At 46.4% G+C, this 42,851-nt stretch carries 38 protein-coding genes and 1 pseudogene (1 of these 39 running past the window's edge); 7 read left to right on the forward strand and 32 right to left on the reverse strand.

Annotation, left to right across the window (positions count from 1 at the left end):
* Nucleotides 1-3,089 carry the 3' portion of an Ig-like domain-containing protein gene (locus Psfp_RS02320; RefSeq protein ID WP_134216936.1) on the forward strand. 25 nt of this gene lie to the left of the window's left edge, so only the last 3,089 of its 3,114 coding nucleotides appear in the window; its start codon lies beyond the left edge, outside the window; the stop codon is at nt 3,087-3,089.
* A 12-nt stretch (nt 3,090-3,101) separates the two neighbouring features.
* Here Psfp_RS02320 and Psfp_RS02325 read toward each other — a convergent pair whose 3' ends face one another.
* The 14 genes from Psfp_RS02325 to Psfp_RS02390 form a co-directional block, all read right to left on the reverse strand.
* Nucleotides 3,102-4,265 (reverse strand): glycosyltransferase family 4 protein, encoded by a 1,164-nt coding sequence (locus Psfp_RS02325; RefSeq protein WP_134216937.1) that lies wholly within the window; start codon nt 4,263-4,265, stop codon nt 3,102-3,104.
* Nucleotides 4,266-4,347: 82 nt separating this feature from the next.
* On the reverse strand, nt 4,348-5,568 hold the full coding sequence (locus Psfp_RS02330) for a glycosyltransferase (RefSeq protein ID WP_134216938.1): 1,221 nt from the start codon (nt 5,566-5,568) through the stop codon (nt 4,348-4,350).
* The gene (locus tag Psfp_RS02335; RefSeq protein WP_134216939.1) at nt 5,565-6,956 is read right to left on the reverse strand and encodes an O-antigen ligase family protein; all 1,392 of its coding nucleotides are present in this window, start codon (nt 6,954-6,956) and stop codon (nt 5,565-5,567) included. The genes Psfp_RS02330 and Psfp_RS02335 overlap by 4 nt, the downstream gene beginning before the upstream one ends.
* A 72-nt stretch (nt 6,957-7,028) precedes the next feature.
* Entirely contained in the window at nt 7,029-7,610 is a 582-nt protein-coding gene (locus Psfp_RS02340; RefSeq protein ID WP_190238826.1) for a Wzz/FepE/Etk N-terminal domain-containing protein, read from the reverse strand.
* A gap of 269 nt (nt 7,611-7,879) precedes the next feature.
* Nucleotides 7,880-9,919, reverse strand: coding sequence for a right-handed parallel beta-helix repeat-containing protein (locus tag Psfp_RS02345; RefSeq protein WP_134216941.1), 2,040 nt, complete (start codon nt 9,917-9,919; stop codon nt 7,880-7,882).
* A gap of 179 nt (nt 9,920-10,098) precedes the next feature.
* Entirely contained in the window at nt 10,099-11,049 is a 951-nt protein-coding gene (locus tag Psfp_RS02350; RefSeq protein ID WP_134216942.1) for an NAD-dependent epimerase/dehydratase family protein, read from the reverse strand.
* A gap of 19 nt (nt 11,050-11,068) precedes the next feature.
* Nucleotides 11,069-11,695: a sugar transferase gene (locus Psfp_RS02355; protein WP_134216943.1), complete on the reverse strand. Its 627-nt coding sequence runs from the start codon at nt 11,693-11,695 to the stop codon at nt 11,069-11,071.
* Nucleotide 11,696: 1 nt separating this feature from the next.
* Nucleotides 11,697-12,758: a GNAT family N-acetyltransferase gene (locus Psfp_RS02360; RefSeq protein ID WP_134216944.1), complete on the reverse strand. Its 1,062-nt coding sequence runs from the start codon at nt 12,756-12,758 to the stop codon at nt 11,697-11,699.
* Nucleotides 12,759-12,792: 34 nt separating this feature from the next.
* On the reverse strand, nt 12,793-13,380 hold the full coding sequence (locus Psfp_RS02365) for a YdcF family protein (RefSeq protein WP_153189489.1): 588 nt from the start codon (nt 13,378-13,380) through the stop codon (nt 12,793-12,795).
* Between the two features lie 111 nt (nt 13,381-13,491).
* Entirely contained in the window at nt 13,492-14,751 is a 1,260-nt protein-coding gene (locus Psfp_RS02370; RefSeq protein ID WP_134216946.1) for an S-layer homology domain-containing protein, read from the reverse strand.
* A 201-nt stretch (nt 14,752-14,952) separates the two neighbouring features.
* Nucleotides 14,953-15,894, reverse strand: a complete 942-nt coding sequence (locus tag Psfp_RS02375; RefSeq protein WP_134216947.1) for an SDR family oxidoreductase — start codon at nt 15,892-15,894, stop codon at nt 14,953-14,955.
* Nucleotides 15,895-15,909: 15 nt separating this feature from the next.
* Nucleotides 15,910-16,656: a CpsD/CapB family tyrosine-protein kinase gene (locus Psfp_RS02380; RefSeq protein ID WP_190238824.1), complete on the reverse strand. Its 747-nt coding sequence runs from the start codon at nt 16,654-16,656 to the stop codon at nt 15,910-15,912.
* A complete protein-coding gene (locus Psfp_RS02385) occupies nt 16,649-17,344 on the reverse strand; it encodes a Wzz/FepE/Etk N-terminal domain-containing protein (RefSeq protein WP_134216949.1) in 696 nt (231 codons plus the stop codon). The genes Psfp_RS02380 and Psfp_RS02385 overlap by 8 nt, the downstream gene beginning before the upstream one ends.
* Nucleotides 17,345-17,361: 17 nt before the next feature.
* Nucleotides 17,362-18,138 (reverse strand): SH3 domain-containing protein, encoded by a 777-nt coding sequence (locus Psfp_RS02390; RefSeq protein WP_243120437.1) that lies wholly within the window; start codon nt 18,136-18,138, stop codon nt 17,362-17,364.
* Between the two features lie 286 nt (nt 18,139-18,424).
* Between Psfp_RS02390 and Psfp_RS02395 the strand changes: the two genes are divergently transcribed.
* The 4 genes from Psfp_RS02395 (at nt 18,425) to Psfp_RS02410 (ending at nt 23,165) form a co-directional block, all read left to right on the forward strand.
* Nucleotides 18,425-19,402, forward strand: coding sequence for a sulfurtransferase (locus tag Psfp_RS02395; RefSeq protein ID WP_134216951.1), 978 nt, complete (start codon nt 18,425-18,427; stop codon nt 19,400-19,402).
* A 44-nt stretch (nt 19,403-19,446) separates the two neighbouring features.
* A complete protein-coding gene (locus Psfp_RS02400; protein WP_134216952.1) occupies nt 19,447-20,427 on the forward strand; it encodes a rhodanese-like domain-containing protein in 981 nt (326 codons plus the stop codon).
* Between the two features lie 88 nt (nt 20,428-20,515).
* Nucleotides 20,516-21,697, forward strand: a complete 1,182-nt coding sequence (locus Psfp_RS02405; protein WP_282432409.1) for a glycosyltransferase — start codon at nt 20,516-20,518, stop codon at nt 21,695-21,697.
* Complete coding sequence (locus Psfp_RS02410) at nt 21,681-23,165, forward strand: O-antigen translocase (RefSeq protein WP_134216953.1); 1,485 nt, start codon at nt 21,681-21,683, stop codon at nt 23,163-23,165. The genes Psfp_RS02405 and Psfp_RS02410 overlap by 17 nt, the downstream gene beginning before the upstream one ends.
* Nucleotides 23,166-23,220: 55 nt before the next feature.
* Here Psfp_RS02410 and Psfp_RS02415 read toward each other — a convergent pair whose 3' ends face one another.
* From Psfp_RS02415 to Psfp_RS02460, 10 genes are all read right to left on the reverse strand, one after another.
* Nucleotides 23,221-24,198 carry a glycosyltransferase family 2 protein gene (locus tag Psfp_RS02415; RefSeq protein ID WP_134216954.1) on the reverse strand — a complete coding sequence of 326 codons (978 nt, stop codon included), beginning with the start codon at nt 24,196-24,198 and terminating at the stop codon, nt 23,221-23,223.
* A complete protein-coding gene (locus Psfp_RS02420; protein WP_192895235.1) occupies nt 24,198-25,049 on the reverse strand; it encodes an SAM-dependent methyltransferase in 852 nt (283 codons plus the stop codon). The genes Psfp_RS02415 and Psfp_RS02420 overlap by 1 nt, the downstream gene beginning before the upstream one ends.
* Before the next feature lie 246 nt (nt 25,050-25,295).
* Nucleotides 25,296-26,375 (reverse strand): glycosyltransferase family 4 protein, encoded by a 1,080-nt coding sequence (locus Psfp_RS02425; RefSeq protein WP_134216956.1) that lies wholly within the window; start codon nt 26,373-26,375, stop codon nt 25,296-25,298.
* Nucleotides 26,376-26,415: 40 nt separating this feature from the next.
* Nucleotides 26,416-27,411, reverse strand: a complete 996-nt coding sequence (gene rfbB, locus Psfp_RS02430; protein WP_134216957.1) for a dTDP-glucose 4,6-dehydratase — start codon at nt 27,409-27,411, stop codon at nt 26,416-26,418.
* A gap of 16 nt (nt 27,412-27,427) precedes the next feature.
* Nucleotides 27,428-28,279, reverse strand: coding sequence for a dTDP-4-dehydrorhamnose reductase (gene rfbD / locus Psfp_RS02435; protein ID WP_243120438.1), 852 nt, complete (start codon nt 28,277-28,279; stop codon nt 27,428-27,430).
* A 5-nt stretch (nt 28,280-28,284) separates the two neighbouring features.
* Nucleotides 28,285-28,767, reverse strand: coding sequence for a dTDP-4-dehydrorhamnose 3,5-epimerase family protein (locus tag Psfp_RS02440; protein WP_243120433.1), 483 nt, complete (start codon nt 28,765-28,767; stop codon nt 28,285-28,287).
* A complete protein-coding gene (locus tag Psfp_RS02445; protein ID WP_243120434.1) occupies nt 28,764-29,840 on the reverse strand; it encodes a glucose-1-phosphate thymidylyltransferase in 1,077 nt (358 codons plus the stop codon). Before Psfp_RS02445 ends, Psfp_RS02440 begins: the two co-directional genes overlap by 4 nt.
* Before the next feature lie 32 nt (nt 29,841-29,872).
* Nucleotides 29,873-30,526 carry a hypothetical protein gene (locus Psfp_RS02450; protein WP_192895236.1) on the reverse strand — a complete coding sequence of 218 codons (654 nt, stop codon included), beginning with the start codon at nt 30,524-30,526 and terminating at the stop codon, nt 29,873-29,875.
* 674 nt (nt 30,527-31,200) lie between these two features.
* Nucleotides 31,201-32,547, reverse strand: coding sequence for a nucleotide sugar dehydrogenase (locus Psfp_RS02455; protein ID WP_134216961.1), 1,347 nt, complete (start codon nt 32,545-32,547; stop codon nt 31,201-31,203).
* Nucleotides 32,547-34,013 carry a nucleoside-diphosphate sugar epimerase/dehydratase gene (locus tag Psfp_RS02460; protein WP_134216962.1) on the reverse strand — a complete coding sequence of 489 codons (1,467 nt, stop codon included), beginning with the start codon at nt 34,011-34,013 and terminating at the stop codon, nt 32,547-32,549. Before Psfp_RS02460 ends, Psfp_RS02455 begins: the two co-directional genes overlap by 1 nt.
* Before the next feature lie 61 nt (nt 34,014-34,074).
* Here Psfp_RS02460 and Psfp_RS02465 point away from each other — a divergent pair, with 61 nt between their 5' ends.
* Both Psfp_RS02465 and Psfp_RS02470 read left to right on the forward strand, forming a co-directional pair.
* On the forward strand, nt 34,075-34,260 hold the full coding sequence (locus tag Psfp_RS02465; RefSeq protein WP_134216963.1) for a hypothetical protein: 186 nt from the start codon (nt 34,075-34,077) through the stop codon (nt 34,258-34,260).
* Between the two features lie 40 nt (nt 34,261-34,300).
* A pseudogene (locus Psfp_RS02470) lies at nt 34,301-34,483 on the forward strand (glutaredoxin domain-containing protein); the annotation flags it as partial.
* A 71-nt stretch (nt 34,484-34,554) separates the two neighbouring features.
* On the opposite strand, the gene Psfp_RS02475 reads toward Psfp_RS02470, so the two are convergent.
* The 8 genes from Psfp_RS02475 to Psfp_RS02510 all read right to left on the reverse strand — a co-directional run bounded on the left by Psfp_RS02475 (nt 34,555) and on the right by Psfp_RS02510 (nt 42,487).
* Complete coding sequence (locus Psfp_RS02475) at nt 34,555-36,258, reverse strand: penicillin-binding transpeptidase domain-containing protein (RefSeq protein WP_134216965.1); 1,704 nt, start codon at nt 36,256-36,258, stop codon at nt 34,555-34,557.
* 61 nt (nt 36,259-36,319) lie between these two features.
* Nucleotides 36,320-37,531 carry a U32 family peptidase gene (locus tag Psfp_RS02480; protein WP_134216966.1) on the reverse strand — a complete coding sequence of 404 codons (1,212 nt, stop codon included), beginning with the start codon at nt 37,529-37,531 and terminating at the stop codon, nt 36,320-36,322.
* Nucleotides 37,528-38,583: an endolytic transglycosylase MltG gene (gene mltG, locus Psfp_RS02485; RefSeq protein ID WP_134216967.1), complete on the reverse strand. Its 1,056-nt coding sequence runs from the start codon at nt 38,581-38,583 to the stop codon at nt 37,528-37,530. Before mltG ends, Psfp_RS02480 begins: the two co-directional genes overlap by 4 nt.
* Nucleotides 38,584-38,841: 258 nt before the next feature.
* Nucleotides 38,842-40,401, reverse strand: coding sequence for a VanW family protein (locus tag Psfp_RS02490; RefSeq protein ID WP_134216968.1), 1,560 nt, complete (start codon nt 40,399-40,401; stop codon nt 38,842-38,844).
* A gap of 73 nt (nt 40,402-40,474) precedes the next feature.
* Nucleotides 40,475-40,738, reverse strand: coding sequence for a DUF1292 domain-containing protein (locus tag Psfp_RS02495; RefSeq protein ID WP_134216969.1), 264 nt, complete (start codon nt 40,736-40,738; stop codon nt 40,475-40,477).
* Nucleotides 40,739-40,835: 97 nt separating this feature from the next.
* Complete coding sequence (gene ruvX / locus Psfp_RS02500) at nt 40,836-41,255, reverse strand: Holliday junction resolvase RuvX (protein ID WP_134216970.1); 420 nt, start codon at nt 41,253-41,255, stop codon at nt 40,836-40,838.
* On the reverse strand, nt 41,255-42,202 hold the full coding sequence (locus Psfp_RS02505) for an aldo/keto reductase (protein WP_134216971.1): 948 nt from the start codon (nt 42,200-42,202) through the stop codon (nt 41,255-41,257). Before Psfp_RS02505 ends, ruvX begins: the two co-directional genes overlap by 1 nt.
* A 24-nt stretch (nt 42,203-42,226) precedes the next feature.
* Nucleotides 42,227-42,487 carry an IreB family regulatory phosphoprotein gene (locus tag Psfp_RS02510; protein WP_134216972.1) on the reverse strand — a complete coding sequence of 87 codons (261 nt, stop codon included), beginning with the start codon at nt 42,485-42,487 and terminating at the stop codon, nt 42,227-42,229.
* Nucleotides 42,488-42,851: the final 364 nt, after the last annotated feature.

Genomic DNA, 42,851 nt, shown 5'->3' on the forward strand with positions numbered 1-42,851 from the left:
GCATGCTCTCGTTAGTTTTCTTGTTTTCGCTTATATTTGTTGGATATGCGCAAGCTGCAACCCCCAGCGCGGCAACTTTGCGGGCAAAGTTTGATCAGGTGGACCAATATAATAAAAGTACCTGGGAAAGTTATAAAACCCAAGTGGATAATAATTATCCCACCTGGGAAGAAAGTTACGTCACAAGAGCTTATTTAATAATGTACAAAGCTACTAAAGATGAAAGCTACCTGAATTTGTTTACCGGACATATAGATAGCCAGTTAAATCGCCGTGATAATATACGGAAAGTAACCGATTACCGCGGCTTGAGTTTACCCGCCTGGCGCAATGGTTCTTTTACCAATTATCAGAGTTATTGGCTTTATGCGGTACAAACGGGAGTAACCGTCCAGCCCATGGCTGAATTTGCCGCCATGGTGTACAATGACCCGGCTCTGTCAAAGTATAAAGCCAAGGCGGATGTATATTTGCAGGCTGCCAAGGATGCCGTCAAGGTCCATGACATGAGGGATCAGCCCAAATACCTGGATACCAATTCAAAGTGGATTGAAGATAGCGCTACGATGCATTTAAACTTGCCTATTAACATGAATTTGGCCCAAGGCAGCGTCATGTTTGCTATTTATGAAGCCACAGGGGACAAGACCTACCTCGATAAAGCCACTAAAATAACAAATTACTTCAAAAAATATCTCATCTTAAACACTGCCTTGAATGCCTACACCTGGAAATACTTCCCTGACAGCGCTGATTACGGCAGCGTTTATGAAGACACAGGCCATGTCGTTCCCGAACTGGAATTTATCAATTATGCATACAAACATGGCCTTTTTAGCGACACCGACATGCAAAGGTTCGCCAATACAGCCACAAAAATAATGGTAAAAAGCAATGGATCAATCGCTCACCGCCTTGATGGCAGCGGCACGTCACCTTTACCGGGCACTATCGCACAATGGCTATGGTTTGCGCCCTGGGCGCCATCTCTAATCGACACGTCCTGGAGTATCCTTGCAAACCAAACATCGGTACACGATATGGTTTTTGCCGGTTTGGCCCTGTTGAACTACACAGTTGCGCAAGGCGGCCAAAATTCTGATCCGACGCCAATACCCGGACAGACTGACAATCTCATCACCAACGGCGATTTCAGCTCGGGCCTGCAAGGCTGGGCCAATGAAACAAGCACAGCGGTAATCAACACTGAATCGAACGGCAATAAGTATGTTTCCAACAATTGCAGCTGGGGTTTTTACCAGAAACTGAATTTGCAACCGGGCGACTACAAGCTGAATATGAAAGCAAAAAAAGGCACGGCAAATATGAGCGCCAGGGTCGTAGTTCAGTTCTTCAAACAGGACGGCACATATACGGTCCCTTACGCCTTCAAGTTTAATAACAACGGCAGCGGGTGGGAAGCCATGCCTGAAATGACCATTACCGTACCGTCCACAACCGCCTACGTAAGGATTTATCCCTCCGTTGACGCCGGCAGCACCGGCACCTATTACTTTGACGACATTTCTCTGGTCCCGGCCGGTTCTACGCCCGCACCGGCGCCTGATACAGAATCTCCCCAGGTGACTGTAACCGCGCCGGCTGCCGGTGTCACATTAAAGGATACCGCGGTTTTAACAGCCTCAGCCGGTGACAACCAGGGAGTTGAGTCAGTAACCTTTGCTTATGCCGCTGATGTAAACGGCAGTTGGACAAGCATTGGGGCGGCCGCCCTGCAGGACGGCACGAAAACGTCCGGCGCCTGGCAGCTTGCCTGGGACGTTTCCAATATAAATAACGGTACCTATTATGTGCGGGCTACCGCTAAAGACGCAGCCGGCAATTCATCCGCATCAACTGCCGTTTCCTGTATTGTAAGCAATACTGTAAACAACCAGGCTAATCTCATCACCAACGGCGATTTCAGTTCGGGCCTGCAAGGCTGGGCCAATGAAACAAACACAGCGTTAATCAACACTGAAGCAAACGGCAACAAGTATGTTTCCAACAGTTACAGCTGGGGTTTTTACCAGAAACTGATTTTACAGCCGGACACCTATAAGCTGAATATGAAAGCGAAAAAAGGCACGGCAAATATGAGCACCAGAATAGTAGTCCAGTTCTTCAAACAGGACGGCACCTATACGGTCCCTTACGCCTTCAAGTTCAATAACACAGGCGGCGGTTGGGAAGCCATGCCTGAAATGACCATAACCGTGCCGGACGCAACCGCCTACGTAAGGATTTATCCTTCCGTCGACGCCGGCAGCAACGGCACCTATTACTTTGACGACGTTTCTCTGGTCCCGGCCGGCGTTACACCAGCACCGGCGCCTGATACAGAATCTCCCCAGGTGACCGTAACCGCGCCGGCTGCCGGTATCACATTAAAGGATAAAGCGATTTTAACAGCCTCAGCCGGTGACAACCAGGGAGTTGAGTCCGTAACCTTTGCTTATACTGCTGATGTAAACGGCACTTGGACAAGCATTGGGGCGGCCGCCCTGCAGGACGGCACGAAAACATCCGGCGCCTGGCAGCTTGCCTGGGACGTTTCCAATATTAATAACGGGACCTATTATGTGCGGGCTACCGCTAAAGACGCAGCCGGCAATTCATCCACATCGGCTGCCGTTTCCTGTGTTGTAAACAATACTGTAAACAACCAGGCCAATCTCATCACAAACGGCGATTTCAGTTCGGGCCTGCAGGGCTGGGCCAATGAAACAAACACAGCGGCAATCAACACTGAAGCAAACGGCAACAAGTATGTTTCCAACAATTACAGCTGGGGTTTTTACCAGAAGCTGAATTTACAACCGGGTACCTACAAGCTTAACATGAAAGCTAAAAAAGGCACGGCAAATATGAGCGCCAGAGTCGTAGTCCAGTTCTTCAAACAGGACGGCACCTATACGGTCCCTTACGCCTTTAAGTTCAATAATACCGGCAGCGGGTGGGAGGCCATGCCCGAAATGACCATAACCGTACCGGCCGCTACCGCCTACGTAAGGATTTATCCCTCCGTTGACGCCGGCAGCACCGGCACCTATTACTTTGACGACATTACGTTGATTCAGGTTAAATAATTAATGACCATTTTAATAAGGGGCGTCTGTCCGGCGTCCCTTATTTTCTACTATTTGCTCATATAAATCTGCTACCTGTTCAGCCCACGTTTCCACTCCATATCGCTCAATAATTAGTGATTGACCGGCTGCAGTTCGGGCAGCAAGCTTTTCCGGCGCCCATTTCATAATTTTTATGATCCCCTGCGCCAAACCTGCGCTGTCTTCGCTTGGAAAAAAAACCACACCTGGCGCTTCCCTCGCCCATTCCAGGCCTCGAATGTCACTGCATATTACAGGCAAGCCGATAGCCATTGCCTCTGCAACAGCATAAGAAAAACCTTCCGTCCGGCTGGCGGACACAAAAATATCGGCGGCTTTTAGGTAATTGGTTACTTCATTTTCAGGCTCGATGATCCTCACCCAATCAGGAATCCTGTCTTTAAATCTCTTACGGACGAAATGAAACAATACATCTTGCCCAACCAGGCAGAGTTTTACCTGTAATCCATAACGCATTAAATATTCCATGGCGCTTAATGTTATATCTACACCTTTTATATACGGTTCCCAAGCATATTGAAGACATAAAACCTCTTCAGCTGTAACATGAAAAGAATTACGCATTTCTTGCCGTGTTTTTGTACACTTGGTCAATCTTCCCAGATCAATACCATTTGGAACAACAAAAGCCTGCCGTTCCAACAACCCCCTCTCTCTCATTGAAATAAACCCGCCGCTTGAAACCACAATCGCATGTACGCTTCTACCAATAATTTTATATTTCACCAGATCTCGCAGCTGTCGCATAAAAGTCTTTTTTACACGGGCCGGAGAATGAATATGCCATAGAACCTCAATGTTATTATTATTATTTATCTTATCATGCAATTTAGAAAGCCAGGCAACTACATCGTAATTTGTAAAATGTGTGTGTATAATTTTGATTCCTTCGTGGTTAACGATCTGGTCAACTGCTTTTATTTGACTAAATATTGACTTCCTCTTGGGAATAATGTAAATACACTTATTTTCTCTTTGTACTCGCTGAAACCAGTTGAATTCTTTTGCCCCTTCTGGAAAGGCCAATATTTGCCGCCAACCACGCTCTTGTAGCCTTCTTTCCAAAGCTATTAAGGAAGGGATGAAATTACCTTCATACGGACCATTATAATTGGCCAACTGTAAAACTTTCACTATATCTCTTCCTTTGTAAAGGCAAATTTACAACCATTATTAAAAATTCGTTGGCGTATATTCGCCCAAAAGTTGAACACAACTACTTCGATTTCATTAACCCAAGCAAGTCCTTAACCACCGTCTCAATACTATACTCTTCAAAAACACGCCGGCGACCCCGCTCGGCAATGGTCTGTAAATACTCTGCGTCTCTCATTAACGTCTCCATAGACTCCATCAAAACCTGTGCGCTTCTCTCCGGTACCAGAACACCGGCTTCTTCCCGCAAAAGCTCACTAATTCCGCCTGTGGGAGTGGAAATCACGGGAACTCCCCAGGCCATGGCCTCGATCAAAGATACGGGAATTCCTTCTTTGTCGCCCGATTCAGTCTCAATACTAGGTAACACAACAGTATCTATTGCCCCATTCTGATATAGTCCGAGCAAGGCATCATGAGGTAAACGCCCTTTGAATTCAACTACGCCTTCCAAGCCCAAGGACTTAACTTGCTTGCGCAATTCGCCCTCAAGCGGTCCATCCCCAAATAACCAACAATAAAAAGGTTTTCCTCGTTTTTTTAATAGACTGCAGGCCTCAATCAGATAACTGTGTCCCTTTTTTAAAACCATATAGGCCGGACAGGAAAAAACAAATTTATCTAATTTACCTTCAATCAAGGCCTGATTTTCCGCGTTTAAGCTCTGCCTTACATCAACTCCCATATGAATCACTTCACACTTGTCAGCCAGAGACTTACCTACAGCTTGCTGTATCTCGGCTCGCCCCTGGCGGTTTATGGCACGAACAAACTTTGCGCTTCTAACTTTTTCTTGCAACATGTTATTTTCACTTATATCCCACCGGTGAGCGGTTAAACTCCAGGGTATATTACAAACCTTAGCCGCTATATAGGCAGCTGTGGACGGAGTGGAAGCCCAGTGGGCGTGAATATGGTCTGGCTTTATCTTTTTAACCAGGCGGGCGACGGCTAAACCTTTGGGGAAAACAGCAAGGTTTTTGAGCAGCTTGAGAGGCTTCCTCCAAGTTCGCAATAGATGCCATAAAGTAATCATTACACACAGTGGATGGAGTATCGTCACTGCCAGGGCCATACCCAGGACCTTAAACCCTATTAATGGCAGATGGATACTAATTTCAGCTACCCGCATTGCCTCTTGGCCGGCAATAACGGCTTTGCCCGGCCGCAGTGGAATTACTGTTATTTGATGGCCTTGTCGCCTGATTTCCTGTATTTCGGGTAAAATAAATGTCTCCTTCGGACTCCATGGCGTTTTAGCAGTTATATAAACAATTTTCATAAATATTCATACCCGGCTCCCCTTTTTCTTGTGATAACCTGTTCATCGGCCAGCTTATTAGCCTTGACCACAAACAACATGTTAACAACCAATAGCCCTACCCAGAAATATTTGTTCATGTATTCAGTTCCGGTAAGGGAGGCAAAAAAAAGGTATACCAGCATGCAAACACCCATCGTTTTTTCGGGATCACCGGATAATCCACTAACTGATTTCCATGCAACCAGCCAGAACATACAAAATAAAAGCAAGCCCAACAATCCCAGTTCCGCCAATATACAGAGAAAAGAATTGTGAGCGTCCCTCATTACACCCCGATCTCTGATCTCGTCGCTTGTTTTGAGTAGGTAATCGTTGTAAGCCGTGATAAAACTGTTGATACCGACTCCGGCCGGCCAATTCTTCTTGACCATCTCCACGCCGACCATCCAGATATCAAGCCGTCCGCTGCCGCGGTCGGCGAGTTCTGTCATAGAAACGACTCTTTCAGTGATTAGCGGCGGCATCGTTTTTAAGGCCACACTGTTAAAGAGCAGGATAACCATCATCAAGGAGGTAATAAGCGCTATTTTCAGGATTTTGCTTTTGGTATACACAAAAGCGGCAGCGACTGAAGCCAGTACGGCCAGCCAAGCGCCTCTGGAACCGGACAACAACACTCCCCCGGCCAGAAGAAAACTGCTGATAAAATACAGGTAACGCTGATAACTCCGGTATTTGCAGGTCAGGTATACTGTCAAAATCAGAGCAACACATAAAGCACGCGCGAAGTGGTTGGGGTCTTGCAGATCTGAAACGGAAGCCCTCGTGACAAAACCGGCCTCATATACCCCCAAGGTGGCAATTATGGCGGCAGCAACGGCGCCAACAACATAACTGACTAAAACAACACGAAGTTTATCATCAGAATTGATTAAATTTCTGCTCATCAAGTACAGAAGGACCAGTTGGGATATGGTTAATACTGCAACTATTCCTTGATCCCAGTTAATCACCCATAAAAGAGAACAGCAAGACCATGCCAGGAAAAGCAGCGCCACCCCCAAGAAGCGGTCTGTCTTTATTTTTTCCCTTTTTAATATTACTTGGAAAAACCAGCATATAAATGTGACAGCCCCTACCACCCTCACCAAAGTAAAGGAGAAACCCAAAGTGGTCAATTCTTCAAACGGCACCATAAACATCATGCCGATCAGTCCAAGAAAAGGTTTCCAGAGTATTAGCGGAATACTTAAGGCTGTTATGACTGTTATTAACAAATTGCCGGTAAGGGAGGCCAGGCATCCCAATGCTGCGCCGCAGGCAACAGCCAAAAGCAGGGACGGTAGTGATTGTTCACTGGTTTGGCCTTTTAGCTTCGCTGCTCCAATAATTCTCACTTCTTTCATTTCAGCGCTCCCTGTTTATCCAGACTGCTTCATATCACTAACAGCAAACCTACGGGGTCATGGAAGCCCGCTTCAACCCTGATCTGCTTTTAACAATTTCTCTTCCAAGCAGAACGAAATGATGATGGCGACAATCAATCCCGCCAAAAAAGCTCCGGCAATATTCACCAGAAAGTCGGGTTGATCAGGTTTTACCGGGATATCCGCATAGCTGACCACTTTTATGTTATCTTTTTCATACAGCTGCGTGGTTTTCTTCCTTAAAACATCAACTATTTTATTGGCGATAAAGGAGGCTATTTCCGGATTTTCGTCTCTGACAGAGATTCTTAACAGCTCTAAATCCTTGACGGGAGTAACGGTGATTTTATCTGCCAGTTCAATGGCTGTTATGCCGTTAAGCTGCGTGGTTACTTCCTGTAAAATAACCTGTTCTGTCGCCAATTCCCCGTATGTTTTAACAAGCTGACGGTTTAAATTTAAGAAATTATAATCTGAAACAGGATTTTCTTCACCGGTCGTGTTTACTACCATGATGGTAGTAGTCGCGAGGTAAACCGGCGCCATTAATAAACTGATGATAGCCGCGGTAAATATAGATGCTATTGGGATAATCATTAAAAGAGACAGCCTTTTTTTTAGAATTTCGATCAAAAAATACCCCCCCCTTAACAAAAGCAGAGCACACACAACAAAATTCCCGGACATTCACCACCTGGACTACGATTCAATAGTTAACCACAGTTATGACAAATAATTCACAACTTTTCCTCCTCCCCAAAGCGTATGCACATATCGGGTGAAAAGAAAAACGCCCCTTTTGAGTGTGCCAAATGCACCGAAAAAAGCACCAGAGGCGTCTGCTACTAATTGTTATTTACATTGTAGTTAATGCTATACTTTCAATATATAAAAGCGTCGAATTATGACTTTATATAAATACCATCAATATCCACCCGGCATCCACTTGCCAGAGAATTCTTTTTACCATCTACCTCGATTCTCACTAAATGTGATTTGCCATCAAGAGCAACTGTGAAAACCCTTTGTCTGTATTCGTACTCTTTATCATAAAGATCAATCTTGGCCTGCGCGATATCATCAAGATAAACCACAGCAATCCCACGGTCCGGCCCTGTGGTAGATATCCAGGAGAACTCCTTGCCCGTTATGAGTATAGACGCGGATGCTCCTGGAACATCGGAATAATGCAGGGTATTTAGGAATGAATGCTCTGAACTTACTGAACTCCATGAGCCTTCATATTTTATTAATGGATTCTGGTCATCGATTGGAACCACGGCACATTTACTATCTGACCAGTTTCCCCAATTACCAAGGTCATCTTTAGCCCTGACCCTCAGGTAATAGGTACGACCGGCGCTCCCTGAAAATTCTCCTTCATATTCTGAAGTTTCCAATAGCCAGTTTTGCCAGGCTCCTCCCTCTCCCTCTTTATACTGAATGTGGAATTTTGTTACATTGCCTTTTTCAATAAAAATAGAACCTGCCCATTTGACTTTGAACGTTTGTGACTCCGAATCATCACTGGAACAACTGGGACAGAAAATGATATCGGCTGTGGGCGGGATAAGTGTTCCTTCTGCGGATTCGTAGGGCCCAATATCAATACCCCATCCCTGCGGGCGAATACCGCCGTTTATGTCTGTGCCTGGAGACCCATCTTTAGCGCCCCGGTCGATGGCGGGGCTGTTTTTGGCCAGCCTGAAATCGTTGGACATGTAATCAACAAAAAGAGGGTCACGGCTAAAGCTGCGCTCTCCCCGGCCGGTCTCTTGAAACCAAACCCGTTCATTTATGTCCTCACGGGAATACCTCCGGTTGTTAACAGATATTTCTGAATCTATACGGCTCCAAAAAATATTATGATTTTCTCTCTCCAAAACAGCAGAACAACCAAAATGGACCCCGCCGTAGTTATAAGCAAAAATATTATTAATTAACGCTACTCTGGCAATTGAAGTATCGGCCTCAGTACCCGCAATCAATCCATAATCACCAAGAGAACCACAATTGATCGCCAGGTTGTTGTATAATTCATAAGATCCTCCACCCAGCAAGGCAATACCTGCCATTCCATTGCTATCAACAATACAGTTGACCAGTTTATTGTCTTCTCCAACGCACCTGATGCCATAACGTCCATTGTGTCTGACCACGCAGGAGGAAATGACCATACTTGAAGTAATGCACCCAAAACCGTTTCCGGCATTATACTCTGCAAAACACTTTTCAAATAAAATATCCTCACCGCTGTCCAGTTTAAAGCCGTCAGGTAATTCCGGGCTTTCATTAAAGGAGGATCTTGTATGTACAATCCGGGCTTTATTTACCGGCCCGGGAGACACAACAAGACCAGGCCCGTTGTTATTATGCAAGTTGCAGTCTTTAACCAACAGATCTGTGGCTGATATAATATGAAGACCGGTACCACAACCTTGAATTTCCAAATTTCTTAATTGGATGTACCTGTTCTCTCCCCACAGAGTAACCCCGTGTTCTTTAGTATTTTTTATTTTCAACCCTGTTAAAGTTACATAAGAAACGCCAAACTGGAAGTTAAGGCCGTATTTCCAGACGAGCCCCGCGCCGTCCAATATCGCCTCCTCATCCTGAAACACAGCTATTTCAATAGGATTATCAACGGAGCCTGATTTATTTATTGAAACATATTCTTTATAAACGCCTCCCCGGAGCAAGAGCTTTTCCCCTGGTCCCAATTGGCTGACAGCGTAGGTTATGGTCCCCCAGGGACTTGTTAAAGAACCACTGTTATTATCGTCGCCAAAAGGAGCTACAAAATATGCTTCATATTCTTTGGAATTTTTTTTTGATAAATCTATAAAATACTTTTTACCCTCTGTCTTGCTGAAATATTTTAAATAAATATATAACCAGGCCAGGACAAGCAATATCCCAACTGCAAAATAGATTGCAATCATATAATCTCCTCAAATCCCTATCTATTTTGAAATGGATTCGCTCACTAAATAATTATCATTGTTAAAGATATATTCCGTCTATTTAGATTTTAATATAGTAAAATAACACATTTGTAATAATAATTTGTTTGCAAAACTGACACATGACTAGCTTATAAGGATTCAAAACCAGCAGGCATTCAGTAAGATAAAAGTTGGAAATACCTTTGGTTTTCTTTAAGCCACCGGTAGGTTTCGGCTAACCCATCAGTAATATTAGTAGCAGGTTGGAAGCCCAGTATCTTTTTCGCTTTCAAGCTATCGACGATAAGTTTGCGGCCTGCTGCAGGGCTGTCCTGATGAATAACGGGACTGCTGCTTCCAGTTACTTTCTTAACCTCACAGGCCAGTTGGCGCATGGAAACACATTCATCGCCTCCGACATTAAAAATCCCGCCGATAGCTTCAGGCAGGATCATACTTAAAACTACCGCTTCAGAAAAATCTGAGACATACGTATAAGTCCGGCTGTCTGAGCCGTCTCCGTAAACAGTAATTGGTTCATTCCGGATAGCCTGGAGCAAAAACTTAATCGGCACGCTGATCCTGGTATTTCTTGGCCCATAAATATCTGAAGGTCTCAGTATTACAGCCGCAAGACCGTCACTTAAGGCAAGTGTCCGGCACAAGAATTCTTCAGCAAGTTTAACTGCGCCGTGTACCTGTACAGGTTCCAGCGGGTGGTTTTCATCTATGGGAACGTATTTTTGGTTACCGTATACTGCGATAGAAGAGATATAAATAAGCAGCACGTTACGTTCCAGCGCGGCCTTTATTAAATTCATAAAGCCGGCTAAAGCTTCGGTTACGACTGCTGTTTCAATTGAGCGAAGGCGCAAAACCATGGGAAACGCCAGATGAACAATTGTATCAATATCCCTGGTTGCGCTCATAACCGAGTCTTCACAAGCTATGTCGCTGTTTACCAGTTCGACTTGTTTTTTAAGCGGGTGTAGATTATCTTCCCTGCCGGTGGTTAATTTGTCCAGAACCCTTACCCGGGCGCCTTCCAACAGCAGCTTTTCACAAAGATGAGAGCCAAGAAAACCGGCCCCACCTGTAACCAAGACATGACGTCCTTTTAGTCTCATCCGGCCCTCCTGTTTTTTTCTATAATTTCATAAAGGGGTCTACATCTTTACGATCTTCCCTGGCCGTTTCCCCACGGCGGTAAAGGACTACGGTAATTGTCTTCATTAATATTCTTATGTCCGTCCAAAGCGAATTATTTTCAACGTACCAGAGATCCAACTCAATCCTTTCGGGCCAGTAAAGAGCCAGACGTCCATTAACCTGTGCCCATCCGGTAATGCCCGGCTTTACGCTTAACCTCTTTTTTTGCCTTTTATCGTATTTTTTAAGATGGTGCAAAGGGGCTGGCCGGGGACCTATCAGACTCATATCTCCACGAAGCACGTTGAATAATTGCGGCAGTTCGTCAATGTCAGTTTTTCTGAGGATTCTACCAATACGGGTTATGCGGGGGTCATCCTTCTCCACAAACATCCCCGAACCAATATTCACAGCATTAGAAACCATACTCCTGAATTTATACATCCAAAAAACCTTCCCATGTAAACCCAGACGCTGCTGTTTGAAGAAGATTTCACCCGGTGATGATAATTTTATTGCTAAAGCCACTGCCAATAACAGCGGACTTAGAATCAAAAGGAGCAATATTGTCAAGAAAATATCAAACACTCTTTTAACAATCCAATATATTCTTTTTTCAAACATCTTAGTACCTCCGGTAAACGGGGAAATAACCTTCACCTTCTCGGGGGATTTTTGACTCCATCATCTTTTCAAGCATTCTGACGGCTTCGTGGTTATGCACCTTTTTCCCAATATAAAAATCCAGGTGTCCGTCCGGAGCAAAGGAACGCTTAAACCGGTAAATACCGTCTCCCTCCCGGTAACCACCGCCAAGTAAAAAATATTTGATTCCTCTCGTTTTTGCCCACTTGATCACTTCATGTTTTAAAATATTGTTGGGACGGTACTGATAATATTGTTCCAGAGTCCCTCCAAGAAAGGAATGCATGTAGAAGTTATTGTACAGCAGCAGCTCAGTTGATACTACCTGATTGTCCTTTATGGTATGAGCATATATAAAATTACCTTTCAACTCTTGATGAATATGGTCATAAAGTTCACCGTTGAAGAAGTAAAACTGACCGGCCCCGTTCCTTGCCAGGGTGTGGTGATAAATGGAAATAAAATCAGTAAAATGGGCCGGGGTATCTTCCATGATTACCTTCAGACCTGCCTGATAAGCCTTTTTTATGTTTTTACGGTTGTTTCGTCCATATCCCAGCCATATCTCTTCTTCTGATTTTCCGAGGTCAACACAGATTACAGACGATACTCTTTCGATCTCAACCTGTTTCTCCAGCAGGCGGTGGTTGCCCAGTAAAGGGTGAAACCGTATGAACTCCGTAATCACGTTGTTTCTTTCACAGTAGGCGGCAAAACACCGGTAAAAGTTATCCAGTACTTTTTCGCCGGCCATATGACTTGCCAGCGGCCCCCCGTAACCATACGGACTGGTAATATCATAAAGCTGCTGCTTGAGCTTACCCTTCAGTCCGGGGATCAGATCGATCTTCCTGAACAAAAAAGGGTAGATAACCATGTCGTTTCCTTCCCGGTAAACAAAGGCCCTCGCTTCTCCCCAATCTTTAAACAGCCCGTGGTATTCAGGCCGGTAGTACAGATCCGGACATACCTCTTTTACGTTTTCCAACTCCTCCAGCCACTGCTGCCGGTCCTGCAAACCCAGCACTTCATAATGTCCCATGCTACAGCAGCCCCCCCCCGGAACCCTTACCTTACTACCAATACCTCAGCCAGTAATAGAGCAATTTAACGTACTCTTTTCGTACCAACCGCCTGTCGTTTTCGCTAATACACCTGCCGTCCACGTTAAATCCCGAGTCATTGGTTGAGCAATAAAGCAATTTCACGCCTGTTTTTTTGAACACCCTGTCAAATACCAGCTTGGCACGCCTCATATGGTAGGGCGAGGTGACCACGATAGCGGATTGATATTGTTTTTGGATAATAATGTTTCTTGAAAAAATTGCATTTTCGTACGTGCTTTCAGCTTTTTCTTCTAAAATAATATCCTCCGTCCGGACGCCGGCTTGGATGGCTTTCTTTGCCATCTGCCGGGCCGACGAGCCGCAGCCGGACATTATGATCTTATGAGCAAAGCCAAGCCGGTAAAGCTCTGCCGCATAAAGCTCTCTTTCCGAATCTCCTCCGAGTGTTATCAAAACATCAACTTTTTCTGGCCGGTCGTTAACGTCCAGCAGCCTCGCCATAAGCGACCAGGGAGGAAAAGCAACGATACCAGCTATAACGAGAAGAAAGCCCAGACTCACGATGATCCACCAACCCCTTTGGCTAATCGGTATCACCCTCCCATTCTTTGTCTAACCAACTAGCCGATAATCTTCCATAGGGGTGAATGGCATTTTATCTCATGATTCATGACTCTTCCAGCCAAAATGATACTCCAGTTGTCAGATTTACCGGCTCATCAGTTGCAGGCCTTGTTTCACTGTGACTACCTGCATGTTCCTCTTTGCTATTTCGTCAAACAGGAATTGCAATGTATCTTGATTGATGCTTTTATCATCTGGAGTCTGGTTGCCTTTGTAAACATTGTGTGTATAGAAAATGGTCCAACCTCCCTCTGCCACGGTTTTGTCCAGAACCTCTTTAATTTCTTCCTCACCCGGCTTTTGCAAGTAATACCTGCTTAGCTTATATGAATTAAAAGGTTTTACATTAATCTGCTTGTCATAGGAGGTCGCGCCGGAGTTGTAATACTCCCGCACCAGCGGGTTAGGGGCGGCAGCAAACCTGAAAGGATAAGCAAAGTTTTCCCCTGTCAGGCTGTACTGCTTCAACCACTGTTTTGATCTCTCCAGCTGATCGCGTATACCTTTTTCGTCCAAATCTTTAAAGTGCAGATGATTGGCGCTGTGTGAAGCTGTTTCCCAGCCTGCGTCTTCCATTTCTTTTAATTGCTTTACCGTCATGGCCCCCTCTGAGCCCACAGACGAAGTACAGACGTAGTTTACTCCCGGATAACCGTAAGCCTTGTGGAGAGGAAAGGCGTTTTCAAATACTGATGAAAACTGATGGTCATAGCTGATGGTGACCAACCCTTTGCCCTTGCCCTGCTCATACATGTAACGTACTAGAATAGTACTGGCTTCTGCCCTTGAGATAGGATTCCACGGCCTGAAAGTCCCGTCGGGATAACCGGCAATCAAGCCGCGCTCTTTAACCGCTCTGATATATCCCCTGAACTCAACAGGAATTTGGTTACCGTCGTCAAATCCGGTAAAGCCGGATCCCTCTGCCAGGCCAAGTGACCGGGACAGAAATATAGCGGCTTCCACCCTGGTTATTGGTTCGTCAGGAATAAAGGCTGTTTGCACATATTCATCGGGGACAATAATTCCGGCAGCTATAGCCGATTCAACGTAGGGGTAACACCAATGATAAGCTCCGACATCTGTGAATGTGGGATTTACCGTAGGTTTTAAAGGAAGGCCGCGGCTTAGCACCAGCGCTTTGGTGAATTCAGCCCTGGTAATATTGCCTTCCGGTTTGAAAGTGCCGTCTGGATAGCCTCTGATAACATTGGCATCAGATAGTTGGCTGATATAGCCTTTCGCCCAGTGGTCCTGAATATCATTAAAGGTCTGGGCAAAGACATTCTGCCCGGGACAAAAACATGCCAGGGTAAACAACAGAACCAATAAATATTTTTTCATCCTGACCTCCTTTGCAAATTAAATTGAAACTTCTTCCCCCGGGCCACTTCTGCCTCATAAAAGTGACGGTACACCCGCACAGCTGTCCTGCTTTCCTATCCGGAGGAGCAATTCAGGTCCGGCAACAGCTCTGCGCAACACTTTGTTTAGGACTTCACTATCGACCTCCTCTCCCCCACCTCCTGCATGATATTCAATTACTTATAAACCGCTTTCCTTAGTGAACCATTCGACCGTCAGCCTTAGGCCCTCTTTAATGTCAGTTTTGGGACAGTAGCCGAGCACGCCGGCCGCCTTTTCCACGCCGGCCAGCGAGTGCTTTACGTCGCCCGGACGGGCAGCTGTATAGACAACGTCCACCCGGGTACCGGTAATGTCCATTAAGATTTCTAATAATCCATTTAAAGTGATTCTCTTGCCGCAGGCAATATTAAACACTTCCCCGGCTGCTGCGCAAGTCTGCATGGACAAAAGATTCGCCTGAACAACGTTGTCAATGAACGTAAAATCCCTGGATTGATTTCCATCGCCGTATATCACCGGCGATGCTTTATTGAGTAAAGCCTTGATGAAACGGGGAATAGCCGCGGCATACTCTGACTTTGGATTTTGCCGCGGCCCGAAAACATTAAAATATCTCAGCCCGACGGTTTCCAGACTGTACAGCTCATAAAAGATTTTTCCGTAAACCTCCCCGGCCAGCTTGGTTGCCGCATAAGGTGACATCGGACACAAAGACATATTTTCCACCTTCGGAAGAACCTCATTGCTGCCGTACACGGAAGAAGAGGACGCATATACCACTCTCCTGACCCCGGCATCCCGTGAAGCCAATAAAACGTTCAAGGTTCCCTCAATATTTACCGCATTGGTAGTCAGGGGGTCGGCGATTGACCTGGGCACCGACGGCAAGGCGCCCTGATGAAAAACAACCTCTGCGCCTGCAACGGCCCGCCGGACATCATCCAGACAGCGCAGATCTCCTTTATATAACTCAATTTCCTTTAATACCGGCTGTAAATTATCAATGCTCCCGGTAGAAAAATTGTCCAGCACCTTAACCTTATGGCCTAACTTCACCAGGGCAACGGTCAAATTGGAACCAATAAAACCTCCCCCGCCGGTAACCAAAATGGTACCCATGCAACAACCTCCATCTTACTTAGCTTGCTTTTTCCCTTCTGTCTTACGGGGTTTTTCGGTTTTTTTCTTTTTCTGTCGAGGAACTGCGGCCGCATTAGCATAATAAGCATGATAATCATCTTTAAGCGCATCCATTCTGGCGCAGTTTAAAGCCACACCCAGAATACTTGCTTTAGCGTTGGTTAAGAGTTCCCTGGTGTTTGTCACCGAATTTTGCGATGCAACCCTGGATCTTACCACTATAAGAACACCGTCCACGGATTTGGACAAAACTGCTGCGTCGGCAAACACCGTTAACGGGGAACCGTCCAGCAAGATCACATCAGCCTTTTCTTTCAGGGCTGCCACAAGCCGGCTCATTTCCTGGCTGCCCAATAATTCCGCGGGGTTGGTAGGCAGCAAACCAGCCGTTAGTATCCTGACCCCGGCTATAGGAACATCCTTTATGACCTGATCAAGATCTTTAAATCCAGATAAAACACTGGTTAAACCTAACTGGTTATCCAGGTTGAATATCAAATGCTGCCGCGGTTTGCGCAGGTCACAGTCTACGATAATCACCCGCTGACCCGCTTGCGCCAAAACAATTCCAAGGTTTGCAGTTATAAAAGACGCTCCTTCACCAAATCCGCTGCCGGCTATAAGGATGGTCTTTAACGTATCACCAACCCCTAAAAACTGCAGGTTCGTCCGCAAAGTTCGAAAAGATTCCGTTATAAAAGATTGGGGCCGGCTGTAAGCAACCAGTTCGTAGCTATTCAATCTTTGCTCTCCCTTCTCCACCGGTTTCATAAACAGCCACAGGTATTAAGCCAATTACTGGGAGCTTTATATTGTTCTCAATTTCGTCGGCGTCCCTGATGGTGTCATCCAGGTATTCCCTGGCAAATACAATTGCCACTGTTAGAACCAGACCAAAAATACCGGCTAGTATAATATTTAGAATCACGTTGGGGCTAACCGGCGAAACAGGCGGTAAGGCCGGGTCAAGTACTTGAATATTTTTCACGTTCAGGACTTTGTAAACCTTGCTGGTAAGCGTCTGGGCCACTCCGTTAGCCATTAAAGCGGCAACCGTCGGACTGGAGTCGCTTGCCGTAATTTTCAACACCTCGGTATCACCGGCCAGTTCCACCTGAATTCTTTTGCTGAATTCCTCCGGGGTAATATCTAAATTGTTGTTCTTAATAACTTCTTCTGCGACTGTCCGGCTTTTGGCCAACTCACTGTAGGTTTTAACAAGCCTTTGATTTAATGACAGGGTATTAATATTTATTTCAGAAGCAGGGTTCATTTCGTCTCTTAACACAATAAGATTTGTAGTTGATTTATAGACTGGCATCAATACGAATAAGTTAACTATCGCACTTGTAAACATAGCTATAACCGGTATTAAAACCAGCACCAGTTTAAGTTCGCCCAGAATTCTTCCGAACTCCTTAAGTCTCATTGCCTATCCTCCCTGGTTTACTGTAAAGGCAGCAAATATTTTTTCATAACCCATCCTGTCTGCCCGGAATCAAATTTTATATTAAGCCATTCACTTGTCTCGGATTGACCAATAATTTCTACGATATCACCGGAATTGAGAGTACCTATAATCGGACCCTCCAGGCTCTCTTTAGCTCTGACGTTAAGGCTCGACGCCTGAACCCTGGCTTTCACCGCCTGCAGGTTTTCTGTTTGATTGCTCTCTCCGGGCTGTTGACCGGTCTGCCCATCCTGATCGGGATTTTCTTTTTGCTGTTCTTCCTCAATTTCTGATTCTTCCGATTTTAGTTCTTCCGCAGCCACCCCCGCGTTTATCAATTTCTGTTTTTCTTCGGCCTGACGCTTTGCGGCCATAATCTCTTCAAGCACAGGATCCACGCCTTCAACTACAACTTTATCCTGTGCGCCCTGTTCCTGAACCGGCTGGGTCTCTATAATTTTTTCCTGCGGTTGCTCAGCGCCAAGAGGGCTTTCCACAGAGCTTGCAGAATTGGTAACGGTTTCTTTTTTCAGCGTATCCTCCGGTTTACTTGTGTTTTCCTGGACAGGTTGAATATTAGGTATATAATCAACTTGTTTAATATCCGTCTTGGGTTTTATTATGATTAAACCCGCCAGTATGGCCAGAACACAACAGGACAACGCCAGCGATTTCTTAAACTTTACCCTTGCCCCCGCTTCTAATTGAGCCAATGTTATGACAATAAAAATAGCAGTCAAAACGGCGCTTGCAACGAGCATCCATGACCACATCAAATTTGCCTCTCCCCCTAAAACACGCCTTAGCATCTTCTCTACCCATTCCTTGTTATTTTATGTCTGTTAAATCGGGCATGTGACACCTAAATATTGCTACTTTTTTTGCTTTCCCGGAATGTAACTTTCCCTTCAGGAACTTCATATGATATTCGGAGATTCCGGGCAATTGGCTGATGGATGGAGAAAGATGGGGAACTCTTTCTAAAATAGTTTGGCAAGTCAATAACATTGAATTTACTAAAAATGGAGTGATGTAACTGTAAAAAGATTTACTTTTGCGTTGGGTTTAATAATTTCATTAACAACTGTATTCTTGGGAATTGGGTTGGTTGGCGGCTGCAGTCAAAAGCAAACAACAATTATCCAGCCTGAAGCGATTGAGGAAGTAAAGAAAAATTTGGAACGCCAGGACATTGCAGAAAAAATAGCAGGCTATGCGCACCCGGAAGCTCTCATCAGCGCTTATGCATTAAACGAAATAATTTCCGCTCCCGATACACTTATTATTGATACACGCGGCAGTACATATAGAATTTATCAAAATACCTACCCCAAAGGGCACATACCTGGGGCGACAGCAATTTTACACAGCCTATACTGCCATCCCAACTACCCTGGCCGTATTGCGCCGCCGCTTCAGCTCCAAAACACACTTGGGGAAAGCGGGGCCGGCAGCAACACCAAAATCATTCTTTACGGTGACCAGGGTCTGCAAACCCGGTTGTACTGGGCAATCAAAATGTATGGTTATGACAATGTAAGAATTTTAGACGGCGGTCTGGATAACTGGCAGGGGTCCGGCTACGAAATATCCACCACTGTTTCCAGGCCTAAACGCGCCGTATTCGAGTTTGACTTAACAAAATTAAAGGCTGATCTGATGTATGCAACCATGCGTGACGTAGCGGCTGCGGCCGGCAACAACAATTGCGTCGTTATAGACGCCCGGACCAGCGACGAGTACGCCAAAGGGCACATACCCGGCAGCGTGAATATTCCCTGGTCTTCGGTTTTCAATAAAGACATGACCTTTAAGCCTGCTCCCAGTCTAACAAGTCTGTTTGCAAGCAAAAATGTTACGCAGGATAAGAAAATTATTGTTTACTGCAACAACGGTGTGCAATGCACCATGATTTGGTTTACCCTTTCAGAACTTTTGGGGTATCCGGATGTAAAAAGTTATGACGGTTCTTTTAATGAGTGGCAACAAAACGGCAAGCCCGTGGCGCAACAGTCCGCAAGTTCGCCCCAAATATAATGAAGAAAGTATATAAGCTTTGAAAGAAAGGGCAGGGTGAGAACATGAACAGAAAAAAAAAGATATTCCTATTCAGCCTGTTAATATTTATGATGGCCGGCTTCCTTTGTATACTGGCAGGTTGCAAACGCTCCTCAACCGGTATCAAAACAGTACAGTTAAGTCCGGCTGAACAGGCCGCCCAAAAGATATCGGGCTACAGCAACCCGGACGCTGTGATCAGCGTTTATGAACTCAACGACATGATCAATGATCCCAACCTGGTAATCCTGGACGCGCGCGGCGGTACTTCCAGGACACTGAAAGCAATCCTGGCGGAGGGGTACTTGCCGGGAGCGATTCAAATCATAGCTTCTCATTATCAGGATCCGGCTCGCTGGAACAGCATCGCCCCCGCGAAATATATTGAAAGGTACCTGCGAGAACTAGGCCTTGACAATTACAGTAAAATTGTCATCTATGGAAACGACAACTGCCTGCAGGGCCGGGTTTACTGGATGCTGAAAATGTACGGCTGTGATAACGAAGTCAAGATTTTAGATGGTGGTTTTGAAAAGTGGCAAGAGGCCGGTCTTCAGGAAAACATAGCAAAGCCGACAAAACTCCCCCGCAGCAACTTTGGGTTCAATCCGGTTAAAGAAGACTTGAGCTTTAAAACAGATTTAAAAGAAATGGGGGCTGTTGTAGGCAGCAACGACCCAAACAACATTATTGTTGACGCCCGTCCAAACAATGACTACTTAAGCGGACATATCCCCTCCAGCGTTAATATCAGTATCAACGATATCTTAAACGATGACAAAACCTTTAAAACAGCGCAGGAACTAGCCGACATCTTCACCAGCCGTGGCGTTACCCAGAACAAAAACGTATACGTTTATTCAACTCAGGGCGAAGAATCTTCCCTGGTCTGGTATGTGCTTCATGAATTGATGGGTTATCCCAGCGTGAAGAATTACTACGGCGGATTTAGAGAATGGAATTACAGGGAACGTCCCCTTGAAAAAGGCGGAGCAAGCGCTTAAAACCAACCGGCTCCAAAATAGTTTGAAGCAAGGAGCAATGGCTCCGCTACTTTCTTATAGATTAGTTGATGAGAAGTGATATTAATTAGTGACATGGAAAAAAGGTTTTAAAATAAAGTTGCTCCACCTCATCACGGACCTGCACGTCGGGGGCGCCGAGATGATGCTTTACAAGCTCCTCTCAAATATTGACCGGGAAGTGTTTGAGGTTGAGGTGGTTTCTTTGACGGATACCGGGCCAGTCGGTATAAAAATCAGGGAACTGGGGGTGCCGGTGCGAGCTTTGGAAATCCGCAAAAAAGCGCCGAATCCTTTAAAGTTGCTGCAATTTGCCCGTCAGATCCGTCAATCTCCCCCTCACTGCATCCAAACCTGGATGTACCACGCAGATCTCGCAGGCGGTCTGGCCTCCGTACTAGCCGGCCGTATCCCTGTGATCTGGGGGATACGGCACAGCAGACTTGATCCGCAAAGCACCAAACGAACAACCCTTTGGATTGCCGGGATCTGTGCCCGGCTATCCCGAAAGCTGCCGGCAAAAATTGTTTGTTGTTCAGAAGCCTCCCGCCAGGTACACGCTGAATTAGGCTACGAAACGGGGAAAATGGTGGTCATCCCCAACGGCTTTGACCTTTCGGCTTACAAACCGGATCCTTCTTCACGCATATACGTTCGCAGGGAACTGGGCATCCCCGAAGAGGCGTTGTTAATAGGAATGGTGGCACGCTACGCTCCCGACAAGGATCACCGCAACTTTATTTATGCCGCGGCCCGGCTGAACACCTGCCGGCCGGATGTTCACTTCCTGCTTTGTGGGGATGGGGTAACCTGGGAAAACCCTGAGTTGGTTGCGTGGACCAAAGCGGCAGGAATCCTTGACAGGTGCCATCTTTTGGGCCGGCGGGACGATATCGCCCGTCTCACCGCGTCCCTGGACATCGCCACTTCTTCTTCATATAGTGAGGGATTTTCCAACGTTATCGGTGAAGCTATGGCCTGCGGCGTACCCTGCGTTGCAACGGACGTGGGGGATTCCGCACTGGTTGTGGGCCAAACGGGCAAAGCTGTTCCTCCTAAAGACCACCGGACATTGGCGCAGGCATGGAGCGAACTTATCGAGCTTGGTCCGGTGGGCAGAAGCCGGTTGGGTCAAGCGGCCAGGCTCCGGATCAAGGAGCATTTTAGCCTGCCGCTAATCGTCAACCGGTATGAAGAATTATATAAAGAAGTCATATGTAATGACGTGAGTGAATATGCAGCCGATCAGTGACAGGAAAAGCTCAACGGCGCAAATACTGAAGGCCTCCGCCATCATTGGCGGAAGTTCAACATTCACCATCGTTTCCGGTATTGTCAAGAGCAAAGTAATGGCGGTACTGCTGGGGCCGGAAGGCATCGGACTCCTGGGGCTGTTGCAGTCTGTTCTGAATACTGCAGGCACAGTGTCCGGGATGGGCCTGGCTGCAAGCGGCGTGCGTCAGATTGCTGAGGCGAAGGCCTCCGGCGATACGGATTATCTTGCCCATACCCATATAGCATTATGGTGGTCCGCAGTAATAACAGGATTATTGGGCGCCCTGCTGTTAATAATCCTTCGCCAACCGGTTACCCGTCTGGTCATAGGCGCCGACGGATATGCCGGGGCGATAACCTGGCTGGCCGCCGGTGTCTGGGCGACTACCGTCTCCGGCGCTCAAACCGCTATACTAAACGGCTTACGCTATCTGGGCGATCTTGCCAGGGTATATATTCTCAGCGCACTGGGTGGCATGCTCATAGCTGTGCTGGCGGTATGGCAATGGAGAGAAGCAGGTATAGCCGTCGCAGTAGTAAGCACGCCCCTAGTCCTTCTGGTAGTTTCCTGGCATTATACGCGCAGGATCGTCAAGATTCGCATTCACGCAACCTGGCAAGCCGTCTCAAAACCTTTACGCGGGCTATTCAGCCTGGGTTTTACTTTTATGATCACAAACCTGATCAGGACAGCCAGTCAATTTGCTGTAAGGGTTCTTATTACAGGAACATTAGGTGTGACTGCCACCGGTCATTTCCAGGCGGCATGGAGTATTTCCGCACTTTACCTGGGTTTTATCCTGGAATCCATGGGTAAGGACTTTTATCCCCGGCTGACTGCAGTTGCCGATGACCGTAAAACCGCCAACACCCTGGTTAACGATCAGGCCGAATTGGCTTTGCTCCTGGGCGCCCCGGTTATCCTGGGCATGCTTACCCTGACCTCACAAGTGGTTAGTATCCTATACTCTGGAGTATTTGGAGAAACAGTTGGTATTCTGCGCTGGCAGTTCCTCGGAGACCTGTTTAAGGTCGCCAGCTGGACTATGGGTTTCCTTCTGCTGGCCCAGGGACGCAGCCGTTTATTTTTTACCACCGAACTTTCCTGGAATCTCATGTATTTGGGATTGGTTTGGGGAGGTTTACCAATCTGGAATCTCAAGGCGACAGGAATCGCTTACTTCTTGACCCATACATTTTACTTTTTTCTGCTGTGGATAATCATTTTTCGAGTGAACCGTTTTTACTGGAGAAAAACAAATCTTATCCTACTGATTGTCTTAATGAGTTGTGCAGCGATCATTTCATGGGCCAGACTTTTCCCGGGTATTGTTCCCTTGGTATTGGGTTTAACACTAACCCTGGCAATGGGTAGTTATTCGTGCTTAAGGATATATCGATTATTGGGGGGCTGGCCATGGATATATTTCAAAAAACGTTCGTAAATACTATTATTCCTCTTCAATCATGAACGCTTCATAGTTTAGTAAATGAAAGCTTTCAAAAAGGCTTAGCCCCCAAAAGATCCTTTGCCGCGCTTTTCCATCCATAGGAAAAACGGTGATAGCGAAAAGTGCATAATTCTTTTATCACTGTTTGCAATCGCCGCAGTTTTTGCCCGGGCATATTGCCGCGTACTTTTAAATGCTCTATCTTCGCTTCAAGTAATGAAATTGCCTCTTTGCTGTAATAGCCAGTATTGCCGGACATTAGTCGTTCGTGAGCAGCTGTATAATTATTTAGCTGGTGAACATAACTGCTTGAGTCCGTCCCGCGTGACACAGACAGCTGCTCCACAAAGCTGTTTTTTCTTGCGCCTAATTGTTGACGATCATGTTGGCGGTATTTTATCAGTGACTGAGAGATAAACGCTAAATCCGCATTGGCGGCTACAATCAAAGCAATCCACGCGTCATGCACCCAGCCTTCCGGAATAGGCAGGATGAGCCCCCTGAACTTTTCTCTGAAAGCCATAGTCGCGCCTGTTACCACATTACGTTTAAGCAGTACTTCAACAGCTTTTCCATGGGTGACTTTTTTTTGCGCAGAAGAGCTGAAGTCCTTGGACTGCCAGAGCCGGTAACCCAACGGACGCAAGCGTTCATCGACGACTTCAGCGTCCGTAAAAACAGCGCCTGTATTGGGTGAATTTAACAATACAGCCTCAATAAGCCTTAACTTTTCTGGCTGCCAAACATCATCCTGATCAGATAAGGCTATCATGCCACCTGTACACAAACTGATAGCTTTTTCAAAATTTTTTGTCGACCCCAGGTTTTTTTCATTAATACTTAAACGCACAGGAAAACCTGCCCTGGCAGCAAAATCTTTTACTATCTCCACCGTGTAATCCGTAGAGCAGTCATCACAAACAATCAGTTCATCCGGCAGGCGTGTCTGTGAAGCAATACTGTCAAGTTGTTCACTTATATATTGAGAGCCGTTGAATGTACACATTGCAACACTTAGTCCTGCCACTATTTCTCCACCACCATGGCAATTTCTTCACCGCAGCCCGGTTTCATTTTTAATAACGCCCATTCCACAAATTGCATGCCGCGTGACCAAAGACGAAGGGTGAATGGTATGCGGCTGCCCCAGAAGTATTTACCGGTACGCTGAATTATTTTACTGGCTGCGAAAAGTCCGTTCGCCTCTCTGATTGTAGTTGATATTTTATATTTTTCAAAACCCGATTTTCTCGCGAGCAGTTGCAGCGACGCGAGAGAAAAAATATGCAAATGCCTTGGAGGGTCCAGAGCAAGCCAACTGTTTTTAAACAGCTTATGCCCCCAACTTTCACTATTCGGTGTAATCATCACCAGGCGCCCGCCAGGTTTAAGAATACGGCGGCATTCACATAAAAGTCCGAGGGGATCATAAACGTGCTCAATAAGGTGGCTCATGGTTATGACATCAAAACAATTGTCCGGATAATCCTGAGACTGAAGGTCACCAAGGCGCACTTTCAGTCCTTTAGCTCTTGCGTTATCAACTGCCACGGGATCCAAATCCAGACCTTCTGTATCCCAGCCCAGGTCTTGCAAAAACTTTAGCTTATGTCCACTGCCGCATCCAATGTCAAGCAATAGCCCATTTGGCTGTGACTGCTGATACATAACACTGAAATCCATGTTTTCCCGCCGGCCCGGATGAAAGTAAAGCAACAGCCCCAGCGACTTCTTATAAATATTGACCGACTCTTTGTAATAACCGTATCTCCGAGCCAAGTAACCTTCTTTTGCCGATTTATATAAGCGCCGTGGCAAAGTATCAGAATTACAACTGTTGTCCTGGTGGGTATAGTAGTTTTTATAAGCCTTACCCACTTCTTCCATCAGTGGCTCCGGATCCAGCCACACCAGGCCGCATTCAGGGTTTGAACACTTTTTGAGATTCCATTCTCCTGGCGCGCAAAAGAGACGGTCTATTAACCCATGGTACAAGTTATGGCCTTGATGGCCACAAATGTAACAACATGGACAATTTTTAGTGTGGATTTTATTATCACTTTGCGGAGATAACACAGGATTTTCTTCATATTCGGTGAATGGCACTTCCATCCTCCTATCTTTCTAACCTCTTAGAACCTCTAAAAAATCAGGTAAAACAGCCTGTATTGAATACTTACGTTCAACCGTTTCCCTACCCCGCCTGCCCAGTTCCATCCGGAGTTGGGTTGATTGGAGCAGACTGCTGATTTTTACTACCCATTCCTCAATAGAACAGGCCAGACAACCGTTTAACCAGTCTTTAATAATATCCTTATTTACTCCGACAGGTGAGGCCACGGCGGGAATTGCCGCGGCCATGTATTGAAGCAGCTTTAACCCGCATTTTCCCTGATCATATTCATCTCCGGGCAGCGGCATTACCCCGATGTCAAAGGTTAGAATATGGCTTACTTCATCCTGTAACGACCAGGGCAGTTGTTCTACATTAACACCTGGGCATTGATAACTTAGCCCTCCGATAATACGGATTAAGATAGCATGCTTTTTGGCAAGTTCTTGAAAAACGGGTTTCAAAATATTCAAGTACGGCAGGGAACTGGGTGTGCCTATCCAGCCGATAATATATGGTTCACCCGCATTTTTGCCTTCATATTTCTTAGCCGGATACCTGTTTATATCAATTGTAGTTGGGATTATCACTACATTAGCGTTATAAGCCCTAGCGTAAGACGCCAGATATGCATTGCCGGCAATCACAGTATCACACCGCGCCAGTACCCTGGCGACCCTGTTGGTGTCATGAAACCGTTCTGCCGTCGTTTTGGAACGGTGGGCATAAGTTGTAAAAATAGCGTCGTCAAAATCAAATATAATCCGTTTGCCAATCATATTCCCAACCACACAGATCAGCATTTCAGGAAACGGGTACACGTGCGGTAAGACCAGGCGCTGGATAATGATCACATCATAACGCCATATAATAAAGACAGCCAAAATGCGGTTTAATGCTCTTAGTCCAAAAAAAATGGCCTTATGAAATAAACCTTTATAGGGAGCGAACATGGTATACATAAAATCAGATATACCCGCCCTGTAATCGGCAGCCATCCCGGTGCGGCGCAAATAATCCAGGTACTGGTAAACCCTGTACCGGCTGGCCGGGTCATTCATTGACGCTGTCGGCAAAAAAAGCGCTTTCAATTTTAACCCCTCTGATTCACAAATAACCTGGTTTTCCATACTATGGACTCTCGCTGGTCAGACTTTTTTGAGACGCTGCTTTGCAACTCTCGAACCAACTACTGTGGCTGACATACCACTCTATGGTATCATGAAGCGCCGCGGTGAAATCATATGCCGGCCTCCAGCCAAGCTCGCGGCAAATTTTACCGTTGTCTATCGCGTATCGCCGGTCATGCCCCGGGCGGTCTTTTACAAATTGAATGAGACTATGCGGTTTTTCTAAATACGTCAATATCTCCTTGGCCAGTTCAAGATTGCTGAGTTCCCTGCCGCTGCCGATGTTATACACTTCTCCAACCCTGCCAGCCAAAATTACTTCCCTCAGGGCACGGCAATAGTCCATTACATAAATCCATTCGCGGACGTTCAGTCCATCGCCGTAAATTGGAACCGGCTTATCATTCATAGCGCTATTGATAATTACCGGAATGAGTTTTTCGGGGTACTGGGCCGGTCCATAGTTGTTTACGCAACGGGTCACAATTACCGGCAGTTGGTATGTTCTGAAATAGGCCCGGCAGAGAAGATCGGCTGCCGCCTTGCTGGCCGAGTAGGGGCTGTTAGGGGCAAGGGGCGATTTTTCGTCAAAACTACCGGAAAAACCAAGTGAACCGTATACTTCATCTGTAGAAACCTGAATAAACTTTTTAACCCCGTGAAGCCGCACAGCTTCCAGGAGAACCTGAACTCCTTTAATATTACTTTCGATAAAAGGATCTGCGTTATCAATACTGCGGTCTACATGTGATTCGGCAGCGAAATTTACAATTATATCCACATCTTGGCTGACAAGCCTTTTCACCAACCCGGCGTCGGCAATGTCACCCCTGACAAAATGGCAGCGTTTTTGATCCAGTCCTTCCAAGTTCCTCAGGTTGCCTGCGTAGGTTAGCTTATCTAGGATTATGATCTGCCAATCATGGTGTTCACCGAAAATATAGTGAATAAAATTTGAGCCAATAAAGCCTGCTCCACCGGTTACGAGAAGCTTCACGGACAATTACCCCCAATTATATTAATACTCCCTGTTTCTTGATCATCTCTAGATATTTTGCAAGGGCTTTTTCCCAGGAGGGGAGCAGGTAGCCAATGGTTTCCTCCAAAGGGAAAGGATCCAATATAGAGTAAGCAGGACGCCTGGCCGGGCGAACCAGCGCTGCGCTATCACATGAAGATAAGTCTACTGCCAGGCCGCACATGTCATATATTTCCTTCGCAAAATCATACCAGGTGGTACTCCCCTGATTCGTAATATGGTAAGTACCGTAGCAACCGCTGCCGCTTAAATCAGCTATAGCCCGGGCCAGGTCAACAGTAAAAGTAGGGCTTCCCGACTGGTCGTTAACAACACTTGCTTTTCCCTTCGCCTTACCCAGCTTGATCATGTTTGCAACAAAATTATTGCCGCCAGGTCCAAAAAGCCAGCTGGTACGGACAATATAACAGGGACATGCAATCTCCTTTAGCGCCCTTTCGCCCCAAAGTTTGCTGCTTCCATATATATTCAAGGGGTGTGGAACATCATAAATACCGTAAGGTTCCTTCTTGCTCCCGTCAAAAATATAATCAGTGCTGATATGAACGAGTACTGCTCCCAGCTCCCTGCACGAAGCCGACAGATTGCGCGGTCCCAGGCCGTTCGTGAGGAAAGCCCGGCGCCGCTCACCTTCCGCGCCGTCCACATTTGTATAGGCGGCACAGTTAACAACAATATCAGGCTCCCGGGCTCTGATAGCATCCCTGACCCTGTCAAATTCAGTAATATCCAGTTCATTCCGTTGCAAAGCAATTACTTCCATACCACGGCTGATATATTCAGCCGTAACGGCCTTTCCCAGCATCCCCGCAGCGCCTGTAACCATGACTCTCACCTGTTGATATCCTCCCACAAATACGGAATTGAAGGATCATTATACGGCAGGCGATACTCGTCGGGTTGGCTGTAATTATACAATTCTGTTGGGAAATTCACGATAAGCGAGGTTTCGTTCCCCTCCGCCGCGAAACCATGGTAAACCATGGGGGGGATCTTCAATAATACCGGATTGAGAGAACCTAAATGGAACACGTTAACCAACCCATTGGTTGGGCTTCCGTCACGCAGGTCACAGAGGACCGTTCTTGCCATGCCGGATATGCAGACAAAGTGGTCCCACTGCAATTTATGATAATGCCAGGCCTTAACTACCCCCGGATAGCAGGCGGTTATATAAGCCTGGGAGAATTTCATAAATTCAGGCCAATCACAGCGCAGCATCTCCATCAGAAAGCCTCTTTCGTCGGGTACTGCCTTTAGGCTCCTTACCTCTACGCCTTCAATAAATTTGATGGTGTACACCTCCAGTCTCAAATCAATACTTCCGAATCATCACCAAGGAATATACGGACGGCCTTGCGCTGGCCCATAACCCGGCTAACCCTGGTGTTGTTGCCGATAAGGCTATCCTCAATTCTCTCTACATCCTTCAGGCAGCAGTTGCTAAGGACAACGGAATGCTCAATGCTTACATTTTCAAGCACGCTCTCATTGCCTAATGCAGTATATGGTCCAATAAAGGAATTTTCTATCATCACATTTTCACCGATCACTGCCGGCCCGCGAATGACGCTATTTACAACCTTGCTCCCGCTGCCGATCGCAACCCTTCCCACAACCCTGCTGTTCTGGTCCACCTGCCCGTTGCTTACGGGTCGGGTATATTCGTCCAGAACCACACGGTTTGCTTCCAGGATGTCGTCCTTTTTACCCGTATCCAGCCACCATCCTTCCAAAATTTTGGCCTCAACAGGATTACCTGATTCAAGCATCGCCTGTATGGCGTCCGTTATTTCCAGCTCCCCGCGCCAGGATGGTTGAATCCTGTCTATAGCGCTGTGGATAGCCGGTCGAAAAAGATATATGCCCACCATGGCCAGATTGCTGGGCGGTTCTGCCGGCTTTTCTATAAGCCTTACAACCTGCTTATTGTCGCCAAGTACGGCAACTCCGAACTGACACGGGTTGGCGACCTCCTTTAAGTGGATCATGGCTTCATTTGACGAGTTATTAAAATCCTTTACTGATTGACTGACTCCACCCTGAATCAAATTGTCACCTAAGAACATAAGAAACGGGTAGTCCTCCAGGAAAAGCCTTGCCGATTTTACCGCATGGGCGAGTCCCCCAGGCTCGTTTTGTAGAATATAATTAATGGTGGCATCCCAGCGCGCGCCGTTTCCTATAGCCTTTCGCACCTGCTCCCCGGTTTCGGGGGAGATAACAATCCCTATATCACTAATACCCGCGTCGCGGACCTGTTCAATCACAATTTGTATGATGGGTTTATTCGCTACCGGAATAAGCTGTTTTGCCATGGTATGGGTCAGCGGCCGCAGACGTGTTCCCTTTCCACCGCATAAAATAAGAGCCTTCAAACGAAACACTCCCGATTATTTACGTGATAGCTATAAACATGTTAGCTCATAAGATAATTTTTCTTGGTAAACCGGCCAAATATCTTATTTAAGGCCCAACTTTTTTGCATACCTTCACTGATAAAAAGTAAAGCTACCATTATTACCTGCAGCCGAACACGGTAAATACCGCCTATATTGGCGGAGCCCAGGCTGTAAATCAAACCAAAAGTTAAAATAAAAAGCAATAGAAACAAACATGCCCCTCGTTGCGTCCTCCAAAGTTGTTTAAACCCTGCTATAAAATAACTGTATAAAAAGTACAAAAAGATCATTTCAGGTACTGCCAGGATACGTATGGCACCAATTGATTGCCAGGGAAAAGGGGCAAACAAAAAATAGAATACGCCAATGGGTAAATATTTTAATGCGTCAAAAAACGAATCAAACTGAACGTCTTCGGCAAAAGCCCCTTCTCCATAAGCGGCATTTTGATGCTGTTCACCTATGGTTTCAAAGTTCTGGCTTAAAATATAATCTGTGCCCATAAAACCGTATCCCATTTGCTGCAAAACAAATCCGGCTATGATCACGATGGCAAACGAATACGCTATTCTTTGCAGCCAGGGAAATTTCGAAGCTGCAAAAATATAAGAAAGGGCGATACAGACTGCAATTAAAATACCTGCGTAAAATCTCATTGTAACCAGCGCCATTAATAACAACGATATCAATAGTAGCCTTCCCAGTTTATACTCCTCAATCAATTCAAGGGTATGCCTTACAATTAACGTAATCAAAAATATGACCAGGCTATCCTTCAAGTTTAAAGAGGACCAAAGGATGGCGGACGGATAATAAATAGCCAGCGCATAGCTGATTTTTGCCGCTTTAGAGCCGCTGAGCTTCAAGGCAATAAAATATAGATTCAATCCGATGCACACAGAGGCGATACTGTTAATAATAATTACCAAGTCAGGCTTAAACCCGGCAAAGTAGTAAATAATGCCATTCCAGTATTGATAGCCAAAATTATTTTTATTGATGTCCAGATGCGTGCCGTTATGCCAGGCTTCGGCGATTAACCTGCCTATTTGCTCGTAATAAATCGCATCCGAGGTTTTAACATATTGAATAAAGGAAGTTTCAAAGCAATGGGTTGATACAATAAAGATTAACCTGAACAATAAGGCGCCAAGCGCCAGAAGAAACAAAAATTTTCTGTCTGATACGGGTACATGGTGGATTCCGGCAAGCAATAAAATTGCCGCGCTAATTACCAACAATAATGGTATCATAAGCAAATTTTCGTTTGTTAAAGCGCCTGCTATGATGCCGGCCGGGACTAAAATATACAGCAATAATTTAATATAACCACCCCCTTATTGATTTAGATTTTTGTGATTTTTTCTTTGCCTCTTTGTACTAATTTTGTTGCATTTCGCGCGTCCAGAATAATCCTGGCGTTGTCGACAACCCATTGATAATCGAGACAGGTGTGGTCGGTTAAAATCAGAACACAATCCGCTCTGTTTATTTCTTCCACCGACAGATCCATATTCTCAAGGTATATCCCATTCTTGCCAGGCATTTTGAATTTCGGTACATATGGGTCGTGATAAACCACATCAGCATGATTTTTCTGGAGCGAACTTATAATTTTGATAGCAGGCGATTCCCTGATATCATCAATGTCCTTTTTATAAGCTACACCCAGAACCAGAATTCTTGAATCATTCAGGCACTTTTTGTGCTGATTGAGTAATCTGACCAATTTGTTAATTACATAATCCGTGGCTTGATTATTTACTTCCTCGGCGAGGTCGATAAAACGAAGCCTAAAATCATAATCCAGGGCCTTCCAGGCAAGATACAACGGATCAACTGGAATACAATGCCCTCCCACACCGGGTCCGGGATAAAATGATTGGATACCAAAAGGCTTGGTGGCGGCAGCATCTACAACCTCCCACATATCAAGCCCCATCCTGTCGCATAAGAGCATAAACTCGTTAACCAGAGCAATATTAACCGCTCTATATGTGTTTTCAAATATTTTTGTCATTTCAGCAACGTCAGTTGACGTAACCGGAACAACATGTTTAATTATTTGGTTGTAAAAAACACACGCCACCTCATGACATAGAGCAGTGACTCCACCAACGACTTTTGATATATCCTCCGGTTTGAAACTTTTATTGCCGGGATCCACTCTTTCGGGGGAAAACGCCAAAAAGAAATCTATTCCTGCTTTTAGGCCGGTAGACTCCAGGATCGGCAGGACCACCTCCTGGGTTGTTCCTGGAAAAGTGGTGCTTTCCAGAGATATCAATTGCCCTGGTTTTAAATGGCCGGCTATTTCTCTGGTAACAGTAAGGACATAAGACAGGTCCGGTTGTTTCATCATTTTTAGGGGAGTTGGAACACAAATAATGATAATATCAACTGTATTAAGCAGATTGTATAAATGGCTCGCCCTTAGGCGTCCATTTTCCACAAGGTTTTTAAGCACATCATCTGGAATATCGGGGATATAACTTTTTCCATTGTTGATCTGTTCGACTTTACTGATATCTTTATCAATTCCTGTTACCAAAAAGCCTGCTTTCGCCTGTTCCACAGCCATCGGCAAACCAACATAACCCAGGCCGACTACAGCGACACTAGTCTCACGCTTTATAATTTTTTCTATTATTATTCTTGCTAAGCTCTCTCCACGGTCTTCTAAAACTTTCATCAGCAGACACCATCCCCAAGACAACTTGCTTTTCTAAAACCAGGTAATACATCTTGCAATAAACCAATTACTTTTTCTTCTTGAAATGAAAACTCCGGGTTTGTAATGGTATTCATAAAAGCATTCACTTTGGCAGAATCCAGCTTGCAACCACTAACAGCAAAAATACGTTGATGACTGGTGGGTACGGGCTTTTCATTTTCTGCAAGCAGCTGTTCCTCCAACTTTTCTCCCGGGGATATTCCAGTAAAAAGCAACTTTATATCTTTTTCAGGCTCGTAACCCGATAACCTAATAAGTTTTTTAGCTAAATCGAGAATCTTAACAGGCTGACCCATATCTAATACAAAGATTTCTCCCCCTTTTGCCATTACACCGGCCTGGATAACTAGTTGCGTTGCTTCCAGCGTAGTCATAAAATAACGGACCATATCCGGATGTGTTATTGTTAATGGGCCACCCCTTGCAATTTGTCTTTTAAACAAAGGGATAACACTCCCCCTGCTTCCCAAAACATTGCCAAAACGGACAGCGACATAACGAGTTCCACCCCTGACATTCATCCCCTGAATAACCATTTCCGCCACACGCTTTGTTGCGCCCATGATACTGGTAGGATTTACTGCTTTGTCTGTGGAAAGCATGACAAATATATCAGTTCCAGCCAGATAAGCTGCTTCAGCTACAATTTGCGTTCCAATAATATTATTCTTTACCGCTTCGCCGGGAAATTTCTCCATAAAACGGACATGTTTGTGAGCAGCAGCGTGATATGCTACTTTTGGGCGGTATTTATCAAATATTTTTTTCATGCGAACACTGTCTTTAATATCAGCAATTTCTGTTTTAAAACATAAACTTGGAAACTTTTCTTTTAATTTTGACTCGATTTCATATATGCTGTTTTCTCCACGCCCCAGTAAAATAAGCTCTCCAGGTGAAAATTTAGCGACTTGAAGGCACAATTCAGAACCTATGGAACCACCCGCTCCAGTAATCAGCACATTCTGACCTGTTAAATACTGTGCAATTTTTCCTATATCCAGGGACACCGGCTCCCGCAAAAGAAGATCATTCATCTCGATGTCCCGAATATGACCTATTCCTATCCTTCCCGTTATGAAGTCATAAAAACCAGGTAATATCTTTAGCCGCGCTTTGCTCGTCTGACTGATTTCAACAATCTGGCTGATTACTCGCCCCGCTGCGGAGGGTATAGCAATAATAATCTCGCTGATGTTATATCGGTTAACAAGGGTGGGGATGTCTTTGCGGCATCCTAAGACAGGTAAACCATGTATGCTTTGCCTTTGCTTACTTATGTCGTCGTCCACGAAGCCAACAGGCTTATAATCGCTGTTTTGTCTTTTGGTCAAGATTTCTGCCACTACTCCACCCGCCACACCAGCCCCAACGATTAAAACCGGCTTATTTACCCTAGCCGCTTCTGCCCTCTCTTCAACCATTATTAAACTCCTTCTATTCCTTCTGCATACATTTATTTCATGATATGGGGGATCAAGATATATGGTTACAGCCAAAAACGGGGTATTAACATCAAACACCAACTCCCGTCGTTCCGTTAGTCTTCTTTGCAATGGAAGTATCGGCCCTGAAGATCTGAAACAGGTGGTATATCCTGGAACAGTGTATACTTCTTTGACCATTGCTAATACTAAAAAAAAACAACTGGAGGATAACAATGGAAAATAATGTTACTGTTTATACCACTCCTACCTGACCTCATTGCAGCCACGTGAAAGAGTTTCTTTCACAAAGAGGAGTAAAATACACGGAATTAAATGTTGCCGCGGACGAAAAGGCCAGGGATGAAATGATTAAAAAAACTGGCCGTATGGCCGTTCCTACTGTCTTAGTGGGAAGCCAGGCTGTGGTAGGATTTGATAAGAACAAATTAGATAAGCTCATCACATAAAAAAAGCCCTATGAGGGCTTTTTCGAGTTAGAGTATTAGATAACTCATGACAAGGTCAACGTATTTTACAATTAAAAAGTATCAGGCAGCGCCAATATTTGCTCCATGATCTCCTTGAATACGGGAGCCGCCGATTTACTGCCGCTCTCGCCATCCTCAACGAGAACAGTTATGATATAGCGGGCTTGTGTAAGCGGAGCGTAACCTGTAAACCAGGCGTTTACCAGCCCTTCATTGTTCGCAATCTGAGCCGAACCCGTCTTGCCGGCGCTGCCGTTTACAGGAACCATAGCTTCCTGGCCGGAACCCTTGGCGGTAACTTCCTCCAGAAGCGAGCGCATTACCCCGGCTGTCGACGGGGACATTGCTCTAACTTCCTCCGGCGGGGCCACCTGTTCACCTTTTCCTGTGCCGTTACGAATCTCCTTTACCAGGCGAGGCTCCTGGTACATTCCATCCGTAAGAATAGCATTGGTCATGGCAGCTATCTGGATCGGGGTGACCAGGACAGGACCCTGGCCCACACTGCAACCCGCCAGGTTATAGGGAGCCGCTATAAGGTTTAAATCCTGGCGGGGGTCGGCTGGCGCCGGGTAACCACCTATGGACTGGTTATCTAATCCCAGGCGCCTGGCATACTCAATTACTTTGCCTGCCCCTAATTCCAAGCCAACCCTGGCAAAAACCGGGTTGCAGGACTCGGCAAAAGCCTGCCTGAAATCAAGTTCTCCATGACCTTCCTTCTTCCAGCAGGGCACCAACTGGTCCTTTTCCCCTGTACACTCAAAACGGCTGGCGGGGGTAAAAATTCCTTCCTCAAGGGCGGCGGTGGCAACCACAATCTTAAATATGGAACCGGGTTGATATAGAGCAGTACAGTGGTCAAAATAATTGCCGCCGGCTAAAGCGCCATTGTCCTCAAGATGCTCCGGATTAAATCCGGGGCGGCTGGCCAAAGCCAGGATATCACCTGAACCGGCTTCCATCACCACTACCGCGCCTTTACCAACCTTCCTGTCCATAACGTCCTCTACAATCTCTTGGATTCGGGCATCCAAAGTAAGCACCAGATCCTGCCGGCCGCTGTCCCCAGCCCTTTCATCAACTAAAAAACCCGGCCCGCCCAAAAGGTTGCCCCGGGCGTCTGCAAATACCCGGACAGCTTTCTGCGGCCAGGAGCCTTTTAAGGCTCCTTCATAATATTTTTCCAGGCCGGCTTTCCCGACCAGGTCACCGAAATGGTACAACTTTCTGCTCTGTTTCGAAAGGTCCACAAATTCCTGCCAGGAAGAAATCTTCCCCACATGGCCGATGACTTGTGCGGCCAGCTGGCGGTCCCCATAACGAAACTTCACCGGAAAGACCATCACGCCTGTCCAGCCCCTGTTTTGAATGGAAGAGGCCTGCACAGGCGTAGGAAGAAAGGGTAGAGTACAGGGCTCTCCCTGCAGATAACCCGAGACAAGAGCAGTGTCAATCCCCAGGATTTCGGCCAGACCGCGGGAGACCTCTGCTTTGTCACCCACAGCGTCGGGGAAAATAATAATTCTGTTTTCTTCTTTTGTTCCGGTTAAGGGTATTAAATTCCGGTCCAAAATTTCGCCCCTGGCTGTTTCCTCCAAGGGGACCCAGCGACTCACCTGTTCCAGGGCCAGACCGGAATACAGGGCGCCCTGCCTGACCTGGACATACCATAGCCGCCCCGCTAACGCTAAAAAACAAACTATTAACAGGATAAAAAGATTTACCAGCCTCTTCTGCCTTAAAAGATCCACAATCTGCAGTCCCTTCTCACTTCAGGGCATTTGGCATTAGCATGGCCGGTTATGGCTAATTTTATACAATTCTTCTGATTATGGCATAGGGCGGCACAGGCCGGTCAAAAGGAATCCGCACCAGCTGCCTGGGATGAGGGGCAGCCTCAACCAGCCTGCCTTCATCGTCTATTATCTCTGCTGCTTTTTGAACAAAGTCATTACCCCTTGGAACCATTACCTCCAACAGGTCCCCCACGGCAAACCGGTTCCGCTGTTCCACCAGAGCCAAACCCGTGCGAGGTTCGTATTCCCTGACCAGTCCCGCGAATATATGGCTCCTCCGGTAGACGCCTGCCCCGTAATGCTGACCGGAAGCGCCGGGGTTCCCAAACATAAAGCCGGTAGTGTAATTGCGGTGGCTGACCTTGCTGATATCCTCCAGCCAGGCTGGATCAAAACGGTAGCTGTGCGGGTCCTTTTGGTAGGCGTCCAGCGCCGCACGGTAGGCCTTCACGACACCTGCCACGTAGTTGGCGCTTTTCATCCGGCCTTCTATTTTAAAACTCTTGACTCCAGCCTCGATGAGTTCTGGAATATGCTCAATCAGGCAGAGGTCTCGTGAGCTTAAGATGTAGGTACCCCTGGTGTCTTCCTCAACAGGGATAAATTCGCCAGGCCTTTTTTCCTCCAGCAGCGCGTACTGCCAGCGGCAGGATTGGGCACAATCACCACGGTTGGCGTCCCTGCCGGTAAGATAATTACTGAGCAGGCAACGGCCGGAATAAGCCATGCACATGGCGCCATGGACAAATACCTCCAGGTCGACCGGCACTCGTTCAATGATTTCTTTAATTTCATCCAGGGACAGCTCACGGGCCAGAACAATGCGGGATACTCCCATCCTCTGCCAAAACCTGGCGGCAGCCCAGTTGGTAGTGTTGGCCTGGGTGCTGAGGTGGACCGGCAGGTCCGGATACAAAGTCCTGGACAGATCCACCAGACCCGGGTCGGACATAATTACCCCGTCCACCCCTGCTTCCACGATTGACCCCAGGTAACCGGGAATAAGCTCCAGGTCCTGGTTATGGGCAAATATGTTTACGGTCACGTAAACTTTTGCGCCATGCGCATGCGCAAAGCGTACTCCTTCGACCAGATCATCGTGCTCAAAATTGCCTGCGCCAGCCCTCAAGCCAAAATGCCGCCCACCGAGGTAGACGGCATCGGCGCCATAGAGAATGGCAATTTTCAACTTTTCCAAATCACCCGCCGGGGCTAAAAGTTCAATCACCGCTGGTACATCTCCTTATTGACATTATGCTGCGCCAGTGTGGTGGCAAAAGCGTGATAGCCATCGGGTTTGGCGACATAATAAAGATAATCCGTGTCTGCCGGGTTAACGGCGGCCAGGAGCGAGGGCCTGCCGGGCATGGCGATGGGGCCCGGTGGGAGCCCATAATTTTTGTAGGTGTTGTACGGTGAATCAACTTCCAGATCCTTATAATATATTTCAGGCTTGTTCTCACCCAGCGCATACTGGATGGTGGCGTCTATCTGAAGAGGCATCGAAATTTTAAGCCGGTTATAAATAACCCCGGCGATTAATGGCCTTTCTTCATCAGCCTTGGCTTCCCTTTCCACCAGGGAAGCAATGGTGACAGCCTGATGCAGGGTCATCCCGTTTCTTTCAGCTAAAGCCGCGAATCCTAGTTCATCTATCTCCCGTTGAAAGCGCTTTAACATGGTTTCAACTATTGCGCTTTCACTGTCGCCGATGTTGAAGTTATAAGTATCGGGGAAAAGATAGCCTTCCAGACGCTTATCTCCTTCAGGCGCCCTGCTAAGAAAACTATAAGGAAATTCCTGGTTGGCCACTACGGAAATAAACTTCTCCCGGTTGACCAGCCCTTTCGCAGCAAGCAAATCTGCCACCTGAGCAGTGTTAAGCCCTTCAGGTATGGTAATGGACTGGACGGCTAAACGTCCATCCACCAGTTCCATAATTATTTGAGGCGTGGATAGTGCACTGCTCAACCGGTATTGACCTGCCTTAATGCCGCTGTCCATACTCTTCCACCGGGTATATAGCCTGAACGCTAAAGAACTGCGCACCAGTCCCTCTTTTTTCAATATTTCTCCGACCATTCCGGCGGTTGCCTGTTGGGGTATGGCCACCACTATTTCTTTTGACTCATCCTTGGATGAAACCGGGGACAGCATGACCAGAACAAAAAAAAAGGCAAGACAAAATGTACCTGCCAGGCTTAGGACCGCATAACGGTAAAGGACTACCACTTTATTTGCTTTTGATTTATTTTTAGGCTTGCTGCCAGAAAATCTCATGATCGCTCCGGTTTAACATGCCTGCATGGCCAATTATAATATAATAAACAGCTCATTGTGCTTAGTTAATTCGCATCCCAAATTTTAAGGCCAGTCAGCAAGTTTATTCTCAGTGTAGTTGCCCAAGCCGCCAGCGGCACCACGTATGATGATCAGGATAATTCCCCATACTGCCATGGCGACGACGCCTATATATGAAAATGAATTCGCACCTGCATTTAAGCAACATTAGCGGCCGAAATGCTCTCAGGTTAGTTTTTATATTCCTGTTGTTCCCGGAGTGTTAACGGTACTAGTGGAAGCCGGCCCGCCGGCCGTGATGCCGCGCCCGGTAGCGGACGTGGGAATGGCCGGATTCGCAGTACTGTTTATGTTGCTCCCGCCATTATTGTTGATTGGAACAGCGTCTTGTCCTCCCTTTGGAGGGCCGGACGGTGACGGAGTAGAAGGAGCTATCTGAGGTACAGACTGCACTGCCGTCCCAACAGCAATAATCTTGTTAACCGGGTTGTAGTCACTGGACGGAAGTCTTTCTCTTTTTTCCACCACGCCCTTCAGCCTTACAACTCGTTCAGCAGCAGCTATGAACCCCTTGGAACCTTCCTGCTTGACGACTTCTTCGCCTTTCGGCAGGCTGGCGTCAGTTTCATAAATTACCTGGGGTTCAATCTCCCGGATAATCCATGAGTTAACTGTGACATCTCTTTTAAACTTGGTATTGCCATAAATTTTAATGGTAAGCTGCCCACCTGACACATAGGACTTTATATACAGGTAGCTGTCTGTATTGTTCCTGAATTTCATGTCAATGGCATCATAAACCACCGTGGCGTCACGCCCGATAGGTACATATGAAACAGGCAGAGAGTGACTGGATCGTTCTATGATGTCCAGGTTGGCCAGGAGGATGCAGTTATAAAGCGTTGTAGAAACCTGGCACACACCACCGCCGGGCCCGTCGACAAATTCATTGTTGACGATCACCGGAGCATTCTTATAGCCCGCCTCCGTACTGCGCGGCCCGACCACTTTATTAAAGGATACCTCATGCCCCGGCATAATCAACAGCTCGTCAAAGGCCTGGGCTGCAACGCTGACATTATAACTCCGACTTGTTTTAGAGGGGTCAAATGCTGTGGTATACCTGGACAGAAGCCCGTCAACCTTCATAGACTCGACAAAATCGGTCGAACGGGAGGGGGCTACCGGAATCAGCGTGAGGTTAACCTCTTGCTTCAAGCCTGCCCCCAGAAAATTATTAATATCTTTTTCCAGGCGGTCCAGATCCACCCCAATACCGTCTTTGGCGGGCACTATAGAAACCGTATCATTGCTGTTTACCCTAAAAGTGGCGTCAACCGGTTCGACAATGATCTCATCGGCCAGTTCCCCGACTTGGGAGGACAGCTTTTCCCGGTCATATTCAAAAACAGGCGAAAGCGCCAGACCCGTTTTTTGAAACTGCTTCTTTTCCTGCCAGCGCTTATATAGCGACCCGCTTCTGCCGGCCTGCAGCGCGGCATCCATCACCGCTTCTTCGTTGAGATTGAAACCAACCTCATTCAGCAATAAGTTCCATGTCCGGTCCTGATAGCGCAGGACCACCCTGGAAGCCCGCAGAGTTTTCTCTACTTCACCCAGCCTGGTTACTCCTTCAGCCTTCGTCAGTCCTCCCAGTTGAACACCCAATACTTCAACCCCCGGTAGAACCCTTTCCGTGGCAGAGCGAAAAAAGCCCGAGCCAAATAAAACCAGGGGCAGTATAAACACAGCAGCTATGATGAGGCCATATAGTATCCGGTCACTTTTAGCGGACACAACGAATCACCCTTCATCCATAAAAAAAGCCGGACTGTGGGTTAACCCGCAACCAGCACATTGTATTTGAGAATTACTCCACTTCTTCCTCAGTCAGCATCTCTTCCCAGGCGTCTGCTACTTTTTCCCATTCCTCGTCATCCTCAATATCTACCAGGAGTTCATTACCTTCATCATCATGGGTAAACTTGAGAATGATTGCTTCGTCATTTTCTTCCTCAACCGGCAGCAGGATAGCATATTCAGATCCGTCAACATTTATGATATCAACGACTGTAAAGTCATGTTCCGCCCCTTCTTCATCGACCAGGGTGATAACTTCTTCTTGTTCGGTCACTATATCCACCTCTTCTAAAGTTTATAGCTCATTTTATATTAAATCAGTCTACCTGTCAAGAATTCCCGTTTTAGCTCAGTTCGGTATTTATTTTGTTTTATTTGGCCGCTTTTAAGTCAAGATAGCTTTGTAAAATTAACACCGCGGCCATCTTGTCAATTACCTGCCTGCGCCTGGTCCTGCTCAAGTCGGCCTCTATCAAAAGCTTCTCGGCAGCTACCGTGGTCAAACGCTCATCGGTCATTTCAACTGCTACCTTCAATTTCTTGCCCATCCGGGCTGCAAAAGACCTTGCTTTCTCGGCGCGCGGGCCGGAGCTGCCGTCCATGTTCAAGGGCAGACCAACAATTACCTTTTCGACCTCATAGCGCTCCACGTATTCCTTGATTTTAGCGATGTCGGCCTCAATAGATCCTTTGCTGTTTATAACCTCAAGCCCCTGGGCAGTCCACCCCATAGGGTCGCTCAAAGCCAGTCCAATCTTCTTATCACCCAAATCAATCCCTAAAATACGCATTATATCACCTTTATACAGAAATCTGGACACAACGGGCTGCAATAACCACAGCGAGTGCAAAGCTGGTGGTCCACAACCGCCTTACCCTCGTTTAACCGCAAAGCCCCGGAGGAGCATTTGGCCAAACACTCTCCACACCCGCAGCAATACTCCTCAATGTGCAGCCGCCTGGGTTGGCGTCTGACTAAAGATTTAATTTTTTCCGGCACCGCCTTCCCGCTGAAAAGACAAGTGTTATAGGCCACTTCCTCCTCAGTGCTCATTCCTACCGCGACCGAAGCAAATTCCGGGATGGATAGGATAAAAGCAAAGGCTTCCTCAGGCCTTTCCAATAGGTTTCCACCGCCCAGCGCTTTCATCCCATACAACCCTTTACCTGCTTCTGCCGCATTGTGTATGGCCGCCAGCATGTCCTGGATGTTTCCTCCCTTGATACCGATACCTGATAAGTTAACGAGGGGTTGGATTATTTCTATCTCGGGAACCGAGGCCGCTCCCAATACCCCCTCCACATGATGGGTGGAGATACCGATGGCCCGGACCAAACCCTTTTTTTTGGCCTGCGAAAGGTACTCAATAGCCTCCCAATGCCCCCGGATGGTCAAAATTGACTCCTGCTCATGGAGCATGAAAATATCGATGTAGTCCCTTTTAAGCTCCCTTAGCGCAAGTTCCAGGCTGTCTTGCATCCCCTGCGAGGTGTAGGCGTAACATTTCGACGCAATGATGACTTCTCCCTGGTAACCCCGGATTGCTTCACGAATATAACTATAAGTGCGGTAAAGTTCAGCCGTATCAATAAAATTCACCCCTGCTTCCAGAGCCGTACGGATAATGCGGGCTCCTTCAACCAGGGGTAGGTTGGCCTGGAGCGGACCGATAGTCAGCGCCCCAAAACAAAGCCGGGATACTCGCATACCGGTCCTTGCCAGATATCTATATTGCAACTCCCGACATCTCCCCTAAACGCCTTACTTTTTTTCCAGGTAGCTTTTGACAAGTTCCTCAAGGATTTCATCGCGCTCAAGCCGCCGGATCAAGCTGCGGGCGTTGCCATGGCTGGTTATATACGCCGGATCCCCTGATAAAAGATACCCCACAAGCTGGTTGATCGGATTATATCCCTTCTCTTTTAACGCTTCATGGACCTGATGAAGGATATCCCTGGCCTGGTTAACTTCTTCGGCCTGGACCTTAAACATCATGGTTTCTTCTGATACATCCCAGGACATAGGTAGACCACCTTCCAAAACTTTATTAATACTAAAACAAAACGACCGGATAGTAGCATTTATTTACTTTTACAACAGCAGTGACTTCACTGGTTGATAACTAGTTTTATCATAGACCAAAATTACCGTTTTGGCAAAAGTAATCAATTATTATTAATATTCTCCAGCATTATTTCTTTTCCTTCATTCTTAAAATCTACTTTAAAAGATGATTGTACGTCCTGTTTAAAGTAATATCTCATCTTTGACAGTTAAAAAATATAAAAAGCTTGAAAGCCCTGTGTTTGCAAGGTGTTCAAGCTTTTTTGTATTTTAAAAAAGTGAGTAATTTTTTTATTTCTTAGTAGTGGTCAAAATTTTTTTC

Origin of the sequence: Pelotomaculum sp. FP (assembly GCF_004369245.1) — a bacterium.
GTDB classification, from domain to species: domain Bacteria; phylum Bacillota; class Desulfotomaculia; order Desulfotomaculales; family Pelotomaculaceae; genus Pelotomaculum_C; species Pelotomaculum_C schinkii.

What these genes read in the sequence shown, in the direction of transcription:
- Psfp_RS02330 (WP_134216938.1), bottom strand. Translation starts at nt 5,568, where the DNA reads ATGAAAATTGTTTATATAACTGCTAAAACGCCATGGAGTCCGAAGGAG.
- Psfp_RS02335 (WP_134216939.1), bottom strand. Translation starts at nt 6,956, where the DNA reads ATGAAAGAAGTGAGAATTATTGGAGCAGCGAAGCTAAAAGGCCAAACC.
- Psfp_RS02345 (WP_134216941.1), bottom strand. Translation starts at nt 9,919, where the DNA reads ATGATTGCAATCTATTTTGCAGTTGGGATATTGCTTGTCCTGGCCTGG.
- Psfp_RS02350 (WP_134216942.1), bottom strand. Translation starts at nt 11,049, where the DNA reads ATGAGACTAAAAGGACGTCATGTCTTGGTTACAGGTGGGGCCGGTTTT.
- Psfp_RS02355 (WP_134216943.1), bottom strand. Translation starts at nt 11,695, where the DNA reads ATGTTTGAAAAAAGAATATATTGGATTGTTAAAAGAGTGTTTGATATT.
- Psfp_RS02360 (WP_134216944.1), bottom strand. Translation starts at nt 12,758, where the DNA reads ATGGGACATTATGAAGTGCTGGGTTTGCAGGACCGGCAGCAGTGGCTG.
- Psfp_RS02370 (WP_134216946.1), bottom strand. Translation starts at nt 14,751, where the DNA reads ATGAAAAAATATTTATTGGTTCTGTTGTTTACCCTGGCATGTTTTTGT.
- Psfp_RS02375 (WP_134216947.1), bottom strand. Translation starts at nt 15,894, where the DNA reads ATGGGTACCATTTTGGTTACCGGCGGGGGAGGTTTTATTGGTTCCAAT.
- Psfp_RS02385 (WP_134216949.1), bottom strand. Translation starts at nt 17,344, where the DNA reads ATGAGACTTAAGGAGTTCGGAAGAATTCTGGGCGAACTTAAACTGGTG.
- Psfp_RS02390 (WP_243120437.1), bottom strand. Translation starts at nt 18,138, where the DNA reads ATGTGGTCATGGATGCTCGTTGCAAGCGCCGTTTTGACTGCTATTTTT.
- Psfp_RS02400 (WP_134216952.1), top strand. Translation starts at nt 19,447, where the DNA reads ATGAACAGAAAAAAAAAGATATTCCTATTCAGCCTGTTAATATTTATG.
- Psfp_RS02410 (WP_134216953.1), top strand. Translation starts at nt 21,681, where the DNA reads ATGCAGCCGATCAGTGACAGGAAAAGCTCAACGGCGCAAATACTGAAG.
- rfbD (WP_243120438.1), bottom strand. Translation starts at nt 28,279, where the DNA reads ATGGTTACAGGCGCTGCGGGGATGCTGGGAAAGGCCGTTACGGCTGAA.
- Psfp_RS02450 (WP_192895236.1), bottom strand. Translation starts at nt 30,526, where the DNA reads ATGGCGCTGGTTACAATGAGATTTTACGCAGGTATTTTAATTGCAGTC.
- Psfp_RS02455 (WP_134216961.1), bottom strand. Translation starts at nt 32,547, where the DNA reads ATGAAAGTTTTAGAAGACCGTGGAGAGAGCTTAGCAAGAATAATAATA.
- Psfp_RS02460 (WP_134216962.1), bottom strand. Translation starts at nt 34,013, where the DNA reads ATGGTTGAAGAGAGGGCAGAAGCGGCTAGGGTAAATAAGCCGGTTTTA.
- Psfp_RS02465 (WP_134216963.1), top strand. Translation starts at nt 34,075, where the DNA reads ATGGTTACAGCCAAAAACGGGGTATTAACATCAAACACCAACTCCCGT.
- mltG (WP_134216967.1), bottom strand. Translation starts at nt 38,583, where the DNA reads ATGAGATTTTCTGGCAGCAAGCCTAAAAATAAATCAAAAGCAAATAAA.
- ruvX (WP_134216970.1), bottom strand. Translation starts at nt 41,255, where the DNA reads ATGCGTATTTTAGGGATTGATTTGGGTGATAAGAAGATTGGACTGGCT.
- Psfp_RS02510 (WP_134216972.1), bottom strand. Translation starts at nt 42,487, where the DNA reads ATGTCCTGGGATGTATCAGAAGAAACCATGATGTTTAAGGTCCAGGCC.